Origin of the sequence: Bacteroides salyersiae, assembly GCF_031172035.1 — a bacterium.
GTDB lineage: Bacteria > Bacteroidota > Bacteroidia > Bacteroidales > Bacteroidaceae > Bacteroides > Bacteroides salyersiae.
This window is the reverse complement of sequence record NZ_CP133452.1, coordinates 4,267,685-4,325,355: the sequence shown is the minus strand read 5'-3', so window position 1 is coordinate 4,325,355 and position 57,671 is coordinate 4,267,685. Positions and strand designations below refer to the sequence as shown.

At 41.0% G+C, this 57,671-nt stretch carries 42 protein-coding genes, 6 tRNA genes, 1 pseudogene, 1 CRISPR repeat array and 1 riboswitch (1 of these 51 cut by a window edge); of the genes and pseudogenes, 33 read left to right on the top strand and 16 right to left on the bottom strand.

From position 1 onward, the window contains the following. Positions 1–329 precede the first annotated feature (329 nt). The 8 genes from cas6 to cas2 all read left to right on the top strand — a co-directional run bounded on the left by cas6 (position 330) and on the right by cas2 (position 7,999). Positions 330–1,007, top strand: coding sequence for a CRISPR-associated endoribonuclease Cas6 (cas6, locus tag RB604_RS16405; RefSeq protein WP_005931441.1), 678 nt, complete (start codon positions 330–332; stop codon positions 1,005–1,007). A gap of 21 nt (positions 1,008–1,028) precedes the next feature. Beyond that, a complete protein-coding gene (locus tag RB604_RS16400; protein WP_005931442.1) occupies positions 1,029–1,586 on the top strand; it encodes a hypothetical protein in 558 nt (185 codons plus the stop codon). Continuing rightward, a complete protein-coding gene (locus RB604_RS16395; RefSeq protein ID WP_007481209.1) occupies positions 1,579–3,741 on the top strand; it encodes a CRISPR-associated helicase/endonuclease Cas3 in 2,163 nt (720 codons plus the stop codon). The genes RB604_RS16400 and RB604_RS16395 overlap by 8 nt, the downstream gene beginning before the upstream one ends. Positions 3,742–3,744: 3 nt before the next feature. Next, complete coding sequence (locus RB604_RS16390; RefSeq protein WP_007481207.1) at positions 3,745–5,070, top strand: hypothetical protein; 1,326 nt, start codon at positions 3,745–3,747, stop codon at positions 5,068–5,070. Positions 5,071–5,080: 10 nt separating this feature from the next. Continuing rightward, positions 5,081–6,142 carry a hypothetical protein gene (locus RB604_RS16385; RefSeq protein WP_007481205.1) on the top strand — a complete coding sequence of 354 codons (1,062 nt, stop codon included), beginning with the start codon at positions 5,081–5,083 and terminating at the stop codon, positions 6,140–6,142. Between the two features lie 61 nt (positions 6,143–6,203). Then, the gene (cas4, locus tag RB604_RS16380) at positions 6,204–6,716 is read left to right on the top strand and encodes a CRISPR-associated protein Cas4 (protein WP_007481203.1); all 513 of its coding nucleotides are present in this window, start codon (positions 6,204–6,206) and stop codon (positions 6,714–6,716) included. Continuing rightward, the gene (gene cas1b, locus RB604_RS16375) at positions 6,713–7,732 is read left to right on the top strand and encodes a type I-B CRISPR-associated endonuclease Cas1b (RefSeq protein WP_007481201.1); all 1,020 of its coding nucleotides are present in this window, start codon (positions 6,713–6,715) and stop codon (positions 7,730–7,732) included. The genes cas4 and cas1b overlap by 4 nt, the downstream gene beginning before the upstream one ends. 3 nt (positions 7,733–7,735) lie before the next feature. Next, positions 7,736–7,999, top strand: a complete 264-nt coding sequence (cas2, locus tag RB604_RS16370) for a CRISPR-associated endonuclease Cas2 (RefSeq protein ID WP_007481200.1) — start codon at positions 7,736–7,738, stop codon at positions 7,997–7,999. Positions 8,000–8,212: 213 nt separating this feature from the next. Beyond that, positions 8,213–13,529: a CRISPR direct-repeat array (repeat unit 30 nt; unit sequence GTATTAATTGTACCGTTGTGGAATTGAAAC). A 97-nt stretch (positions 13,530–13,626) separates the two neighbouring features. Here cas2 and RB604_RS16365 read toward each other — a convergent pair. Beyond that, positions 13,627–15,267, bottom strand: coding sequence for a B12-binding domain-containing radical SAM protein (locus tag RB604_RS16365; RefSeq protein ID WP_005931467.1), 1,641 nt, complete (start codon positions 15,265–15,267; stop codon positions 13,627–13,629). A gap of 115 nt (positions 15,268–15,382) precedes the next feature. On the opposite strand from RB604_RS16365, the gene RB604_RS16360 reads away from it, so the two are divergent. Both RB604_RS16360 and RB604_RS16355 read left to right on the top strand, forming a co-directional pair. Continuing rightward, entirely contained in the window at positions 15,383–15,802 is a 420-nt protein-coding gene (locus tag RB604_RS16360; protein ID WP_007481197.1) for a hypothetical protein, read from the top strand. Between the two features lie 9 nt (positions 15,803–15,811). After that, complete coding sequence (locus tag RB604_RS16355) at positions 15,812–16,222, top strand: hypothetical protein (protein ID WP_007481196.1); 411 nt, start codon at positions 15,812–15,814, stop codon at positions 16,220–16,222. A gap of 123 nt (positions 16,223–16,345) precedes the next feature. Here RB604_RS16355 and RB604_RS16350 read toward each other — a convergent pair whose 3' ends face one another. Together RB604_RS16350 and rlmD are read right to left on the bottom strand one after the other, a co-directional pair. Next, positions 16,346–17,272 (bottom strand): RluA family pseudouridine synthase, encoded by a 927-nt coding sequence (locus tag RB604_RS16350; RefSeq protein ID WP_007481194.1) that lies wholly within the window; start codon positions 17,270–17,272, stop codon positions 16,346–16,348. A 10-nt stretch (positions 17,273–17,282) separates the two neighbouring features. Further along, complete coding sequence (gene rlmD / locus RB604_RS16345) at positions 17,283–18,701, bottom strand: 23S rRNA (uracil(1939)-C(5))-methyltransferase RlmD (RefSeq protein WP_025819149.1); 1,419 nt, start codon at positions 18,699–18,701, stop codon at positions 17,283–17,285. Positions 18,702–18,901: 200 nt separating this feature from the next. Here rlmD and ppdK point away from each other — a divergent pair, with 200 nt between their 5' ends. The 3 genes from ppdK (at position 18,902) to RB604_RS16330 (ending at position 23,162) form a co-directional block, all read left to right on the top strand. Then, positions 18,902–21,622, top strand: coding sequence for a pyruvate, phosphate dikinase (ppdK, locus tag RB604_RS16340; RefSeq protein ID WP_005931483.1), 2,721 nt, complete (start codon positions 18,902–18,904; stop codon positions 21,620–21,622). A gap of 192 nt (positions 21,623–21,814) precedes the next feature. Then, positions 21,815–22,333 (top strand): outer membrane beta-barrel protein, encoded by a 519-nt coding sequence (locus tag RB604_RS16335; RefSeq protein WP_005931486.1) that lies wholly within the window; start codon positions 21,815–21,817, stop codon positions 22,331–22,333. Between the two features lie 217 nt (positions 22,334–22,550). Further along, the gene (locus RB604_RS16330) at positions 22,551–23,162 is read left to right on the top strand and encodes a porin family protein (protein ID WP_005931489.1); all 612 of its coding nucleotides are present in this window, start codon (positions 22,551–22,553) and stop codon (positions 23,160–23,162) included. Positions 23,163–23,250: 88 nt separating this feature from the next. On the opposite strand, the gene RB604_RS16325 is transcribed toward RB604_RS16330, so the two are convergent. The 11 genes from RB604_RS16325 to RB604_RS16275 all read right to left on the bottom strand — a co-directional run bounded on the left by RB604_RS16325 (position 23,251) and on the right by RB604_RS16275 (position 34,894). Next, positions 23,251–23,859 carry a thiamine phosphate synthase gene (locus RB604_RS16325; RefSeq protein ID WP_005931492.1) on the bottom strand — a complete coding sequence of 203 codons (609 nt, stop codon included), beginning with the start codon at positions 23,857–23,859 and terminating at the stop codon, positions 23,251–23,253. A gap of 60 nt (positions 23,860–23,919) precedes the next feature. Then, entirely contained in the window at positions 23,920–24,612 is a 693-nt protein-coding gene (locus RB604_RS16320) for a HesA/MoeB/ThiF family protein (protein ID WP_007481191.1), read from the bottom strand. Between the two features lie 229 nt (positions 24,613–24,841). Further along, the gene (gene thiH / locus RB604_RS16315; protein ID WP_005931498.1) at positions 24,842–25,969 is read right to left on the bottom strand and encodes a 2-iminoacetate synthase ThiH; all 1,128 of its coding nucleotides are present in this window, start codon (positions 25,967–25,969) and stop codon (positions 24,842–24,844) included. An 86-nt stretch (positions 25,970–26,055) separates the two neighbouring features. Continuing rightward, the gene (locus tag RB604_RS16310; RefSeq protein WP_005931500.1) at positions 26,056–26,586 is read right to left on the bottom strand and encodes a HEAT-like fold family protein; all 531 of its coding nucleotides are present in this window, start codon (positions 26,584–26,586) and stop codon (positions 26,056–26,058) included. Between the two features lie 7 nt (positions 26,587–26,593). Next, positions 26,594–28,288 carry a phosphomethylpyrimidine synthase ThiC gene (gene thiC / locus RB604_RS16305; protein WP_005931501.1) on the bottom strand — a complete coding sequence of 565 codons (1,695 nt, stop codon included), beginning with the start codon at positions 28,286–28,288 and terminating at the stop codon, positions 26,594–26,596. Positions 28,289–28,353: 65 nt separating this feature from the next. Further along, positions 28,354–29,130 carry a thiazole synthase gene (locus tag RB604_RS16300; protein ID WP_055294364.1) on the bottom strand — a complete coding sequence of 259 codons (777 nt, stop codon included), beginning with the start codon at positions 29,128–29,130 and terminating at the stop codon, positions 28,354–28,356. Between the two features lie 42 nt (positions 29,131–29,172). Next, on the bottom strand, positions 29,173–29,793 hold the full coding sequence (locus tag RB604_RS16295; RefSeq protein ID WP_005931505.1) for a thiamine phosphate synthase: 621 nt from the start codon (positions 29,791–29,793) through the stop codon (positions 29,173–29,175). 3 nt (positions 29,794–29,796) lie between these two features. Beyond that, positions 29,797–29,997 carry a sulfur carrier protein ThiS gene (gene thiS, locus RB604_RS16290; protein WP_005931506.1) on the bottom strand — a complete coding sequence of 67 codons (201 nt, stop codon included), beginning with the start codon at positions 29,995–29,997 and terminating at the stop codon, positions 29,797–29,799. Positions 29,998–30,067: 70 nt separating this feature from the next. Next, positions 30,068–30,162, bottom strand: a riboswitch (TPP riboswitch). A 52-nt stretch (positions 30,163–30,214) separates the two neighbouring features. Next, a complete protein-coding gene (locus tag RB604_RS16285; protein ID WP_055294366.1) occupies positions 30,215–32,209 on the bottom strand; it encodes a sensor histidine kinase in 1,995 nt (664 codons plus the stop codon). A gap of 217 nt (positions 32,210–32,426) precedes the next feature. Further along, positions 32,427–33,044 carry a superoxide dismutase gene (locus tag RB604_RS16280; protein WP_005931510.1) on the bottom strand — a complete coding sequence of 206 codons (618 nt, stop codon included), beginning with the start codon at positions 33,042–33,044 and terminating at the stop codon, positions 32,427–32,429. A gap of 137 nt (positions 33,045–33,181) precedes the next feature. Next, positions 33,182–34,894, bottom strand: a complete 1,713-nt coding sequence (locus RB604_RS16275) for a hypothetical protein (protein ID WP_005931512.1) — start codon at positions 34,892–34,894, stop codon at positions 33,182–33,184. Positions 34,895–34,973: 79 nt separating this feature from the next. Between RB604_RS16275 and RB604_RS16270 the strand changes: the two genes are divergently transcribed. Together RB604_RS16270 and RB604_RS16265 are read left to right on the top strand one after the other, a co-directional pair. Then, entirely contained in the window at positions 34,974–37,301 is a 2,328-nt protein-coding gene (locus RB604_RS16270; RefSeq protein WP_005931514.1) for an ATP-dependent helicase, read from the top strand. Positions 37,302–37,359: 58 nt separating this feature from the next. Further along, positions 37,360–38,043: a glycine zipper family protein gene (locus RB604_RS16265; RefSeq protein ID WP_005931517.1), complete on the top strand. Its 684-nt coding sequence runs from the start codon at positions 37,360–37,362 to the stop codon at positions 38,041–38,043. A gap of 229 nt (positions 38,044–38,272) precedes the next feature. Here RB604_RS16265 and RB604_RS16260 read toward each other — a convergent pair whose 3' ends face one another. Beyond that, a complete protein-coding gene (locus RB604_RS16260) occupies positions 38,273–38,830 on the bottom strand; it encodes an NAD(P)H-dependent oxidoreductase (RefSeq protein WP_005931520.1) in 558 nt (185 codons plus the stop codon). A gap of 121 nt (positions 38,831–38,951) precedes the next feature. Here RB604_RS16260 and nspC point away from each other — a divergent pair, with 121 nt between their 5' ends. From nspC to RB604_RS16170, 18 genes and pseudogenes are all read left to right on the top strand, one after another. Next, a complete protein-coding gene (gene nspC, locus RB604_RS16255; protein WP_055294369.1) occupies positions 38,952–40,091 on the top strand; it encodes a carboxynorspermidine decarboxylase in 1,140 nt (379 codons plus the stop codon). Positions 40,092–40,208: 117 nt separating this feature from the next. Continuing rightward, positions 40,209–40,281 (top strand) — tRNA-Gly (locus RB604_RS16250). A gap of 29 nt (positions 40,282–40,310) precedes the next feature. Further along, positions 40,311–40,392, top strand: a tRNA-Leu gene (locus tag RB604_RS16245). 35 nt (positions 40,393–40,427) lie between these two features. Further along, positions 40,428–40,511, top strand: a tRNA-Leu gene (locus tag RB604_RS16240). 15 nt (positions 40,512–40,526) lie between these two features. Beyond that, a tRNA-Gly gene (locus RB604_RS16235) sits at positions 40,527–40,599 on the top strand. A gap of 31 nt (positions 40,600–40,630) precedes the next feature. Next, a tRNA-Leu gene (locus RB604_RS16230) sits at positions 40,631–40,712 on the top strand. Positions 40,713–40,752: 40 nt separating this feature from the next. Next, a tRNA-Gly gene (locus tag RB604_RS16225) sits at positions 40,753–40,825 on the top strand. Positions 40,826–41,284: 459 nt separating this feature from the next. Then, entirely contained in the window at positions 41,285–43,972 is a 2,688-nt protein-coding gene (locus tag RB604_RS16220; protein ID WP_229103579.1) for an outer membrane beta-barrel protein, read from the top strand. A 107-nt stretch (positions 43,973–44,079) separates the two neighbouring features. Continuing rightward, positions 44,080–45,147: an efflux RND transporter periplasmic adaptor subunit gene (locus RB604_RS16215; protein WP_005931530.1), complete on the top strand. Its 1,068-nt coding sequence runs from the start codon at positions 44,080–44,082 to the stop codon at positions 45,145–45,147. Between the two features lie 9 nt (positions 45,148–45,156). Then, positions 45,157–48,195 carry an efflux RND transporter permease subunit gene (locus RB604_RS16210; RefSeq protein ID WP_055294374.1) on the top strand — a complete coding sequence of 1,013 codons (3,039 nt, stop codon included), beginning with the start codon at positions 45,157–45,159 and terminating at the stop codon, positions 48,193–48,195. Next, on the top strand, positions 48,192–49,514 hold the full coding sequence (locus RB604_RS16205; RefSeq protein ID WP_005931539.1) for a TolC family protein: 1,323 nt from the start codon (positions 48,192–48,194) through the stop codon (positions 49,512–49,514). Before RB604_RS16210 ends, RB604_RS16205 begins: the two co-directional genes overlap by 4 nt. 148 nt (positions 49,515–49,662) lie before the next feature. Beyond that, positions 49,663–50,733 (top strand): sensor histidine kinase, encoded by a 1,071-nt coding sequence (locus RB604_RS16200; RefSeq protein WP_005931542.1) that lies wholly within the window; start codon positions 49,663–49,665, stop codon positions 50,731–50,733. Then, positions 50,726–51,520, top strand: coding sequence for a LytR/AlgR family response regulator transcription factor (locus RB604_RS16195; RefSeq protein WP_005931545.1), 795 nt, complete (start codon positions 50,726–50,728; stop codon positions 51,518–51,520). The genes RB604_RS16200 and RB604_RS16195 overlap by 8 nt, the downstream gene beginning before the upstream one ends. Before the next feature lie 130 nt (positions 51,521–51,650). Further along, the gene (locus tag RB604_RS16190) at positions 51,651–52,097 is read left to right on the top strand and encodes a hypothetical protein (protein ID WP_229103578.1); all 447 of its coding nucleotides are present in this window, start codon (positions 51,651–51,653) and stop codon (positions 52,095–52,097) included. 1,288 nt (positions 52,098–53,385) lie between these two features. Next, positions 53,386–54,153 (top strand): annotated as a pseudogene (locus RB604_RS16185) (alpha/beta hydrolase); the annotation flags it as partial. Positions 54,154–54,183: 30 nt separating this feature from the next. Further along, entirely contained in the window at positions 54,184–54,579 is a 396-nt protein-coding gene (locus RB604_RS16180; protein ID WP_005931558.1) for a hypothetical protein, read from the top strand. Further along, on the top strand, positions 54,576–55,874 hold the full coding sequence (locus RB604_RS16175; protein WP_005931560.1) for a DUF3440 domain-containing protein: 1,299 nt from the start codon (positions 54,576–54,578) through the stop codon (positions 55,872–55,874). Before RB604_RS16180 ends, RB604_RS16175 begins: the two co-directional genes overlap by 4 nt. Further along, positions 55,871–56,416, top strand: a complete 546-nt coding sequence (locus RB604_RS16170) for an IbrB-like domain-containing protein (RefSeq protein WP_005931563.1) — start codon at positions 55,871–55,873, stop codon at positions 56,414–56,416. Before RB604_RS16175 ends, RB604_RS16170 begins: the two co-directional genes overlap by 4 nt. Before the next feature lie 598 nt (positions 56,417–57,014). Here the strand turns inward: RB604_RS16170 and RB604_RS16165 are convergent. Beyond that, a protein-coding gene (locus tag RB604_RS16165) for a hypothetical protein (protein WP_005931567.1) crosses the window boundary here: on the bottom strand, positions 57,015–57,671 show its 3' portion. 303 nt of this gene lie beyond the right edge of the window; only the last 657 of its 960 coding nucleotides appear in the window; the start codon falls outside the window, past its right edge; it ends in the stop codon at positions 57,015–57,017.

The window sequence follows — 57,671 nt, the reverse complement described above, 5'->3', positions numbered from 1 at the left end:
TTTTTTCTTCGTATAAAGAATTAATATTAATGTACTGTTAAAAGCGTATTCTTGTGGATAAAGAATGCATTCTTTAGTTTTAAAAAATATATTCTTTGTCTGACGGAAAATGGTATATGGAAAAAGCCGTTAACAATGTTAAAATAGAAATAGAGATCAATCAGGACCAAGCAAAGATAATAATGAGAAAACGGTGATAGACATCAAGGGATAAAATAGAAATACGCTTTTTTATGTTTAGCAACATTGTTGCTATATTATTTCATGAAATGTATCTTTATTTTGAAATAAAATCTTTCCTTTGCGTGGAAAATAAATGAAACAGAATTATGCGTATATATTTAAGAACCACTCCGAATGATGTTATTGTTCCTTTCGATTATCAGCAGAAGATAGTCGGTACGATACATAAATGGCTTGGTAATAATGAGATACATGATAAAATCTCTTTGTATTCTTTTTCTTGGCTTTTAGGTGGAAATATGATTGTGGATAAAGGTTATAACTTTTCAAAAGGTGCCACTCTTTTTATCAGCTTTTATGAGAACAAATATCTCAAGGTGTTGATAGATACAATTTTGTCGGACCCTAAGATGTTCTGTGGGCTTTCGGTGAAAGAGGTTACGTTCGAACGGGAACCGGCGTTTACGGAAGAACCTGCTTTTTTCAGACTCGCTACCCCGATTTTTATTAAACGGTTGATAGAAGAAAATGGAAAGAAGGAGCAGAAATTCTATTTTTATGATGATCGGGAGAGCAATGACCTGATGACAGAAACACTGAAACATAAAATGCGGGAAGCCGGATTACCCGATGATGATACTTTAAAAGTGGAATTTGACTTAAGCTATATGAATAAGAAAAAGAAATTGGTGACGATACACGGTATAAAGAATAAAGCCAGTATGTGTCCGGTGATTATTCATGGCCGTCCGGAAAGTAAACTGTTTGCATGGACAGTAGGATTGGGTAATGGAACAGGCATATCTTTGGGAGCATTGTTATAAAATTTAATATTCTGTCGTACTATGAAATACTATATTCTGAGATATTCCGGTCCTTTTGGTTTTATCAAACCTTGGACTGCCGTTCGTGATGCAAGCGGCGGAGAGACTTATTCGCAGCAATTTTTAACCCCTTCCATTATAGAGGGTTTGAGACAAAAGTTAGAAGTGACCGCTATTTTGCGTCATAAATTGGTTTATGGCGGAATCGATATCCAGCAAGAAATGGTTCAGGCAAAAGCGTGGAGTAAAAAGGCAAAGAAATATATCAGAGAACGTTCTATTCTTAAACGTGGAGTGATGCTTAATCCTGTTCTCATACTGGCTTTTGGCAGTATGGAAGACGCGGAAAAGGCAGCGATGCAACATATTTGCCTGTGCCGTAATGAAGATGTGCTTTTGCCTGGCGAAATAGAGGAAATAACTGTCGATGAGTTTGAGCTGCTCGATGGTTATGAGCTTCGTTTCGGTAGGGGCGATCACTCTTTTCTTGTGGGATACAACCGTTTTTGTAATAATGAAGAGATGTATGGATCTATAGAGATCACCGGAAATCCAATCCAAAGAGAAAAGAATGAGTAAATATGATTCCATATTAGCAAAAAGTACGAAAAACGGCGGAACAACTCTGAAGGTGCATCTTGAATCGGTAGCTCAGTTAGCTATGCTGGCTGCCCGATGTATGGGGATGGATCCGGAAATAGCACGGTTGGGAGCTTTGCTGCACGATATTGGAAAAGCAAATCCTTTGTTCCAGCAGAGTTTAGAGCAAGAGCGGACATCCTTTTTTTGCAGTGGATTCCCTTTTCGCCATGAGATCGCATCTTTGTTCTTTCTGAATTTGGTTGATCGGGCTTTATGGGATCCCGTCATCGATATGATTATTGCGCATCATAAGTCTGTTTCCAATGATGATCGGAAAAAAGGAATTCTTGATTTGGAGGATGAATATGGTGATGAGATTCTGGAGTATCATTTGTCGGACTTCTCAGCGTGGAGTATGGATGCATTAGGCATCTTGGGCGAATTGAGTTTTCCCGGAGTTACTTCGGAAACCGTCATAACCGAACAGGATGCCCGTTGCGCTTACGATTATGCTCTGACGCATTGTGGGAAGAAGACTAAGGGCTGGTCTGTCTGGAAAGGGTTATTAATGGGAGCGGATCATCTGGCATCGGCTACGGAGGAACAGAAAGACCGGCTTCCCGATTTGTTTACTATTCCTGATCTGCATTTCTATAATAGGCAAAGCGAACTCTATCCTTTGTCTCTGATCGAGTCTGATGTGACTAAAAGGCATTCGTTTGTGAAAGCACCGACGGGAGCCGGTAAAACGGACTTTCTGATGAAGCGTTGTCGGGGGCGGATTTTCTATACCTTGCCTTTTCAGGCATCTATCAATGCGATGTACGAACGTATTGCCCATGATTTGGGCGATTGTGTGGAAGATGTACGGCTGCTGCATTCCATATCCCAATTGGTTATTGAGGATAACAGGATAGTGGAGAAGGCGATACAAAACAAGTTTGGTGCGGCTATTAAGGTATTGACTCCCCATCAGTTGGCTGCCATTGCTTTGGGTACGAAAGGTTATGAAGCAATGCTGTTTGATTTGCAGGGATGTGATATTATTCTGGACGAAATTCATACGTATTCGGATATGGTTCAGTCCATTGTTCTGAAAATGGTGGAAGTAATGAATCATATCGGTTGCCGGATACACGTTGGTACTGCCACCATGCCATCGGTGCTCGAACAGGCTATTCTTCAGATATTGGGCGGCCGGGAAAATGTGCAGTATGTGGAATTGCCGGTGGATGTATCAGACTCATTCAATCGCCATATTGTTCATAAAGCCGACTCCTTCATTGAGCTACTTCCGGTGATTCGGCAAGCGGTAGACGAGGAACAGAAAATACTGATTGTATGCAACCGGGTTGCTCATGCACAGGAGATTTTCAAGCAGATCGATGAACTCTATCCGGATACAGACAAAATGTTGATTCACAGCCGGTTTAAAAGGAAAGACCGGAATCGGCTGGAGAAAGAACTGAAAGAGGTTTATAATGCCAGTCCGCATGCTTGTGTGGCTGTATCTACACAGGTGGTTGAAGTCAGCCTGGATATCAGCTTTGATGTAATGATTACCGAGGCGGCGCCTATCGATGCGCTCATTCAGCGTTTCGGGAGAATCAACAGAAAGCGGAATGCGGATACGGTCGGGAAGTACAAGCCTGTTTATGTGATTGCTCCTCCCGAAGAGGATCGGGAATGTCTGCCGTATTCGCGGGAGGTGCTGCAACGCAGTTATGACGTTCTTCCTCAGAATGCATTGTTGCGGGAAGCTGAGCTGCAATCTCTGATAGACCGGGTGTATCCTCAGATTAAGAGAATTAATATCGGGCTCGATGCTGTATTTGTAGATGGGAAATGGCGGTTGAAGGAATTGCGGCATTTGCCGAAATCGGCCTTGATAGAAATGCTGGACATCGATTCCGTCTCTTGCATCACCCAGCAGGATGATGAAAGCGGAAAGTACGAACAGGCAATAGAGAAAGAAAGACTGTTAATGGAGATTCCTGTACGATATAACTCTCTGCGCTGGAAGAAGTTAAAGCAGTTGCCGATCGGCTCTCGCCCTTTTGTTGTTCCGGATGCGGCTTATTCTTCTGACAAGGGGTTAGACTTCTCTAAAATAGGAACCGAATATTATGATACAAATTATCAAATGTTATAGCTTATGTATGCAACAACCATAGGATACACCTTCTTGAAAGCTTATAATAATAAGTTTCAAACGAATTATACGGGACGTACTTTCTTTGAAGAAGTTTTTGTACCGTTATTTTTTGATCATCCCAAGTATATGATGACTGCCGGTAATTCTCCGTTAGAGAATCCTAAATTGAGTTGGGAGGATATGATAAAAGGCAAAAAGCCTTTTGAAACAGCCGAACGCAGAAAAGAGAGAATCGATAAGATGATCAATAAAATCGAATCGGAAAAGGCGGATGCCAGTATAGCGATTGGGTATGGGGTAGTGGATGCTGCTGCGGCCACTACGGGGCAGATCACTAATATTGACTTTCCAGATAATAAGGAAGATATTTACTGCTCCTGGATTGGTGCAGGGCTGGGAGTGGGGATTACCGGAGGATTGACCATCTTGTTTAATAACGAAGCACTCTTATTGGATATCTATGAGGGATGGAAATGCTATCGGCAATATTTGGAAGAATATCCTTTGATGAAAGGAAATCAGATAAACACGTGGAACGGGCGATGGCTGGTTCATCGGTATCAACCGGATTTTGACGAAACAGATCCTACGGCCGGATTTAATCCGTTGGAGCCGATCAATGGCGGATTGCTCGGTTTACAGACCATATCTTGGGTAGAGGTTCTCTTGAAAATAGCCCGGCGTTTTCCTGCGAACAATTTGGTGGGATATTTATATAGTATCGGGCAGACGAACACTACCATTGGTTTTATTCCTTTCAAGCTCCAGGATATTATTCGCCCCGACCAGTTGTATGAAAAAATATTTGGTAAGCTTGATTACCAAAAAGATGCTCCAAAGGTTTCCAAGCTATATGGAACAGCTATCGGATTACGGGCAGCTTGTCAGGCAGGTGCCATCGGAATACCGGCTATGGAGCCTAAAGGATTAAAGGCTTTCTTTCCTACTACCAAGGGAGTTAAAAATATTCCACATAAGGAGGGGGACGAAGAACAAAGAATAACATATTATACTTACTTAATTTGGATATTAGCTATGTTGAACAATGAGAAATTATGGGAACTGTCCCGCGAATTCGCGGAATTGTTGCTGAAGTACGAAGCGGGCGCAGGAAAAGCAAGAACAGATCGGAAGAACAACGTGAACCGGCTGTTGGAATCTGTTTCTGTAAAACAGTTTCTTCAAAATCTGATTCCTGTCATTCAAGACGAGAAGGAAGTGGAGGGGTATGAAAATATGGGAAAAATAGTGCATTCGATGCCTAAAGATAATTTCCCTTATTTCAATACATTGATTAGATTTCAATACGCATTATTAAACAAATAATATAATCACAATGAAACCGTACATTTATTTAAGAGGATTGCGTCATGTAGACCTGTCTGTGTTTTGTGTGGAGAGTGGACAAAAGGTATATTGGGACCCCGTGTTCGGCACTTCGGTTCCATATTCAAGTGGACAACAAGTAAAGAGAAGCATTCTGGATTCTATAAACTGTGAGTTGCAGGCTGATCCGTCTTCCGTTACTTTTGTTTTCGATGTAAATAGTAAGAATCTTTTAGGAGAAGGGGAGGTGCTTTCTCTTTGTGATCCTCAATATTACGATCAGCTATTGGGAGGCTGGATGAGGGCTTCAAAAGGGGGTACTGAGCGTACGCTGAAAAGAAGGAGTCCATTCTCTATTTCTGCTATGCGTCCATTGCATCCGTTGTTGGGAGGACGCATTACAGAGAATGCGACTTTTGACCGAAGTGACAGGCCGGAATTGCATAAAGTAATAGTGCGCGATGCTTCCGGTAAACCGATGAGCGAAGAACAGGTAGAAACCCTGTTGACAGGAACGGACAGAAGTCTGTACCGTAAATGGATTCCTGATAATACCCGTGCTACCGGTTTATTTGTATACGATATTGCTATTGACTTGCGTACCTTATTTGCGGTTTCGGTAAATCAGATGGAACCGGAATTGACCAAAGAGAAGATCGAGGAATTGAAAGAAAAAGGTTGGGTAGCTTCCCGTAATGTTTTTGGCGAGTGCCTGGTGATGCCCAAAGCTGACAGGGAAAGAGTGATACCGGCTATTGCCAAAGCGCTTATTAATTGGAAGATAACAAGTAATCAATCCAGAACATTCAGTTTGATGGAAACGCTTGCCATTGCAGTGAGTGATAATGCCAATGCGTTGGCAGGCGCCATTCGTGCCAAGTTAGTAGAAGAAACAGAAAGGCCTAAAGCCAAACCTCTGATAGATGAAACAGCCGGGGCGGATTTATACGTAACCTTGCCTTGTTCGGGATATATGACCACTGAAACAGAGTCCGCTGACGCCTTGCAGAAAGCGGAGGATAAATTGAAGGAGTGGATGCTTGCTTTTGATTATGAAAATCAAAAAGGATAATGATAGGATGTGTAAGGCAGGGCTGTATGGTTCTGCCTTATTCTCTTAATTTCAAATGGAAATGAATATTACAGGCACTCACTTTAATTATTATCAGATTTGTAAGCGCAAATTATGGCTGTTTGCTAATGGCATAAGTATGGAACATACCTCTGACTTGGTCCATGAGGGAAAGTTGATACATGAAGAATCTTATCCGCAGCGTTCTGCTAAATACGAAGAGGTAGAGATGGACGGGATAAAAGTGGATTATTATGATACTTTGCACAAGGTAATTCATGAAATAAAAAAGTCCGATAAGGTTGAAGTGGCTCATGAATGGCAATTAAAATATTATATGTATGTATTCGAACAGAATGGCATAGAGGGTATCTCCGGAATATTGGAATATCCGGTTTTGCGGAAAAGGGATACGGTGCTGCTGAGTGATATAGATCGTGAAACGATTGTTGAAATGATAAATGAAATAAAGCAGGTTATCGAATCTGATTTTTGTCCACCTTTGGAGAAGAAACGAATATGCAGAAATTGTAGTTATTGGGATTTTTGTTATAGTGGGGAGGAGGAAGAGTGAAAAAGACTTATTATTTATTTAATCCGGGACAATTGGAACGTAAAGACAATACTTTGAAGTTTACTCCTGTTGCGGAGGAAGACGGTAATGGAGAGCCTTGTACGGGACAGCCCCGCTATCTACCTGTTGAAGATGTAAATGAGTTTTATGTTTTTGGTTCATTACGGGCTAATAGTTCCTTGTTTAATTTCTTGGGACAGAAAGATATAGCAGTACATTTCTTTGATTACTATGAGAATTATACCGGATCGTTTATGCCGAAAGATTCTCTTTTGTCCGGGCGAATGCTATTAGCTCAAACTTCTGCATATCAGAACAAAAAGAAGCGACTTTTGATAGCACAAAAATTTATAGAAGCGGCTGCTTATAATATGGTTAAAAATTTGCAGTACTATAATCGCCGGGGGAAAGACATGGAGGAAGTCATGGAACTTATCAAAGGATATGCTTCTAAACTTTCTGAAACTGCTTCCATACAAGAATTGATGGGAACGGAAGGAATGATCCGGCAAACTTATTATGATGCATTCAACCTTATTTTGAATGATTTTGAAATGGGAAATCGCACCAAACAACCTCCTTTAAATGAAGTAAATGCGCTTATCTCTTTTGGAAATATGATGTGTTATACGTTGTGTTTGAGAGCTATCCATCAGACGCAATTAAATCCGACTATTAGTTTCTTACATACTCCTGGAGAACGGCGTTACTCTTTGGCATTAGACATTGCAGAAATTTTCAAGCCTGTTATTATTGACCGGGTAATTTTTAGAGTCTTGAACAGGAAAGAGATTCAAGAGAAGCATTTTGATCGAAAGCTGAATCGTTGTTTGTTGAATCAAACAGGAAAAAAGATTTTTGTGAAAGCCATTGAAGATAAGCTTATTGAAACGATCAAGCATCGGACATTGAATAGAAATGTAAGTTATCGGCATTTAATGAAACTGGAATGCTATAAATTAGCGAAACATTTATTGGATATAGAAGAATACAAACCCTTTAAAATGTATTGGTAAAATATGTATGTCATTTTGGTTTATGATTTTGGCGAAAGACGAGTTGCAAAGATGCTGAAGCTATGTCGTAAGTATTTGAATTGGATACAAAATTCCGTATTTGAGGGGGAAATATCAGAAGTACGATTAAAGGAAATGTTATCTGCTGCAAAGGCTTTCATGAAGGAAGATGAAGATAGTATTATTGTTTTTAAAGGTTCCTCACAATGTTCTTTGGAGAAGAAAATTATCGGGAAAGAACGGTGTAGTATCGACAATTTTTTATAATTTAGTTGTCGATAATTGTTTTTATTGTCTTTGCAATAAGGCTCTACGTTGTAGATCGTTCTTTGACGTGTTGATATACAGTGAAATAGCTGCTATGTCGATGTCCGGCATTTTTTATGTTATTATCCATCGACATAATTAATCATATAAAAAGCATATTTGTTATTTGCTAACTCACTCATTTTTAATTGTTTTTTTTGAGTGTTTGTTAGAGTATTAATTGTACCGTTGTGGAATTGAAACAAGAATGGGAAGTAACTAAATACCTACGCAGACGTATTAATTGTACCGTTGTGGAATTGAAACACCTGATAGATGGTCAAAGATCAAAACCGGACTTTGTATTAATTGTACCGTTGTGGAATTGAAACGCTTATGATATCCGAACAGACAGATGGGAAATCGCAGTATTAATTGTACCGTTGTGGAATTGAAACATAATCTACACAGAGCGAAAGGACGGAGTGCTTCGTATTAATTGTACCGTTGTGGAATTGAAACTGTTATATTTGTGACGTAATCAAAAACATTATTCGTATTAATTGTACCGTTGTGGAATTGAAACTTTGACGCAACTCTTGATGTGGATAACCAGATTAAGTATTAATTGTACCGTTGTGGAATTGAAACGACAAAACAGTATCGGGGCTCATTCTCCGTACCTTGTATTAATTGTACCGTTGTGGAATTGAAACGAAGTCGCTAAGTCGATAAGGTTACGCGCTTGACGTATTAATTGTACCGTTGTGGAATTGAAACTGCTCTTGCTTTTTGCTTTCGGCATTCATAACATTGTATTAATTGTACCGTTGTGGAATTGAAACAACGGACAGATGGGAAATAGCACAAGCGGCAATGGAGGTATTAATTGTACCGTTGTGGAATTGAAACTGAAGCGGCAGGGTTAAACCCAGCTCTACTGTACGGTATTAATTGTACCGTTGTGGAATTGAAACTAATTTTGTTATTACCGTTTCGTTCTTTGCATTCCAGTATTAATTGTACCGTTGTGGAATTGAAACTTTGACGCTGCTTTGATAAGGGCTTTTATTTTTACAGTATTAATTGTACCGTTGTGGAATTGAAACTATCACTTCAGATATAAAATGCTCGCGTCCGTCCTTGTATTAATTGTACCGTTGTGGAATTGAAACAGGAGTGCACGCAGGGGTAACACTGTTAGAAGGAGTATTAATTGTACCGTTGTGGAATTGAAACGAAGGTGCTTGTCCTGCTGTTCCCTGTCCGTTTCCTAGTATTAATTGTACCGTTGTGGAATTGAAACCAAAGAAAGAAATTCATAAATGACCAAAGCTCTATGGTATTAATTGTACCGTTGTGGAATTGAAACTAGAATTTGTAGTGTTGTGTTAGTGGCACTTTTAGTATTAATTGTACCGTTGTGGAATTGAAACATCTCGGTTTTTGATAGCTTCTTGTGCTTCTTCTTGTGTATTAATTGTACCGTTGTGGAATTGAAACATTGTCGGATGTGTTAGTACGTTTGGCTGTAGGTTGTATTAATTGTACCGTTGTGGAATTGAAACATGTGTTTTGTAATCATTTCTTATTTTTTTTGTTGTTGTATTAATTGTACCGTTGTGGAATTGAAACTGTGTATAGGTATGTTTTTTCAGCGGGAGCGTATCCGTATTAATTGTACCGTTGTGGAATTGAAACCGCTGAATAGGAGCCTGAGCGAGTGTGCGAGCGAGTATTAATTGTACCGTTGTGGAATTGAAACGTAACATTGTATTATATGCTTCATATGCGCTTTTTTGTATTAATTGTACCGTTGTGGAATTGAAACATTTATGTTACCTGCTAAGTTAGCTACGGTTAAACTGTATTAATTGTACCGTTGTGGAATTGAAACCTTGGAGGTTATGGCGCACCCGTATTAGACACGTTTGTATTAATTGTACCGTTGTGGAATTGAAACACTGTTGGATGTGTTAGTACAACTGCTGATAGCTCTGTATTAATTGTACCGTTGTGGAATTGAAACTGATTCCTCGCTAATTGTTAATGTTACAAATACTGTATTAATTGTACCGTTGTGGAATTGAAACTCTGAAATTGCAATCAATGCATTAGCAAAGGATTGTATTAATTGTACCGTTGTGGAATTGAAACATTGATCACAAGGGTCAGAAGAGACATCAATAATAGTATTAATTGTACCGTTGTGGAATTGAAACGTTTATAATATCTACACAGGACAGTCTGTTTTGTCGTATTAATTGTACCGTTGTGGAATTGAAACCCAGCAATACGACTTGCAATGTAATCAATAGGGAGTATTAATTGTACCGTTGTGGAATTGAAACTTGATTACGATCTGCTTGATTGTTCTTCACGTATTTGTATTAATTGTACCGTTGTGGAATTGAAACAACACTTTCCGGCTTCATTTTAGAACAATCATAAGTATTAATTGTACCGTTGTGGAATTGAAACAAAGGTGTACCTAAAGGTGGTAGATTTTGCATACCTTGTATTAATTGTACCGTTGTGGAATTGAAACACTCATAAAGTTTATATGTGTGTTTTCTGTCATCGTATTAATTGTACCGTTGTGGAATTGAAACGAAATTCTTACACAGATGACCGACAATATTCAATGTATTAATTGTACCGTTGTGGAATTGAAACTTTTTTTTCTCTGTGTAGATAATTGGTGCTGAATGTATTAATTGTACCGTTGTGGAATTGAAACCCTTCTAATTTGTCTGGTACATCTTTGAAATTTTGTATTAATTGTACCGTTGTGGAATTGAAACATATTTTATTTTCGCTGCAACTTCTTCAGTTTTCATAGTATTAATTGTACCGTTGTGGAATTGAAACGTAGAACGATCAACCACAACGTACTTGTCAATATTGTATTAATTGTACCGTTGTGGAATTGAAACTTGGTTATACTGAACTTGACCATCAATATAATAAGGTATTAATTGTACCGTTGTGGAATTGAAACTTGAACGTCCTGGCTCCCTTACGATAATACAGGGAAGAGTATTAATTGTACCGTTGTGGAATTGAAACTCAACAAACCGATATCGTTGACGGGACGGTTCAAGTATTAATTGTACCGTTGTGGAATTGAAACAAGGGAGATTGCATGTGGCGGAAGCACAGAACCTGTATTAATTGTACCGTTGTGGAATTGAAACCTAATTTTTCAGTCTTTTCCGGGAACACACAGTCGTATTAATTGTACCGTTGTGGAATTGAAACACTGAAAGAAGACCGACGCTTATAGACCCTTATAGTATTAATTGTACCGTTGTGGAATTGAAACAACCCTGCGTTGATTCGTGATTTTAGAGAGCTTCCGTGTATTAATTGTACCGTTGTGGAATTGAAACAATTTACGGAATTTGGCAATGTCGCTTGGGAACTGTATTAATTGTACCGTTGTGGAATTGAAACATTTCCGACGACAGTACAATCTTCCCTTGGGAGATGTATTAATTGTACCGTTGTGGAATTGAAACTAATTTAAAATATTTTAAAGAAGTCGATTTTTTTTAAGTATTAATTGTACCGTTGTGGAATTGAAACACCCGTGTTCCAGGAGGTTGTACCCCCTGTGATGGGTATTAATTGTACCGTTGTGGAATTGAAACTTGTGGAACATAATCACCGTCAGCAAGCATTCCCGTATTAATTGTACCGTTGTGGAATTGAAACGTTGGAATCGGTAGAAAAGGATTCTAAGGAGGAAGTATTAATTGTACCGTTGTGGAATTGAAACTAAATCTTATCCGTTGTCTCCGTAACTGCAAATACAGTATTAATTGTACCGTTGTGGAATTGAAACACGATATCAACGCGAACGTTGCGTGCGATTGCACGGGGTATTAATTGTACCGTTGTGGAATTGAAACACATGTACAGATGAGCGATTAAGATACGTAACATCGTATTAATTGTACCGTTGTGGAATTGAAACGTTTCGTAGGTGATATCCCCGAACTCCTTCTCCAAGTATTAATTGTACCGTTGTGGAATTGAAACATTGAAGCCGTGTCAAAAACTGTCTGTGGCGCAGTCCGTATTAATTGTACCGTTGTGGAATTGAAACTATTCACCAACCGCAAAATAACGAATATTGTGTTGTATTAATTGTACCGTTGTGGAATTGAAACGAAAGTGTAACATTCTTAATTGTCAGCTCAAAATTGTATTAATTGTACCGTTGTGGAATTGAAACATCGTTGAGCCGTATGGGTATAACATCGTTGATGGTAGTATTAATTGTACCGTTGTGGAATTGAAACCGAAAAGTTCTTCACTTTCAATTCCTCTATCAGTGTATTAATTGTACCGTTGTGGAATTGAAACATGCTAAGAAGCAAGGTAAACTTACGGATGAGCAAATGTATTAATTGTACCGTTGTGGAATTGAAACAAAAGCAATCAGTGCAAAAAGACAAAGAGATTATGTATTAATTGTACCGTTGTGGAATTGAAACGACGAACGATTAAGATATGTTACAGCAGCATGCGGAGTATTAATTGTACCGTTGTGGAATTGAAACAGAGATTCGGTAACGGGAGCGCCTTTCTTATCATAGTATTAATTGTACCGTTGTGGAATTGAAACACTGTTGTACAATCGTATAGGACAGAAAAATATAGTATTAATTGTACCGTTGTGGAATTGAAACACTGTTGTACAATCGTATAGGACAGAAAAATATAGTATTAATTGTACCGTTGTGGAATTGAAACCACTTTGGGAGATGCTCATTATTATAAGTCAAGGTAAGGTATTAATTGTACCGTTGTGGAATTGAAACTAAGTTGAGCGTTTGCTCGGGTATCTACCAACGCAGTATTAATTGTACCGTTGTGGAATTGAAACACATTGTTCAACAAATTTCAATTTAGAATGCAAGGGTATTAATTGTACCGTTGTGGAATTGAAACTTCGAACGTCATTGGTACATTGTTTGATGCGTTTAGTATTAATTGTACCGTTGTGGAATTGAAACACAAGATTAAACGAAGAAACACAATACAACGAATTAGTATTAATTGTACCGTTGTGGAATTGAAACCGGGAATTCAATAAATGCCACCCGGCTGGCAGCCGGTATTAATTGTACCGTTGTGGAATTGAAACACTTTTGAAGTCAAGGTATTGCGGTTTGTGTACGATGTATTAATTGTACCGTTGTGGAATTGAAACGATTGGCGCGGTCGCTTTCGATGATTTGGCCATGGTATTAATTGTACCGTTGTGGAATTGAAACTGTCAGAAGCATCAACCGTTCCATCACCTGTAATCTTGGTATTAATTGTACCGTTGTGGAATTGAAACCTGTTTCTTACGCTTACCTATAATAATGAACATCTCCGTATTAATTGTACCGTTGTGGAATTGAAACAATTGACCTAAGGTTATAAATATACCTAGTAATGTAGTATTAATTGTACCGTTATGGAATTGAAACTAATAATTGGCAGCAGTACCCATTGCACAGGCATCGTATTAATTGTATCGTTATGAAATTGAATCATGTGAACCGTAATTTTGTTGGAACAGAGTGTTGTATGTTAATAGCACTACCATGAAATGAGATTTTATAGATTACTAAATGAAAGGGTGATCTACGTCACATTGTGAGCGCTTTAAATACCGGTTCTGCCTTTTGTATTTCTGATTCAAATCCAAACCAGTATCCTGCTTGTCCTTCTTGATTGGCGGGCAGGAAACATAAGCGTAATGTCTCTTTGTACTTGCCATAAATGGTTATCCACGTTTCGGGAGGGATTTGTCGTTTCGTTTTTACTTTTTCTGCCGGAAGTTTCTTTAGTGACATGCCCGCTTCTATCCAAGCAATGCTGACCTGTGTCTGATAGGCCGGATAATTTTGCTTACAGAATTCATACAAAATCAATCCTCTTTTTTCCAAGCTCAGTGGTTGGTCTATCAAGCCGATTTGCATAAGGTGATCCAGAAAATGATGCAAGAAATGTTCGTTTTCCAACATCAGTGTCCGAGTGATGTTTTGCCAGGTAGGAGTATTATAAAAGCCATCCAGTAAGCGCGAGAGCACACGGGCTGTTTGTAATTCGTCTACACTGATTTCTCTTGTTTGTAGGACTTCGTAGGGAGGAAGAGGAGCATATTGAATGCCGAGTTCTTCGGCTCTTCGCCGCATTTCCGTTCCGGGAAGCAATTTCAATGATTCCAGTTGAATCTCTCCTGCACCGTATTCAGCCAGAGTATGTATGTCTTCGAAAATTTCAGAAAGATGATATAGAGGCAATCCGGCAATGAGATCGGCATGAGTCTCCATATTGTGCAAGGAACATAGATATTTCAATCCGTCTAAAGCATCGGATAAGCGTCCCATTCTACGGCTCTGTTCCAGTACTGGTTCGCGCAAACTTTGGATACCGGCTTCCAAGTGTAGCAAACCTTTAGGAAGTCCGGCCAGTTCTTTTTTCAATTCTTCGGAAAGTAAAGCGGGATGTATTTCCAGATGAAAACAGATATCCGGTGAAAACTCAAGAAACAGGTTTAGTAGTTCTTTGGCCCGCTTGTTATTGTAGTTGAACGTACGGTCGAGTACACGGACATTCTTTATTCCATGTCGGTGAATTTCCATCAAGCGTTCACGGATTGTTTCTATTGGAAGTGTTCGTACCGGCTTCTCTCCACCGCTTACACAGAAAGCACAAGTGTTGAAACATCCTCGTGTTGTCTCTAATTGTACGAATGGTTTGCTCCAGTTAAAGAAACTGCTCTTTTCCGGCGGGATGAGATGAACAAAGTTCATTACACGGGCAATACCGTTGTCGTGATACAGATTTTTCTTGTCGAGGTAGCATAGTCCAGTGACTGTATCCCATTGTTCCGGTTGATTTTGATATTGTAACCATTGAGGAAATACTTCTTCACCTTCTCCCCGGAATACACAATCGACAAAAGGATTTTTACGTAGAAAGTCTTCATTGTCTCCTAAAAATTCCGGACCTCCCAGAGCGATGCGGCAATAAGGTAGTAATGCTTTGGCCCTTGAGAGAATGTGTAACAGTTGCTCATGATTGAATAACCAGTTGGTTGCTGCTATAATATCCGGATGGTGATGATAGATACTGTTTGTCACCATTCCTACGTTTTCATTGATGGTAGCTGAAACGATTTCCCATTCAAAGGAGTCGTTGGTAGCCATCTGTGCATGTAGTGCCGGTAGCGCCAATGAGGAGTGAGCATAAGAACTGTTTAAGTCGAGCCAAAGAATTTTCATGTAAAAAGTTTAACGTTTATGTTTGCAAAGGTACAAAAAAGCGGGCTTTATTCACATATAGTAGATTAAAAACACTATATTTGCCAACGTATTATTAACAATAAAGCATAAGAATATGAAAAGATTAAACTATACAAGATTCGCATTGTTATTGATATTGGTGCTTGGCTTGGGAGCTTGTGGCGACGATATTTATTACACAGATGACTATTTGCGCAACAGTGATGAAAAACTGTGTGGCAAGACATGGACGGAAAATAGCAAGATGGATAATGATATGAAGTGCGTGCATCAATTGAAGTTTACTCAAGATAGGAGCGGACAGGAAATATTTCAATATTACCGTCCGGAGGAATCTCGTCCTTATAGTACTGTGACCTATAATTTTACTTGGGAATGGATAGACCAGGAAATGGAAGGGTTGAGACTCGACCGTGGTGCAAACGAAGTTTATTATTTTGAGAATGTTTGGGTGCGCCAGAATTATCTTTCCGGTAAATTGGATGGAGTTGAGGTGACATTTAGAAAAGAATAGGAAAAGAATATGAAAGTATTGAATCACATAAAACTGCTACTGGTATTGGCGATGGCTATTTTGAGTTTTTCATCTTGTGAACAAGATGACGAATCAATTTATTACTATATTATAGATCGTACTTGGGTGGGCGATCTGGGTTTCGCGGTAGGCCCTTATAATGTGGAAAGCGGCATTACTTTCAAAGGAAACGATTATGCTATCGATGAGCAGTATTATTATGCCGATGGTGGTGGAGGAAGAGCGGCTACTTTACCTGTTCGCTGGTGGATAGACATGGGAACTTTGTATCTGGATTATGGGCCGGATTATCCTATGTTGGAAATAAGAGGTGTATATGTCAGTGGCCGATTCCTGAACGGAGAGCTTTATGCCGATGGTGCATATGAATTTAGTGTATCCTTAGAAATGGATAATTAAAATCGTGTTTGGATGCGAGTATGCCAATAGGTATTTTGCCATATATATAATGATAATGCTCCATAACATGTTTTGCTACGAGGCATTATCATTATATATATGGGTATTTTCACTTACCGCTTCTTATTTTTTCAGAAACAGTTTCTTGAATGCCGGTGGATATGGAGTTTCGAATTCCATCAGTTCGTTGGTTACCGGATGATAGAAGCAGAGTTTGAATGCATGAAGGGCAAGGCGTCCGATAGGATTCGGAGTGTTTTCTCCACCGTATCTACCGTCACCAATGATAGGATGTCCTAAGTCTTGCATGTGTACACGAATCTGATTCTTACGTCCTGTTTCCAGATCCAATTCCATCAATGAATATCCGTTAGCACGTTTGATTGTGTGATAATGAGTGACTGATTTCGAACCGCCATCATCATATTTGCTGGAGCTTACGTAGAGTGTACGATCGGTCAACCAAGAGGTTACCGTTCCATGATCTTTTTCCATTTCACCAGCAACTACTGCTACGTAGCGACGGTCTGTCACGATATCATGCCAATATTCACGTAAGGTATGCTGTGTCTTTTCATCTTTGGCAAACATCATCAATCCCGAAGTGTCTCTGTCCAGACGATGTACGATATATATGCGGTGGTGCTTTCCCGAACGTTGCACATACTCGTTGAGAATGGTATATGCCGTACGTTCTTTCTGTCTTTCCGTATTGACGGACAATAGTCCTTCCATTTTCTCCACCACGATGATATAGGCATCCTCGTAGACGATCTTTAGCAAGCGGTTACTGAATTCTTTCCGGCCTTTGTCCTTGCTGATTTCTATTTTCATGCCCGGTTGCAACGGAAAATTGAATTGTGTGGTGATGACCTTATCAACGTATACGATACGTTTACTCAACAATGATTTCAACTTTGTACGGCTGGCATCCGGCATTTTGCTGGCAAGGAACTCCATCAGTTCCATAGGCTCTTTCACCGTATATCCCGTATATTGTGCTTTGGCTTTTTCGGCTGCACTTCTTTTTGGTTTTTTCTCTTTAGCCATATTTTCTCTTTTATCTGAGTTCGAGTAAAACGACATTCTCAACATGGTGTGTATGTGGGAACATATCGACTGGTTGTACTGCTTTTACTTTGTATTTCACGTCCAGCAACTGTAAGTCACGCGCTTGTGTGGCCGGATTACAACTGACATATACAATTCGTTTTGGTTCGGCAAAAAGGATAACATCTACTACATCTTGATGCATTCCGGCACGTGGAGGGTCAGTAATGATAACATCCGGACGACCATATTCATTGATGAACTCTTGGGTCAGCATGTCTTTCATGTCTCCGGCAAAGAATAGGGTATTGTCTATTCCATTGATTTCGGCATTCACTTTGGCGTCTTCTATGGCTTCGGGTACATACTCGATACCGATCACTTGGCGAGCTTGGCGGGACACGAAGTTGGCAATGGTTCCCGTACCCGTATAAAGGTCGTACACCAATTCGTTTCCTGTCAGTCCGGCAAAATCACGGGCTATCTTATACAGATTGTATGCTTGTTCGGAGTTGGTCTGGTAGAATGATTTCGGACCGACTTTGAAGCGCAATCCTTCCATTTCTTCGAAAATGTGGTCATTACCTTTAAAAACGTAGACATCCAGATCATTGATGGTGTCATTGCATTTATTATTAATAATATATAGCAGAGAAGTAATTTCCGGGAATGTGTCTGCCACGTATTGCAGCAGTTGCTTAAAGAGCGTCATTTCACTGTCTTCTACGATCTTGCAGATAATAATAACCATTAGCTCACCCGTAGAAGAGGTGCGGATAATCATATTGCGAAGCATGCCTTCTTGCGAGCGCAGATTGATGAAAGAGTAGTTGTGCTCGTAAGCATAATCACGTACCGCATTACGGATACGGTTGGATATATCATTCTGTAACCAGCATTTCTCAATAGCCAGCACCTTGTCGAATGCTCCGGGAATGTGGAATCCTACAGCATTCATCTGGTCGTATTTCACTTCTTGTTTTACTTCTTCGTATGTGAGCCAGCGTTTGTCCGAAAAGGTAAATTCCAATTTATTCCGATAGAATTCGGTTTTGGCGGAACCCAATATCGGAGAAATTTCCGGCAGTTCGATTTTTCCGATTCTTCTCAGGTTATCTTCCACTTGTTTCTGCTTGTATTTGATTTGTTCTGCATAGGGAAGCACTTGCCACTTACAACCACCGCATATGCCATAGTGCTGGCAGAAAGGAACGGCACGTGTTGAAGAATATTCGTGGAAATTCACAGCTTCTGCTTCGGCATATTTGTTCTTTTTGCGTTTGATTTGCAGATCTACCACATCACCCGGTACTACATAAGGAACAAAAATCACCAGGTCGTTTACTTTTGCTATGGCTTTTCCTTCGGCAGCCACATCCGTAATTGTTACCTTCTCTAATAAGGGAAGTTCTTTTTTCTTTCTTGCCACTTTTACACCAGTCTAATAAATTATTTCGCAAAAATAGGTATTTTTTCGGGATTTCTCTCTATCAGATGAAATAATAAAGATTGCAATGTCGAAATTGCATTTTAATAGAAACTTTTTTCATGAAAAGTTTTCTGGTTTGTGAAATATACTTAGATTTGCGAACAGAAAAAATCACAATTAGATAACTTTAAATACGTATTATGGACAAAAAAAGAGTTTATACCTTTGGAAATGGCCAGGCGGAAGGCAAGGCCGGTATGAGAAATCTATTGGGTGGTAAAGGTGCCAATCTTGCAGAAATGAATCTTATCGGGGTTCCTGTTCCTCCCGGATTTACAATCACAACAGACGTTTGTACCGAATATTATGAATTGGGACAAGATAAAGTCGTAGCTCTCCTAAAAGACGAAGTAGAAAAAGCCATTGCAAATGTAGAAGTACTGATGAAGTCGAAATTCGGCGATATCGAAAATCCTCTGCTCGTTTCGGTCCGTTCCGGAGCGCGTGCTTCTATGCCGGGTATGATGGATACTATTTTGAATTTGGGCTTAAATGATGAGGTGGTGGAAGGATTGACCCGCAAAACCGGTAATGCCCGTTTTGCATGGGACTCTTATCGTCGTTTCGTACAAATGTATGGCGATGTGGTATTGGGCATGAAACCTGTGAATAAGGAGGATGTCGATCCGTTCGAAGCTATCATTGAAGAGGTGAAACATGCTAAAGGTGTGAAATTGGACAATCAGCTTGAAGTAGAAGACCTCAAGGAACTGGTGAAGCGCTTTAAGGCTGCTGTAAAAGAACAGACTGGAAAAGATTTTCCGACATGTGCCTATGAACAACTTTGGGGAGCTATTTGTGCCGTATTTAATTCATGGATGAACGAACGTGCCATTCTTTATCGTAAAATGGAAGGTATTCCTGATGAATGGGGGACTGCCGTTTCTGTACAGGCAATGGTATTTGGTAATATGGGCGATACTTCTGCTACCGGTGTTTGCTTCTCACGCGATGCTGCTACGGGTGAAGACCTGTTCAATGGCGAATATCTGATTAATGCACAGGGCGAAGATGTGGTGGCCGGTATCCGTACTCCGCAACAGATTACTAAAATAGGGTCTCAGCGTTGGGCTGTATTGGCCGGTGTGACAGAAGAAGTACGCGCCGCTCAATTTCCTTCTATGGAAGAGGCTATGCCCGAAATCTACAAACAACTGGATGCATTACAAACTAAACTTGAAAATCATTACCGCGACATGCAGGATATGGAGTTTACTGTACAGGAAGGTAAATTGTGGTTCCTGCAAACCCGTAACGGCAAACGTACCGGTGCGGCTATGGTGAAAATTGCCATGGATTTGCTCCATCAGGGAATGATTGACGAAAAGACCGCTCTAATGCGTGTTGAACCCAATAAGCTGGATGAGCTTCTTCACCCGGTATTCGATAAAAATGCTTTGAAACAGGCGAAAGTGCTGACTCGCGGACTTCCTGCTTCTCCGGGTGCTGCAACCGGACAGATTGTATTCTTTGCTGATGATGCTGCCGAATGGGCTGCCGGAGGTAAGAAAGTAGTAATGGTACGTGTGGAGACTTCTCCCGAAGACCTTGCCGGTATGGCTGTTGCACAGGGTATCTTGACTGCTCGCGGTGGTATGACTTCTCACGCTGCCGTAGTAGCACGTGGTATGGGTAAATGTTGTGTTTCCGGTGCCGGTGCTTTGAATATCGATTATAAGGCACGCACGGTAGAAGTAGACGGTGTTCTGTTAAAAGAAGGCGATTATATCTCGTTGAACGGTAGTACGGGTGAAGTTTATCAAGGTAAAGTAGAAACGAAAGCTGCCGAGCTTTCCGGTGATTTTGCCGAATTGATGGCTTTGGCCGATAAATATACGAAACTTCAGGTACGTACTAATGCCGATACTCCGCATGATGCAAAAGTAGCCCGTGATTTTGGTGCTGTGGGAATCGGTCTTTGTCGTACGGAACATATGTTCTTCGAAGGTGAGAAGATTAAAGCAATGCGTGAGATGATTCTGGCTGAGAACGCGGATGGACGTCGTAAAGCGTTGGCTAAAATTCTTCCGTACCAGCAAGCGGATTTTAAAGGAATCTTTAAGGCAATGGCTGGTTGTCCGGTGACTGTTCGTCTGCTCGATCCTCCTTTGCACGAGTTCGTTCCGCACGATTTGAAAGGACAACAGGAAATGGCAGATACAATGGGGGTAAGCTTGCAATATATCCAACAGCGTGTAGAATCGCTTTGCGAACATAATCCGATGTTGGGTCACCGCGGTTGTCGTTTGGGTAATACTTATCCGGAAATCACTCAGATGCAGACTCGTGCCATTCTTGGTGCTGCTCTCGAATTAAAGAAAGAAGGTGTTGAGACACATCCGGAAATCATGGTACCGTTGACCGGTATCCTTTATGAATTCAAGCAGCAGGAAGACGTGATTCGTGCTGAGGCTGAAAAACTCTTTGCAGAGGTTGGTGATCGTATTGATTATAAGGTAGGTACGATGATTGAGATTCCACGTGCTGCTTTGACAGCCGATCGCATTGCTTCTTCAGCCGAGTTCTTCTCATTTGGTACGAATGATTTAACACAGATGACATTCGGTTATTCTCGTGATGACATTGCTTCTTTCCTTCCGGTTTATCTGGAAAAGAAGATTCTGAAAGTAGACCCATTCCAAGTGCTCGACCAAAACGGTGTAGGCCAGTTGGTTCGTATGGCTACGGAAAAGGGGCGTGCGGTTCGTCCGGATTTGAAATGTGGTATTTGCGGTGAACATGGTGGTGAACCTTCATCTGTGAAGTTCTGCCATAGAGTAGGATTGAACTATGTAAGTTGTTCTCCATTCCGTGTACCCATTGCGAGACTTGCAGCGGCGCAGGCAGCATTAGAAGATTGATAACGTTTATAATCATATCTTGGAGAGGGAAGCCATTAAAAACGGCTTCCCTTTTTTATTTATCTATTTCGAAGTTTTATAAAAAACTAACTAAAATATTGTTTAGTCAAAACTCTTGTTATATCTTTGCGCCCCGAAATAAATAGACACATGAACTTGCCTATTTTATGTTTAATTTAAAACAAAAGAAAAATGAAAAAACTGTTAGTGTCTTTATTTGTAATGGTGGCAGCCTTGTCTGTGAATGCTCAAGATCTTTACATGGGTGGTGTATTTAATTTATGGCGTAATGGTGATGCCAATAGAACTAATTTTACAATTGCCCCCGAAGTCGGTTATAACCTTAATGAACAGTGGGCGGTAGGAGTTACGTTCTCTTATTCACACGATTATTTTGAGAAAATGAAAAGAAATAGCGTTGCTATTGCACCTTATGCACGTTTTTCTTATTATGAGAATAAGATTGTCAGACTGTTTATTGACGGTGGTCTGGGATTTTCAACCAATCGTATAAAAGGTGCTGATAAAGCTACCAATGGTTATGAAATCGGTTTGAAGCCGGGGATTGCTTTAAAGTTGAATAAGAATTTTAGTCTTATTGCTAAATGTGGCTTCGTGGGCTTCAGGGATGATTATTCGGTGACTGAAGACGGTTTTGGTATCAGTTTGCAGAGTGAAGACTTGAGCTTTGGTTTTCATTATGAATTTTAACAGACCGGTTTTGAAAGATTAAAGCGAAGATCCTTTATTTTCAAATCAGAAATAGGGAAGGGAGTTCCAATAAATAGGGAATTCCCTTTTCTTGTATGTAATATCTATTTGTTGTATAATTATTAACAATATGTTTGTTTTTAATGTATTTAAATAATATATTTGTAACATTGTTAACACAGAAAATGACTTTATATTAATTAAAAACATTAAAATTATGAAGAAAGGTATTTTATTAGTGATGTTCGCTTTATTGTCTTTAGCGGGTTTTTCACAAGTTTCCTGGAATGCTAAAGTCGGTATGAATATCAGTAACTTTACGGGTGATTTGGATGTGAGTGCTAAGGTTGGTGTTAAATTGGGGGTAGGGATGGAATATGCCTTTAACGATACGTGGTTGTTACAGCCTTCTTTGTTTTTGTCCCAAAAGGGGGCTAAGTTCAGTGCAACTGTTTCCGGTAATGAAGCTGAAGTAAAGTTCAATGCAATGTATTTTGAATTGCCGATTATGGCGGCAGCGCGTTTCAATGTGGCCAATAATACGAATATTGTGGTAAGCGCCGGTCCATATTTAGCTTGTGGAGTAGGAGGAAAAACCAGAACCAAAATGAGTATAAGTGGATCGAAGACGGATATCAAGGAAAAAACTTTCGGAAGTGATGCCTTTGATCGTTTTGATGCCGGTTTGGGAGTGGGTGTTGCAGCCGAGTTCGGTCGGATTATTGTAGGTATTGATGGTCAGTTTGGTTTGGTGAAACTGGCAGATCTGAACCTTGACTCTAACCCTAAAAATATAAACTGTGCTATTACTTTAGGATATAAATTCTAAATGGCCTAACTGCCTTGCTAACGCAACAAACTCCCGCTTCATTCATTAAGAGTAAAGTGGGAGTTCTTATATCGAATTGCTATAAATATCAATCAGCCAGCTTTTTCAACTTTTTAAAGTGTTCTATTACTGCCAGATAATCACGGTCACAACAAGCATCGAATTTATTCCAAACGTCTCCGAGTACTACGGCACCACCGAAACCAAAATCTTTTATTTCTAATATATTTTCTTCATTAATGCCACCGAGCGCCATTACTTTACAGTCGATAATTTTATCTTTCTGTGCTTGGCGTAGTTCTTCGGCTGTGTAAGTGGAGTAATAATTCACCTTCGAGATACTGTCGTAGATGGGACTCATGAATACATAATCGTAGAAGTGCTTTTTATTTTTCACCTCTTCTACCGAATGACACGAACAACTTACGTGCCCTGCATAGTCATGGGGCTCTTTAGGGTTTCTACTGTTTAAGTGGATTCCCATCAGATTGAATTCCTCTTTTAAGTAGAAATGTTCGTGCGTAACGATACGGTGATGAAATTTCTCCGGTATCAGCGTCAGCAGACGTTCTGAGTACATAGCAGGTGTTTCCGGTTTTCTAAGGTGTAGAATGTCCAGACCCTCTTCGAAAAGAGCAGTAATTATTTTGTCTTCTTCAACGAAGAAGGTGGGGGTGGTAACTACAATGAGCTTCATTTCTTTTGTTAAACAATTTGTTTAGCAAAGTTAGCAATTAACTATATCCGATGCCAACGTTTATAGTGAAAATATGTTAGATTGCCATGTCCGCAGGTCAATTGTCCATAATTTACCTGCCAAAACTTCTCCAAAACCACAGATTATTTTCAATACTTCGGTGGCTTCTACACTGCCTGTGATAGCAGGAGTAACCCCTAATACTCCTTTGGGCGGGGGAGGCATGCGTAGCATTTCTTCTTCATCGGGATAAAGGTCTCTGTATGTTTTGGGAGTATTTCCGTAGTTGAAAACGGATACTTGGCCTTCAAAGCCACAGATGGCTCCGTAGACGTAGGGTTTTCCCTGTTCTATGCAGATGTCATTGATCAGATAACGCGTGGCAAAATTGTCACACCCATCCACAACTATATCATAATCACTGATAAGTTCGCTTGCATTGTCTTTATTTAGGCGTCCCGGGCAGGAGTTCACAGTAATTTCGCTGTTGAGTGCGGTAAGATGCATAGCAGCACATACGGCTTTGAAATCTCCAAGTTCCTCTTCGGTGTATATCACTTGCCGTTGCAGATTACTGATACTTACTTCGTCATTGTCTACCAGTCCGATAGTACCTACTCCGGCACCTGTTAGGTAGAGAGCGATGGGTGATCCCAACCCGCCGACACCCACTATCAATACTTTGGCCGCTTTCAGCTTGGCTTGTCCTTCGTTTCCTATTTCGGGAAGCATGATTTGACGGTTATAACGCATATTCAAATGTTTTTATAGTTGATAATGATGTTGCATAGCTTAGATGAAAAGCTGTTGTAGTTTAAATGAAAAGTTACCGTAGTAGTTATCTTTTCTCAATTGTGAGACGAGCGTCTCACAATTGAGCGACACGCGTATCATAGATGTGAGACGTTCGTATCACAATTGAGAAACAACTACTGTTCAAGCTTCTTTTGAGGTAAATGTAGAATGAATAGTGTTGATGTTACTATACTCTTTTCAGATTGTCGAAACTTTGATCCCAGTCTTTCCATACAGGCTCGCGACCGAGTTTTCTCAGATCTCTTTCCACTTCCACGGCTTTGCGGTCATCATTTATGTGAAACTGTTCCAGGGTTTGCGGATAGCTGTAATATCCGCCCGGCTCTGTTTTGCTCTCAGCACTCATGGTAGTTACACCTAATGTTGCCATATGATTACGTATCTCGGCACTTTCGCGGGTGGAGTAGGAGATATCTACATCGTGATCGAAGATGCGCATAGCAAAGGTCAACTGTGCTAATTCGCGGTCGTTCATGATGATGTTGGGTTGGAAACCGCCATTTTCCGAAGGACGCATCCGTGGGAAATTGACACTATATTTGGTTTTCCAATAATGTTTTTGAAGATAACGCAGGTGGTAAGCCATCATTGTAACATCCGTACGCCACTCTTCCAGGCCGATGAGCACTCCCATGCCGATTTTGTGTACGCCGGCTTGTCCCATGCGGTCGAAACCGTTGACGCGCCATTCGAATTTGGACTTCATGCCGCGTGGATGATAGGTTTTATAATTAGCCTTGTTGTATGTCTCCTGAAAACAGATGACACCGTTCAGTCCGTGATAGGTCAGTTCTTCATATTCTTCCGCTTTGAGAGGCATCACTTCTATCTGAAGGTTGCTGAAGTAAGGTTTAGCCAAATCTAAAGCGCGTGCTATGTAGGGCACTCCGGCGGCTGCCGGATTCTCTCCTGTTACCAGCAGCAGGTTCTCGAAAGGAGCGAGCCGTTTGATAGCTTTGTATTCGTTTATGATTTCTTCATCAGTCAATATGGTGCGTTTCATAGGATTGCTAATGTGAAAACCACAATAAACGCATGAATTGGTACATGAGTTGGTGAGGTACAAGGGAACAAACATGGAGATCGTCTTTCCGAAACGTTCCATTGTGTACTTTTGACTGAGTCGCGCCATTACTTCCAGATAAGGGGTGGCGGCAGGTGATATGAGTGCCATGAAATCGTTCACATCACAGTGTTCTTTGCCTAATGCACGACGTACGTCGGCATCTGTTTTGGAATAGATGGCTTTCGTCGTCTCCTCCCATGATATTTTTTCTAATTCTTCTGAAAACATATTGATTCTACTACTTAACTACTTAATTATTTGATCATTCAACTACTTATCTACTTGACTACTTAACTACTAAATTCTTCCCCTGACTACTTCCTCCCCATTTTTTTCAATGTGTTTCGGATAGCAGTAGTTACTCCTTTTGTGAAGAATTCCGTTTCGGCATTTTCCAGTATGATGCGTAGTTCACCCATTAGCTCCGGTTCTTTTTCGCAGAGTCGATAGGCCATCTTGATACATAAGGCTTGCACACCGATGCTTTCGGCAGGTGAAAACATACGGTCGAAACAGAAATTCAGCAGGGGGACCGATATTGGTTCTTGTATCGGAAGATTGAAAAGTATGGAAAGATATAGGCGTTTCGAACCGTCGTGTTTGCAAGTCAGCAATCGGTCGGTCAGTTCTCCGTATAGCGGAATGAACCATTCCGGATGTATCTCACTCAGTTTTTCACACACCCATAAGGCGCGCCATGATACCAGTGGCTTACTGTCGGAAGTCAGTTGGTATATGTCGGGGAAATATTCCGGATGGTAGTTGATTTCCTTTACCAATGGCTTTATATCTAATTCGGAAATATGCACCAACAGCATATTACGGAATTCGTCTATTCTCTCCATATTTGCTTTATTCTTCTTTTTTAGTATTTCTGAGTTCACGGCTCAGACGCATGGCACAGAAGTTGGGGCCGCACATGGTGCAATACTCTCCGTCTGTGTGACGTCCGGCATGAAAATAAGAAAAAGCACGTTCCGGGTCGAGTGAAAGGTCGAATTGATCTTTCCAACGGAATTCATAACGGGCTTTGCTCAATGCATTGTCGCGAACTTGTGCCCCGGGATGTCCTTTGGCAAGGTCGGCGGCATGGGCGGCTATCTTGTAAGTGATGACCCCTACACGTACGTCTTCCTTATCCGGAAGCGCCAGATGTTCTTTCGGAGTGACATAGCAGAGCATGGCTGTACCTAACCATCCTATTTGGGCTGCACCGATGGCCGATGTGATATGGTCGTATCCCGGAGCGATGTCCGTGACCAACGGACCGAGCGTGTAGAACGGTGCATTATGGCATTTTTCGATCTGACGTTCCATATTCTCTTTTATTTTGTGCATGGGCACGTGTCCCGGACCTTCGATGAATGCTTGCACATTCTTTTCCCAAGCACGTACAACGAGTTCTCCCATGGTGTCGAGTTCGGCAAACTGTGCTTCATCATTGGCATCGTGGATAGAGCCGGGACGCAGTCCGTCGCCCAGTGAAACGGCTACATCATATTGTGCTAAGATGTCGCAGATGTCATCAAAGTGTTCGTAGAGAAAACTCTCGCGATCGTGTACCAGACACCATTTGCTCATGATGCTTCCGCCACGGCTTACGATACCGCAAAGACGTTTGTCGGCCAAATGCACATTATGGCGACGGATACCCGCATGAATGGTAAAATAATCCACTCCCTGCTCACATTGCTCGATCAAGGTATCGCGGTAAAGTTCCCAAGTGAGGTCTTCTACCTTACCGTTCACTTTCTCCAATGCTTGATAGATGGGCACGGTGCCTACCGGTACAGGGCAGTTACGGATAATCCATTCGCGCGTTTCGTGAATATTTTCTCCGGTGGAAAGATCCATAAGTGTATCTCCACCCCATTTACAACTCCATACGGCTTTTTCTACTTCCTCGTCGATACCGGAAGTAGTGGCCGAGTTACCGATGTTCGTATTAATCTTCACAAGGAAATTACGGCCGATGATCATTGGTTCCGCTTCAGGATGATTGATGTTGGCGGGTAGCACGGCACGGCCTTCGGCTATTTCCCGGCGGACAAATTCGGGTGTGATATAGGTTTCGATGCCCAATTCTTCGCAGTTCATGTTTTCACGGATGGCTACATATTCCATTTCCGGAGTGATAATTCCCCGTTTGGCATATGCCATTTGGGTGATGTGCTCTCCTTCCTTAGCCCGGTATGGCAGGGCGATATGTTCGAAACGGAGATGATCCAGACTTTTATCATCACGACGCATACGGCCGTATTCGGAAGTGATTTCGGGCAGTTGCTCCACATCACCACGTTTCAGAATCCATTCTTCACGCATACGGGGTAACCCCTTTTTCAAATCCACGGATATTTCGGGGTCGCTGAAAGGCCCACTGGTATCGTATACATATATTTTCGGGTTAGGGGTTATAATCTTTTCGTCGCCATTGAAAGTCGTACTGGGCACTTGTTCCACTTTACGCATGGCTACCCGTATGTCGGGAAACAGTTTTCCCGATATATATACTTTCTCTGAACGGGGAAATTTTATCTTTTGTTCCATGTTATAAGCAATTGTTAATTAGTGATAAGTGATAGTATGTTATGATATCTTTTTAGCATGGAAGCCTATGAGTTAAGAAAAGCAGTTAATGGCGAACTGGCTTCAGCCATCAGGTTGTCGATTTGCATTCCCAATCCGGCTTCATAAGCCATGCGGCCCGCTTCAACTGCCTGTTTGAAGGCTTTAGCCATCTCTACCGGGTTACCGGCTACGGCAATGGCTGTGTTTACCAAACAAGCTGCTGCGCCCAGTTCCATTGCTTCGGCGGCATGGCTTGGTGCACCGATTCCGGCATCTACCACTACCGGAATATTAGCTTGTTCAATGATGATTTTCAGAAATTCTTTGGTTTGCAGACCTTTGTTTGTTCCGATGGGTGCACCGAGGGGCATTACAGTTGCCGCACCGGCTTCTTCCAATTGTTTGCATAATACAGGATCGGCCTGGCAGTAGGGAAGTACGACAAATCCCAGTTTTACCAATTCTTCGGTAGCCTTCAATGTTTCTACCGAATCCGGAAGCAGATAGCGCGGGTCGGGATGAATCTCTAACTTCAACCAGTTCGTTCCGAAAGCTTCGCGTGCCATTTGTGCGGCAAATACGGCCTCTTCCGCATTTCGTACACCCGATGTATTGGGTAACAACTGGATGTGCGGATGAATGATGTGTTTTAACATGTCATCCTCTTTATTATCCATATCTATGCGTTTCATGGCCACCGTTACCATTTCAGTACCCGATGCAAGTAAAGATTGTTCCATCAGCTCGTTTGAGTTGAATTTTCCTGTACCAAGGAATAGCCGGGAGTTGAATTCACGTCCCGCAATAATAAGCTGTTTCATGATTTATAATTTATGAATGATGATTTATAATAGGGAAGGAGATTAAAGGGGGATTGACAAGATCCGGGTGGTCTCTTCTACAGGGTTTTCGGCCTGCAGTATGGTACCGGATAAAGCAATACCGTTGACTCCTGTTCTCATGATATCCGGAATATCCTGATAAGTGATACCGCCGATGGCTACTACCGGAAGTTGTATTCCGGCCTGTTGCATCTGTGAAATGATGGAAGTGTATCCTTCTATTCCCAAGACAGGACTCAGGTTCTTTTTGGTAGTAGTGAAACGGAATGGACCTATACCTACATAGTCTGCTCCTGCACGATAGTGCATTTCTACATCCTCAAATGTATTGGCTGTTCCGCCAATGATGAACGCTTCGCCCAGCAGTTGGCGGGCTTCGGCTACCGGCATGTCTGTTTTACCCAAATGTACTCCGTCCACTTCCAGCTTTTGGGCCAATTCCACGTGGTCGTCCAGTATCAGAATGGCGTCATGTTCCTTACACATTGGTTTCAATTGTAGGGCAACGGCTTCCACTTCTTCCAGTGGCGCTTCCTTCATACGCAATTGTATCCATTTGCACCCGCCTTCAAGTGCCATGCGGGCAGAATCCAGATAAGAATATTTCTCGGTATGGTGAGTAATAAATTGCAGGCTGATCATAGTCTATCCTCCGCAAGCAGCTTTAATTATAACCAGATTGTCATTCTCGTGGAGTGTGAAACTGTCCCAGTCCGTACGCGGAATCATTTTGTTATTCGCTGCAATGGCAATGCCCTGAGTGGGAAGTTCCAATTGTACGGTGAGTTGCGTAATGGTAGAAGTATCGGCTATTTCCACTTCTTTGTTGTTAACTTGTACTTTCATCGCTACAAAATTAGGTTTATTGATGATAACGAAAGTAAATACAAAGAGAGTGCTATTAATATGGAGAGCGGTAATGAAGTAACACAATCCCTACGTCAGTACTAACTGCATCAGGTTCCAGGGTATGATCTCAGCCCGTCTTGCCGGGCACCCCTTTGTCTTTACGGTGGCAAAGTAAATGAAAAAGAAGCAGAAAAAAAATAAAACGAATACTTTTTTATTGTATTTCTGTGTTTTCCTCTTCCCGTTTTTTTATTGGATGCGAGAATACGAAGCGGGTTCCGTTTTTATAATTGCGATCTATCCAAATGTCTCCACCCATCTGCTGGATGGTCAGTTTACAGATAGAAAGCCCCAGTCCGGTACCTTGTACAAATTCGTTTAACTTCACAAAACGGTTGAATACGAGCTCTTGTTTATCGTCCGGTATGCCACATCCGGTATCTGTGACCGAAAAGAGGACGTAGCCGTCTGTCTCGTCTATTTCGAAACTCAGTATGATGCTTCCGCCTTCGGGAGTAAATTTCAGTGCATTGTTCAACAAGTTGATAATGACTTGCTGAAGACGGAGCGGGGCGGTATAAAGCGTATATGATTCGAGGGGAGAATCGAAACGGACTTCTGTATTTACTGCCTTGTTCTGGTTGGTTAACATTACCATATTTTGGCAATGACCGATGAGATCATACCATTCATAATCGAACTGTAGCCTGCCGGATTCCAAGCGGGAGACATCCAGCACATCATTAATGAGTTGGAGTAACAGATCCGAATTGGTCTGAATAATCGAGATGTATGTTTTTTGCTCTTCGGATGCTTCTATCGTACTTGCCAGCAGACTGGAGAAACCTACGATCGCATTGAGGGGAGTACGGATTTCATGACTCATGTTCGAAACAAAGGCGCTTTTCATCCGATTGGCTTCTTCTGCGCGTTCTTTGGCATGACGCAGTTCGATTTCATTGTCTTCCAATTTTTTCTTGTCTGTTTCCAGTTGTTTTGCCGATTCTTCCAAGTTATTTTTTAGAATTCTGGTTTTGAAGTAATAGTACAAAGAAACGAACAATCCGAGTAATAGGGTACAAAAGATGCCGGTAACAACCCTTACTCCGTTTTTATAAGTTTCAAAGAAAGTAGGTTCTTTATTAATGATAACAGACCCTTCCGGTAGCTCTTTGTTTTCAAATCCCAACTCTTTTAATACTTTTGCATCGAACACATACCGGCATGGTAATGTGTTCAATTCCGGTTCGGGGTTTTCTTTTAAATCTAATATCCGATAAGCCTTTTCACCCATTTTCAGACCGATGTCTTCGTAATCGGGGACGTATCCTCCTATGGCCCAGTATCCTATTCCGGTAGCTGTCAGGCTGAATACCGGCAGTGTCGGATTGGTATGTGAGAAAGCATACACCGAATTGTTGATGTAGGTCATCTTTTGCATATCTACCCGCCATATACCGAGTAGGGCGACGGAGTTGTCCGGCAGGTTGTGTACCTTTTGTGCCGCCATGTCTAAGGTGAGTCTTCGTCCGTCGATGAAAGTGGTACCTATTTCCGGATATTTCTCCAATTCCTGTTTGACGTAAATCAATTGAGCCAGTCCGTTGTAGGTGTTATCGGAGATAAAGGCAAGATGTGCCATTTCCGGATAGAAATTCCTTATCAGGTGTATGTCACGGTCTACATGATATTTATAAGCGTAACATGCTTTCACGTTAAAACCTTTCATGCGTTCCAGCAAGTCGATACTGGCGGGGAGATAGGTACTGGCATTCGTTTCTTTGGAAGGCAGGTCGAAACTATGGCGGGGAGCCATGGCGCATAACACCGGTATTTTTTTATATTCTTCTTCCTCCAATGAAAAATAGCCGCTCCATGCTTCTCCGCCAAGCAGTATGATCAAGCTTACCTTGGGATGCTTGTCTATGATGTTTTTTACTATTTTCGGCCATCTCCAGGCATGTTCCAAACTGATGGCATTCATGTTCTCCACTACAGCCGGACAGGTACCTCCCAATTTTTGATAAGTCGTGATACAAGAGTTTATGTTATCATAAGTGTGCTTGCTGTCCGAATTGTAGGAAGTAATGAACAATATTTCCTCTTTGGAATTGATAATTTCCTGTGCATGGCTGTAGGGCGAATGTAGAGGAAGAATAATTCCAATGATAGCAAAAGTACATAGTAATTTTTTTCTATTCTTGTTCAAAGGAAGATGGTCTAATTTAGTTAGTCGATACAAATATATAATTTATATTTGTAAAAATGAGTTAGCGGATGAGTATTTCAGTGTGTCCGCATATCAATTATTTAATAATGAATACTCTTATTGTCTGGCAGAACAGCATTGAAACATAGATTAGATAAAAAAAACGCCATCTTAAACAAGACGGCGTTCTCTAATGAATTAAATAAAAAAGGGTTTATTACATTCGTTTGTCAACTACTTCCCAATCTATGATATCCCATAAAGCGTTTACATGATCTGCACGGCGATTCTGGAAATCAAGGTAATAAGCATGTTCCCACACATCAAAGCCCAATAGCGGTTTCAAGCCTGCACGTACCGGATTACTTCCATTAGCTTCTTTGGTGATATGTAACTTGCCGTTTTTGTCAACAGACAGCCAAGCCCATCCCGAACCGAATAAGCCTACTGCGGCGGCATTAAATTCCTTCTTGAAATTTTCAAAACTTCCGAAGTCACGTTTGATCGCTTCTGCCAACTTACCCGATGGCTCTTTCTTTGAAGGCTTCGGTGCAAATTGTAAGAAATATAATGTATGGTTCAGTACTTGTCCGGCATTGTTGAAGATAGCTCCATCCGGAGCTTTCGCTACAATTTCTTCTACTGTTTTGCCTTCAAATTCCGTTCCGGGTACCAGGCTATTGAGGTTGTTTACGTAGGTTTGTAGATGTTTACCATAATGATAATCTATAGTTTGCTGACTGATTACAGGTTCCAGCGCATTGTTTGCGTATGGAAGTTTAGGCATTTCGTAAGTCATGGTCATAAATATTAAAGACATTAATAATGTATTCATAATGTTTGGTTATTATGTATATATCCTATTAACATATGAAAAGCCGTAAATGTTTAGAGCCTGCTTAATTTTTGCTCACATTGTTTTGAGAAAAAATTAGGCAGGCTCTTCTAATCGTGATTAAAAACGGGCGTTCTTTATTTGACTACTTTCTGTTCTGTTATTTCCGGATTGTTTTTTGCTGTTTTACGTATCCATTGTCCGGTTTGGTCATATTCATAATACATGTCACTATCTATTTGATTGCCATATTCGTCGTACATAAAATACTGCGAGCAGATTCTTTTTTCATTATTGACCAATATTTGTGTGGAGACAATTTTTGTCAGATAGCCGTATTTGTCGTATTCATATACATCTGTTCGCGAACTGATTTGTGTAGGCAACGGATTCTTGGGGAGTGGCAATACGTATTGTGATTTTACTTTTTCTCCTTTGCTATCATACTGATGTACCGTCGATGAGAGCATTACGTCTTTATGATATTCTTTCTCTTCTATCAGTTTTCCTTGCCGGTTGTAACTTCTCAATATCAGTTTACCATCTGTGTATTTCAATGAATCGCTTTGCACCGTCCCTCCGGCATTGAATGTCCGCTCTCTTTTGTATATCTCTTTTTTGGTTTTCGTATTTATCTGTATTTCTTGTGCACATCTGTCTTGTGCATCGTAAAAAAATGATGTGTGAAATTGCATATTGCCACTGGTAATATCGATACCGGCAGGTTTCCCGTTTGGCAAGTAGGAATATACTTCCGTAGTAATTTTATTATTCAGCTTTGCTTCCGATTTCATCAACATCCCTTTTTTATAATATTTCGTAGAGGAAGGAGTAATCCATACTACCGAGTCTTCGAATTGACTGCGCAGTTCATGTGCTTTGTCACGAAATTCTCTATACTTATGGGTCAGGAGAAATCCTTGGATTAGTTCCAGTTTACTACTACTGTTTATCTCCGGTTTCATCAATTCGTAATCCACACTGTCTTTGGTATATTCCAATTCTACAGTGTGTTTTCGCTTGCCTTCCTCCAGATAGACGGCATTCTCATACTCGTCAATACATTGTTTTTTAGATGCGAGTGCTCCCGCCTGTTGTATCATGGAAAAAAGATAATCATCATACAGCGCACGTACTTCCGGAGTATATTTACGATTGGACATTCCGTTGTAGTAACGGTTCAAGGTTATATTATCGAAGAAGTTTTTAAAATTGGCATGGGTCGGTGCACGTTTCACGCTGTTGTATAGTAATTGGTTATACTCACTCATGAATTGCACTTTATACTTACCTTCCGGAAATTCATTGAAGTAGTTTTCACATTTGGCTGTGCTGCTTTTCTCCTCCAGATCCTTCATTAATGCATCTTCTCTTGTTTTATAGAAAATATCCATTTGCGCCTGTGGAATCGGATATTTACCATTTTTGGCCCCTTCTATCAGTTGTTTACTCAATGAAAGCTTATCATTTGAAGCGTCCAGAATTTCTGTTATTACACTGTTTGTCCGGTCTCGCAGAGGGCCAAAATCAATTTCTGTCTCGTTGCAAATAGCCGGCAGACTTCCTTTGACGGCTTTAGCATAAGCAGGATAGTAATCAATGGCGCTTTTACTGTCCGGTTGAGTCCATAGGCGAGTCATGATATCCATTAGTTCTACCTCGGCGGCAAATGTCTGGGCTGTTTTCTCGTCCAGTTTCTCGCGGCCTTTTTGAAATTTTTCGATTTCATTATCACTCAAGAACTTCAGGAGTTTTCCAACGCGGTCCTGTTTTTGTGCCATGAGTTGTGATGTTCCTATTGTCATGCTTATGATGAAGATGGCAACTAAAGAGAGACTCTTTTTTATCATACTTGTTTTCTTTGAGGTTAAGTCACAAAAGTATATAAAATTCTATATATTGTCAAATGAATGTTATAAATTTGCCGCTATGGAAAGAAACTACCTCGAAGAACTGAACGAAAGTCAGCGTAATGCGGTGCTTTACAATGACGGGCCATCACTTGTGATAGCAGGTGCAGGTTCCGGTAAGACACGTGTACTGACCTATAAAATAGCCCATTTGTTAGAGAATGGATATAATCCATGGAATATTTTGGCACTTACCTTTACTAATAAAGCTGCACGTGAAATGAAAGAACGTATCGCCCGTCAGGTAGGCGAGCAGCGTGCCCGTTATCTTTGGATGGGAACGTTCCATTCTGTTTTTTCGCGGATTCTTCGTGCCGAAGCCCAGCATGTCGGATTTACTTCACAGTTTACTATTTATGATTCGGCTGATAGCAAGAGCCTTTTACGTTCTATCATCAAAGAGATGGGGTTGGATGAAAAGACCTATAAGCCCGGTATGGTGCAGGCGCGTATCTCTAATGCCAAGAACCATCTGGTTTCTCCTTCCGGTTATGCAGCGAATAAGGAAGCCTTTACAGAAGATCAGGCAGCCAAGGTTCCTGCACTTCGCGATATCTATCGTCGTTATTGGGAACGTTGCCGCCAGGCAGGAGCTATGGATTTCGATGATTTGCTTGTGTATACCTATATATTATTCCGTGATTTTCCGGAGGTACTGGCACGTTATCGTGAGCAATTTCGCTATGTGTTGGTAGATGAGTATCAAGATACGAATTATGCCCAGCACAGTATCGTGCTCCAGCTTACCAAAGAGAGTCAGCGTGTATGTGTGGTAGGCGACGATGCTCAGAGCATTTACTCTTTCCGGGGAGCGGATATTGATAATATTTTGTATTTTACGAAGATTTATCCGAATACGAAAGTGTTCAAGCTGGAACAGAATTACCGTTCCACTCAAACCATTGTTTGTGCTGCCAATAGCTTGATTGCGAAGAATGAGCGGCAGATACGTAAGGAGGTGTTTTCCGAAAAGGAAAAGGGAGAGGCTATTGGTGTGTTTCAGGCTTACAGTGATGTGGAAGAGGGGGATATTGTGACGAATCAAATAGCGGCTTTGCGTCGTGAGCACGACTATTCTTATTCCGATTTTGCTATTTTGTATCGTACGAATGCCCAAAGCCGTATTTTTGAAGAAGCTTTGCGTAAACGGGGAATGCCTTATAAAATTTATGGCGGACTTTCATTTTATCAGCGTAAAGAGATCAAGGATGTGATTGCTTATTTTCGTTTGGTGGTAAATCCTAATGATGAGGAAGCTTTCAAGCGTATCATTAATTATCCTGCCCGTGGTATTGGTGACACTACGGTAGGAAAAATCATAGCGGCTGCTACGGAGAATAATGTCAGCTTATGGGCTGTTCTTTGCGAACCTTTGACTTATGGTCTTACTATTAATAAAGGTACACACAATAAATTACAAGATTTTCGTGGACTTATAGAAGAGTTCATCTCTACACAAAGCGAGAAGAATGCTTATGAAATAGGTACGGAAATTATTCGTCAATCCGGCATTATCAATGATGTCTGTCAGGATAATCTGCCCGAAAATTTAAGTCGCAAGGAGAACATAGAGGAATTGGTTAACGGTATCAATGACTTTTGTGCTGTCCGGCAGGAAGAAGGGAATCCCAATGTGTCTTTAACCGATTTTCTTTCGGAGGTTTCTTTACTTACCGATCAAGATTCCGATAAGGAGGGAGACGGTGAAAAAATAACTCTTATGACCGTTCATTCTGCTAAAGGACTTGAATTTGGCAATGTGTTTGTGGTGGGAATGGAGGAAAATCTTTTTCCAAGTGGGATGGCCGGAGATTCTCCCCGTGCGATGGAGGAGGAGAGACGACTGTTTTATGTAGCCATTACCCGTGCCGAAGAGCATTGTTTTCTTTCATTCGCCAAAACCCGTTTCCGTTATGGAAAGATGGAATTCGGTACCCCGAGTCGTTTCCTTAGGGATATCGATACTCGTTTTCTAAAATTGCCGCATGAAGCCGGATTGGGAAGGCAGATAGATGAAAGTGCCGAACGTTTCCGTCGCGAACGTCCCAAAGTACAACTTATTAATCCAACGTTGTCTCCGCGTAATTTGAAGAAGATAGACCCGACAGTTTCTTCTGCGGCTGGTACTGTGTCATCTGTCCGTTCATCCGGAACGCCGGCTGCTGTTGGTGGAGCTTTGCCTGTATCTGTGCAGCCGGGACAACAAATCGAGCACGAACGTTTCGGGTTGGGAGAGGTGCTGCAAGTAGAAGGAAACGGTGATAATGCCAAAGCTACTATTCGCTTTAAAAATGCAGGTGAGAAGCAACTATTATTGCGCTTTGCACGTTTTAAAGTTATAGGGTGATATTTCATAATTACCGCTTGCCGTACTTTTTTTGCGGGAAGCACAAAATAAGTGAGCCATGAAGAAGTTAATTGTTTGGATGATTTTGTCCACTTTTTTATTGAGTGGTTGTGTTAGCGGACGTATGTCCGGAAATCCCGGAGCCGTTGTGGCGGGAGCTTCTATTGGAGGTTCGGTGGGAAGTGCTATCGGTGGTCTTATCGGTGAGAATAATCATGGATGGAGAGGTGGTTATCGCGGTTCGGCTATCGGTACTATTGTAGGAACCGTTGCCGGTGCTGCTATCGGGAATGCCGTATCGACACCTCGTAACAGGGAAGAGGGTTATGTGGAAATAACGGAGAAACGATATAATTCCAAACCTCAGTCTCAGCGTCCGGCACAGATACCGGATTTGAGAATACGGAATATCCGTTTTATCGATACGAACCGTAATCATGTGATTGATGCCGGTGAAAATAGTAAGGTGATTTTCGAAGTGGTGAACGAAGGACGTACTCCCGTCTATGATATCGTACCTACGGTTGAAGAGATAACCGGGATGAAGAATATTTATATTTCTCCGTCGGTGATGATAGAAAAGATAGCTCCCGGTGAGGGGATACGTTATACTGCTACCGTATATGGTGGCGAGAAATTGAAAAATGGTGAAGTAGTGCTGCGTGTTACGGTAGCTGCCGGAGATTATTCCGAATGTGATTGGCAGGAATTTTCATTGCCGACTCAGAAAAGGGGGAGATAAATAGTGCTTGTTTTTGCTTTATTGTACTGTTTTGGAATTGAAATAGCGATTATGAGAAATATTGGAACTTCGTTCAGCACATTTTAATTGTACCGGATGGGAATCCGGACATTCTTATAAATGCAGATGGATGTACATGATCATAAGTGTTCAATTTGACCTTTGTATTCATCTGCATTTATAAGAATTTTAGTGTAATGGCTATTTTATTAGCTTTTATCAGGAGTACTTACCAATTGTTTCCGGAATTTTCCGTTCCAATGAGTCTTTCTACTTTTTGTCTATATAGATTTGCTCCTTCCGCTATGTTTTTTGCAGCATCGGTTGTTCCCATACCGTAGGCTATAATCGGTGTCTGCCACACCATACCTGCGTGTATAGCACCTACTTGATAAGGTCGTAGTAATTCGTCTACGGTAAAGCGATTTCTTCCTCCACTCCGGTATGCTTCAAACTCTGAACCGGTAGTGGTTACTACCATTAATGGTTTTCCTGCTACTGCAGGTGTTTTTGCCAGATAGGTAAATACCTCATCTTGCCATTTCTTCAGTAGCGACGGTGCGGACATCCAATAAAATGGGAATTGATAGATAACAGCAGCAGCGTGTGAAATGATTTTACTCCATTCGTCCACATTGAAAGTGCTTTCATTGTGCAGTTCGTACAGATTATATACAGCCACTTCGTCCATGTCCTTTACAGCATCCGTTAATGCCTTGTTTGCTTGTGACTCTTTCATGTTGGGATGCGCCAGGAGAATCACTACTTTCTTTAAATCTTTATCCATAACGTTTTCTTAATTTTTTGTGAAGAATCAAATCATTTCGTAAAGGTAGGAAATATTGGAAAACATTACGTACTTTTGCATCATTATTCTATCTACTAACTACTAAATTTTATATTCCGATATGATAGACTTTACCCGATTTCCTTCTCCTTGTTATATCATGGAAGAAGAGTTGTTGAGAAAGAATCTGAATCTGATAAAAAGTGTGGCCGATAGAGCAGGAGTAGAAATCATCCTTGCTTTCAAATCTTTTGCTATGTGGCGTTCTTTTTCTATATTCCGTGAGTATATCGCACATTCTACGGCGAGTTCTGTATACGAGGCCCGGTTGGCTTTAGAAGAGTTTGGAAGTAAAGCACACACTTATTCACCGGCATATACTGAGTCGGATTTTCCCGAGATCATGCGTTGTAGCAGTCATATTACTTTTAATTCTCTGTCACAGTTTCGGTGTTTTTATCCCTTGGTTGTAGCTGAGGGAAAGAATATCTCTTGCGGCATTCGTATTAATCCCGAATATTCTGAGGTTGAAACGGAATTATATAACCCTTGTGCTCCCGGTACCCGTTTCGGCATTACTGCCGATTTGTTGCCTGATATTCTTCCGGAAGGGGTTGAAGGTTTTCATTGTCATTGCCATTGTGAATCTTCTTCTTTCGAACTGGAACGTACTTTGCAGCATCTTGAAGCGAAGTTTTCCCGTTGGTTTCCGCAGATAAAGTGGCTGAATTTAGGGGGAGGGCATCTCATGACCCGTAAAGATTATGATACGGAACATCTTATTCGTTTGCTTCAAGGGCTGAAATCCCGTTATCCTCATATGCGTATCATTCTTGAGCCCGGTTCGGCCTTTACTTGGCAGACGGGGGTATTGACTTCCGAGGTTGTGGACATTGTAGAGAGTCGTGGTATTAAAACTGCCATACTGAACGTCAGCTTTACTTGCCACATGCCCGACTGTCTTGAAATGCCTTATCAACCTGCAGTGCGCGGAGCGGAAATGGGAAATGAGGGGCCTTATGTTTACCGTCTCGGCGGTAATTCCTGTTTAAGCGGCGATTATATGGGATTGTGGAGTTTTGATCATGAATTGCACATCGGTGAACGGATTGTATTTGAAGATATGATACATTACACGATGGTCAAGACAAACATGTTCAATGGCATTCATCATCCTGCCATTGCATTGTGGACAAAAGAAGAAACAGCCGAAATATACAAAGAGTTTTCTTATGAAGATTACCGTGACAGAATGAGTTGATAATCAAATAAATTATTTTTCGGAGTGGGTAAAGAATATATTTTCTTGCGAAAAAAGTATGCAGAATGTTTGCACGTTTAGAGAAAATCCCTACCTTTGCAACCGCAAACGAAAAATGCGGAAATAGCTCAGTTGGTAGAGCATAACCTTGCCAAGGTTAGGGTCGCGAGTTCGAGTCTCGTTTTCCGCTCTCTTTGAAATATTGGAAATCCTTTCTTTGCCCAGGTGGCGGAATTGGTAGACGCGCACGTTTCAGGTGCGTGTGTCGAGAGGCATGCAGGTTCGAGTCCTGTTCTGGGCACAAAGAAGTGGAGAAGTTCAGAAATAAATAGATTTGGAGAGGTGGCGGAATTGGTAGACGCGCTACTTTGAGGGGGTAGTGACAGTTATGTCGTGGGAGTTCGAGTCTCCTTCTCTTCACATATATTGAAAAATGCGGAAATAGCTCAGTTGGTAGAGCATAACCTTGCCAAGGTTAGGGTCGCGAGTTCGAGTCTCGTTTTCCGCTCACGTTCTTTGAACTACAAGATATAAGAAAGGCCCAGGTGGCGGAATTGGTAGACGCGCACGTTTCAGGTGCGTGTGTCGAGAGGCATGCAGGTTCGAGTCCTGTTCTGGGCACAGTCTTTTGGAGATGATGAATTGATGAGAGACTTTAATTGCGGAAATAGCTCAGTTGGTAGAGCATAACCTTGCCAAGGTTAGGGTCGCGAGTTCGAGTCTCGTTTTCCGCTCAAAAGCAAGCGAGGACATTTCGGTTTAATCGAAGTGTCCTCGCTTTTTTGTTCACCCGGACATGGGGGGAATATCGGATCAACGTAATAACGAGTCATAAATTAGAGTGCTAATTTGTTATTGTTTTGTATAAGTTGTATTTATAGTGTCTTTTCTGAGATTTTGCTGATAGAAATATAGATAATATTGATAATTGATTTTGTTACCTTTCCTTACATTTGTCTTTATGAAAAAAGAGGTGATAGAAAAGTTATGATTAAGTGGTGGGTAGCTATGATAGAAATGCCAATCTTTAATAAACCCTAAAAACTAACCTTTAGTTTTAACTTTATAATGACTCTTTACTCTAATCTTTAAATAGCGTAAATCATCTGATAAAAATATCTAATACGAATTCATTGAATATAAATAGGTATATAGGTTGCTTTCAGGCTCTTTTAATTTATTGCATATTGCAAATGGTATATGCAACGATGGAGGTTAAGGCACAGTCCGGTAAGTTGGTATTTGCCGGACGTGTTCTTGACGAAGAAACTCAGGAACCGATACCTTATGCCGCTGTTCAGATCTATGCAATGCCCGATAGTACGTTTATCACCGGAGGAGCAACCGGAGAAGACGGGTGTTTTTCTCTTACTGCTTCTGTTCGTAGGTCGGGAAAGATATCCGTTCATGTGTCCTGTATCGGTTATGCAGCCGTTAATCGTGTATTTGATAATAAGGATTGGAAATTGGGTGATATTTGTCTGGCTCCCGATGGTTTCATGTTAGAGGAAACTGTTGTAACGGGCAAAGCGCCAATGGCAGTTACCGAGAATGATACTACTGTGTATAACTCTTCCGCATTTCGTACTCCTGAAGGTTCCATGCTCGAAGAACTTGTGAAGCAACTGCCGGGTGGAGAGATCACTTCGGATGGAAAATTAATGATTCAGGGTAAAGAGGTGAAAAAGATATTGGTAGATGGTAAAGAGTTCTTTTCAGATGATCCGCAGGCTGCTTTGAAGAATCTCCCTGTGGAGATGGTGGAGAAATTGAAAGCCTATGAGCGTAAGTCCGATCTGGCACGCCTTACGGGGATTGATGACGGCGAAGAGGAGATGATTCTTGATCTCTCTGTAAAAAAGGATATGAAGAAGGGTTGGATGAACAATTTTCTTGGCGGCATGGGAAGCAAGAGTCGCTATGAAATAGCTAATACCATGAATCGTATCCGGGAAACTTCACAACTCACCGTCATTGCAAATTGGAATAATACTAACAATCAAGGCTTTTCGGAATTACAACAGGAATCCTCCAATGCCACGGGCAATACACGCAGCAGGGCCGGCTTGACGACTTCTCGTTCGTTGGGAGTTAACTTTAGTAAAGATTTTGGGAGTGTGAAGTTTCGTTCGAATGTGCAATATGCCGGTACGGACCGAAAGGAAGAAAGTAGTACGATGACCGATAATTTTATGAAAAAGGAAAAGTCGATCACGAATAGTACGAATAGTACGCGAAATAAAAACGACGGAATTACGGGGAATGCATATTTGGAATGGAAAATAGATACAGTGACTAATCTGATCTTTCGTCCAACTTTCCGTTATTCTGCGGCGGAGCGTCAGGGGGCCGGTTATCAAAAGAGTTGGGCGGATGAGGAGGAACTGAATGAAAAAGAATCCTCCAACTGGTCGGAAAGTTCACAATACAATCTGGCACTGATGTTGCAAATAAGCCGTAAATTAAACCGTAGAGGACGTAATGTCGCCTTGAAACTTGATTACGGGGTCAATGCTTCCTCATCTGACCGGCTTAACTATGCCACTACACGTTATTTTAAAAACGGGACGGAAAAGGTGCTGAACCAGAAGATAGAAAATCAAACAGACGGTGATAACTATCGTATTCAGCTTGTATACGTGGAGCCGTTGCCATGGGCACATTTTCTTCAATTTCGTTATAGTTATCAACATCGGACGTCCAATTCCGATCGTAAAGCTTACAATTGGAATAAAGAATTAGAAGATTTTACAGAAGACCCTGATACACTTAACAGTAACTGTTTTGAAAACCAATATTCCAATCATCTGGTGAATCTGTCTGTACGTACTTCACAGAAAAAATATAATTATAATGTCGGAGTCGATCTCGAACCACAAAAATCGGTCAGTGACAATTTTCTGTTGGATGAACTTAAGTATAGCCTTCCCCGGAGTGTTCTCAACTTTTCACCGACAGTGAGTTTCCGATATAAGTTTTCCAAACGTACCCGTTTGCAGATTACTTATCGCGGTAAGAGTCGTCAACCTTCCGTTCGTGATCTCCAACCTGTTGCCGATCAGACTAATCCGTTGAATATCCGTATGGGTAATCCGTCGTTGAAACCATCGTATACCAACACTTTTAATCTCAATTATAACACTTACAATGTAAAACACCAACGAAACATGGTGTTGCAACTGACTGCCGAGAATACATTAAACAGTGTGACCAATCAGGTGACTTATGACAGTGAGACCGGAGGACGGACGACTCTACCCGTCAACATGAATGGTAACTGGCAAACACAGGGCTCTTTTTCATTAAGTACCCCGTTTAAGAATAAACACTGGCTGATACGTACGTATTCGATGCTCCGCTATAGTAATAAGAATGGTTATACTACGCTTAATAAAGAAGAACCTCAGAAAAGCTCTGTCCGTCATTTAACAGCTCGTGAAAGACTTACTCTGACCTATCGTACGGAACAGTTCGAGGTGGGGGTGCGAGGTTCCGTACTTTATAATAACTCTTATAATAATGTAAGAAGTATCCGTACAAAGACATTTGATTATCAGACCGGAATGAATGTTCAGTGGTATTTTCCTCTCGGTTTTGAGTTGTATAGCGATGCGGTTTGGAATTTGCGTGCCGGATATGGCACAGATGAGGGGAATGATTATCTGATGTGGAATATGCAAATTTCCAAGTCTTTCTTTAAGCGAAAACAGTTGCTGCTGAGATTTAAAATCTATGATATTTTGCAGCAGGAGAATGCATTGATGCGTACCATTACAGCAACTGCTATACGGGATACGGAATTGAATGTATTGGGAAGCTATTTCATGTTTCATGCTATTGTCAGAATAAATAAGATGGGAGGGAAGGCGAAACGCCGATAAGTCAGTTCCTTCTTTTTCCGTTTCAGTCTCCGATTTTCCACTTCAGTATTTTTTTTCCTTCTATTTTGAAAATGACCTTGTATGTTTGCCGTAAAAATATGTAGGTAATGAATATGGAGGTAAAGAAATTTGTTTGTCTTTTTCTTGTTGCCACTTTGGGTATTTCATGCAGTATGGGTGAAAAAGACAAGAAGGAAGAAAGGATGTCGGTCAGGGTTTTCTGTGCCGAGAAAGCTGTCAGCGAAGGAGAAAGGGAATTCACTTTCTTGTCGCAACCTTTTAAGTCTACGGAGTTATCTTTTCGGGTAGGCGGCCCGATATTGGATTTTGATGTCCGATCGGGGCAGTTTTTTCGTAAAGGTGAGTTGATTGCAGCGATTGACGATCGCGATTTCAAAGTTCGTAAGGAGAAAGCGGAAGCTGTATACCATCAGGCAGAGACTGAGTTTAAGCGTGTTGCAACATTATATGCAAAAGAGAATATTTCTGCCAGCACATATGAGAAAGCAAAGGCGGATTGTGCTATTGCCCGGGCTGCTTATGAGACGGCTGCCAATGAGTTGGCAGACACCCGCTTATTGGCACCTTTTGACGGATATGTGCAAGAGGTGAATATAGAGCGTTATCAAGATGTACGTGCATCCCAATCTGTTGTCAGTTTTATTGACCTATCGCGTTTGAAGATAGAAACGTATATTCCCGAAAATATGGCTGTGGCATTGCAACGGCAACCGGACGGCCTTTTCGGATATAAACTGAAATTTCGTTTTGATGCTTTGGGAGATAAAGTGTATGCTACCGATGATGTACAGGTGTCCAAGACTACTACTACGAATAATCTATCCTTTATTCTGACTGCCATTCTTGACAATCGGGACGATAAGCTACCGGGAGGTATGAGTGGCACGATGTCAATCACTTTTCCGGAAGATTCGATACAGGAAGAAAGTCCGGTTTTTATCCCTCAACTGGCTGTGTGTCATCGTCCTGCGACGGGCACCTTTGTATGGAGATTGACAGAAAGCAATCGTGTAGAGGCTATCCCTGTGACGATTGGCAATCTGAAGAGAGACAATAAAATAGAAATCCTGTCAGGGCTTACTACGGGAGATAAAGTTGTGCTGAGCGGACATAGTTTTCTTTCCGAAGGACAGGAAGTAAATATTATCAAATAGGTAGGCAATATGAAGAAGATGGTAGCATTCTTTTTAAAGAACCGGGCTTTTGCTATGTTGATTTTATTTTTGGTGTTGGCGGGCGGTCTTTATTCGTACTTTAAAATGGGAAAACTCGAAGACGCTCCTTTTACTATCAAGCAGGCACTCGTAACTACTGCATATCCCGGTGCGTCACCGCACGAAGTGCAGACCCAAGTGACCGATGTATTGGAGGAAGCGATTCAATCAATCGGTGAGGTGTATTATTTGAAGACGGACAATCGGGCAGGACTTTCAAAAATTACAGTCTATGTGAAAAAGGAGATTCGTGCAGACGAGATGCAGCAGTTATGGGATAAACTACGGCGTAAAGTAGGTGATGCACAGTCTAAATTGCCTGCAGGGGCAGCCACTTCGGTGGTAAATGATGATTTTGGCGATGTACTTGGCGTGTTCTATGGTTTGTGTAGTGATAAACATTCGTATCGCGAACTGGAAGATCAAGCTAAAAATATAAAGAACGAATTGCTTAAAATCAAGGATGTGGCCAAAGTAGAGATATTCGGTATCCAGAATCCGGTGATCGAAGTGTTGTTGCAGCCCTCGCTTATGGTTCAAACCGGAATTACCACAGCCGATATAGCCCGTGCATTCGAGAAACAGAATAAAGTAGTGGATGCCGGTGCTGTTGAGAATGGAAATAACCGTCTTCGTATCGAAGCACGTGGTAGTTTTACCAATCTGGAAGAAATCGAAAATCTGACTATTGTTTCAAAAACCGGTGAGTATTTCCGGCTCAAAGAGATAGCGATGATAAGCGAGAGTTATGCACGTCCTGCCCGTAATCTGATGAAGGTCAACAATACCCCGGCTTTAGGTATTGCCATTTCTACCGTTTCAGACGGTAATGTGGTGAATATGGCTGCTCTTGTGAAAGAGACAGTGGAGCGTACGAACGTGGAGATGCCCGATGGCTTCGAATTGCTGACAATCTATGATCAAGGTTATGAATCGGCTGTCGCCAATGACGGATTTATACTTAATCTGATCATTTCCGTTCTCACTGTCGTGGCGGTATTGCTCTTCTTTATAGGATTTAAAAACGGTATTCTGATAGGGAGCGGACTGGTATTTTCTATTTTTGCCACTCTCATCTATATGCATGCCAACGGAATTGCCTTACAACGCATGTCCCTGGCGGCAATCATTATTGCTATGGGAATGCTTGTAGATAATGCCATAGTGATATTCGACTCGGCTCTGATGAATATGGAGCGTGGAATGCGTAAACGCAACGCCATTATGAAAGCGGTATCCGGTACGGCAATACCTCTGCTTGCTGCTACAGTCATTGCTATCCTTACATTTATGCCGGTTTATCTTTCTCCCGATATCACAGGCGAACTGCTTTCGTCTCTTTTTATTGTGATAGCCGTTTCTTTGTTGTTCAGTTGGATATTTGCCATTACACAGAATGCATTGTTCATTGAATTGTTTGTAAGGCGTCCACGTCCGGAAGAATTAAAAAGTGAACTCTATCAAGGGAAGATGTACAACTGGTTTCGAAAAATGTTGGAACATGCCATCCGTCGGAAATATATTTTACTGGGGGTAATGGTTGGTTTGTTGCTTCTTTCGGGGTGGGGATTCCGTTTTATCCCGAAACGTTTTACGCCGCAACTCAATAAGCAATATTTTACCATTGACATGTGGATGCCCGAAGGTACAAAGATAGAGCGTATGGAAGCGGCTACGAAAGAGGTGTCCGATTTTCTGGAAAGTTTTGAGAACACCCGCCAGGTATCTACTTTTATCGGACAGACACCGCCGCGTTTTTATCTGGCCAATGCTGCTTTCGGCCCTCAGCCTAACTATGCACAATGCCTCGTAGAAGCCTATTCACCCGAAAAAGCCCGTGAATTACAGGCTATACTTCGTGATACGGTAGGGAAGCAGTTTCCGGATATCTTTATGCGGGTAAACCGTTTTGAATTGAACACCGTACCACAGGCTTTGATAGAAGCCCGTTTCTGTGGACCAGATGAGGCGGTATTGGACTCCTTGACGGAATTGGCACTTAGCGTGATGCGTCGTAATCCGAAAGTTGCTAATGCCCGTAATGAATGGGGGAACATGGCGATGATGGTGCAGGCGGACTACGAACCGGTGAAGGCCGGGCGGTTGAGCATCGGTAAAGATGATATGATAGAGGCAACCAAAGCGGTTGGTGATGGTATTTCGGTAGGTATTTACCGTGACAATGAGAAGAAGGTACCGGTACTTTTGAAATCGGATGTATCCGGCGAGATGAATCTCGATCGTTTGGGCGATCTTGCCGTGTGGAACGGAGCACATTCGGCACCATTGGCACAGGTGACAAAGGATATATGTATCGGGTGGGAATTTCCATTGGTTCGTACCTATAACCGGCAATTGTCTATGGCTGCCATGTGTGATGTAAAACCAGGGCATACAATGGCGGAAGTACATTCCGAAATAAAAGAAGAAGTAGAGGCTATACAGCTTCCCGAAGGATATACTTTTTTCTGGGATGCACAGTATAAGACGCAGAAGGAAGGAATGGCGGCATTGACAAAATACTTTCCGTTGGCGCTATTGCTATTGGTACTTATTCTTGTAGCTCTGTTCCGTAATTATCGCCAACCGTTGATAACGTTTCTTGTATTACCTCTGTCGGTGACCGGGGTTGTGTTCGGTCAGTTGGTTACAGGTACTGAGTTCGGGTTCTTCAGTATTGCCGGTTGGCTGGGGTTGTTGGGGATGATTATAAAAAATGTTATTGTGTTGCTGGATGAAGTAAACGTACAACTTCGCGCAGGAATAAAACCTTATACGGCTATTATTGAATCTACCGTTTCACGTGTACGTCCGGTGCTGATGGCTGCGGTAACTACCATATTAGGTATGGTTCCTCTTTTGTTCGATGTTGTATTTGCCGGGATGGCTGCGGCAATCGTGTTTGGTTTGACGTTTGCCACGCTGCTTACTTTGTTTGTAACCCCGGCACTATATGCTGTGTTTTATAAAATAAAGAAAGAGTCATGAGAAGAGAGAATAATAGGGTATTTTTGTTAGCCATGTGGATGATGTTTTTCGCTGTTTCTGCCTTCGGGCAGGATAGCGGCTTGCTGAATCGTTACCGTAGCCGTGCATTGGAGTATAACCAAGATGTGAAGGCTGCCGAAAAAAATATTGCATTGAGTAAAGAATACGAAAAATCAGCCAAAGCAGATTATAAACCGAAACTTTCTGCCGGTGCCAATTTTGATTATACAGGCAATCCCATAGAGTTGTCTTTGGATTTACCTTCATCGGATAATCCGGTACGGTTTGAGGGTAGGCATTTGAAGTATGGAGCTTCGGTTTCACTGACCCAGCCCTTGTATACGGGTGGACGTATTCGTGAAGGAGTGAAAAAGGCACAGGCGGAAGGTCGTTTTGCCCTTAACCAAGCCGAAATGATAAAGGCGGATATCAGTTATGAAGCCGATCTGCGTTATTGGAATACAGTAGCGCGCGGAGAGATAGTAGATATTGCCTGTCGGTTTGCCCGGTCGGTAGAAAAATTGGTTAAAGTGGTGCGCGAGCGGGTAGAGGTGCAGTTGGTAGATCGCAATGATTTGTTGATGGCGGAGGTAAAATTGAACGATGCCCGTTATCAATTGATGCAGGCGGAGAATGGTTACGAGGTGGCTCGTATGTCGCTCAATTCTTTTGTCGGTGAGGATTTCGAATCGGTGCTTCCGGTCGATACGCTGGTGGTTCCTATCTATTCGGTAGGTACTTTGCCGGGCTATATGGAACAGGCAACGGGCAATCGTCCGGAATTGCGTATGGCACAGGATAAAATCTCAATACAGGAGTCGGTACGCAAGCTGAATCAGGCACAATTTCTGCCACAGTTTTATGTCGGGTTGGATGGCAGTTATAGTTCTCCGGGGTATAATTTCAAGGCGGATCTCGATCCGAATTATGCTGTGTATGCAAAGGTCAGTATCCCATTGTTCGAATGGGGAAAACGCCGTAATGAAAAACGGGCGGGAGATTACAAAGTAGCTATTGCGAGAGATAATTATAATAAAGTGAAAGATGCCGTGAGTCTTGAGGTGCAATCAGCCTATTATAACTATGTGCAAGCCGTAGAACGTGTCACTCTCACCGAAAACTCTCTGGCAAAGGCATGTGAAAATGAGGAAATGGCATTGGAACGCTATCGCGAAGGTAAAATTTCAATTGATGGGGTATTGGATGCACAGATGTTTCATCAAACGGCGCAGATGAACTTTGTACAATCACGTTTGACAGCTCAGATAAGCTATTCGAATTTTGTCCGGGTGTTAGGGGTGGACTCTGTTAAGGAATAAAATATGATACTGATAAAAGCTTGGATAATCTGTTGAATGGGATCTCCCGGTTTGTAACAAAGGCCGGGAGAATGCCGTTTTATCAAGTTGCGGCGGATAATCTTTTGTAGGTACTGGCTTTTATTGGATAGATTAATTATCTTTGTTGATGAAAAACGTGCGACAGGTAAAAATGGTCAAAACTTCTCACTCTCGATACATCCGATTGCTGAATGTCCTCCTCTTTTCCGGATTGGGATGTTTTTCATATTTGTTGTTGGCACTTTATTCCGATCTGCCTAAACGCGATGATTTGGATTTCTCTTCATTGAGCTTTATGATCGGAGTAATGTTGGTTTTCAATGCGATGGGTTTTTGTCTTATTCTGATAGACTCTTGGTTGAAACGTGGTTTTCTTTTCTTTGTGGAGAGACGCAGGAGGGTGTTCTTGTATTATGCCGGTTTGGGGATATCGCTGTTGCTGATGAATTATCTGTTATTTGTAGGATTGAAGTGGATGGCGGATGTAGATCGGTTGTTTTATATTCGCTGGTCGGGAATACGGCTTCTTTTACTCGTTTGGTTGGTGGAGATGGTGATTGTAGGATTGACGGCTGCGAATAATTTCTATCGGCATACTATCGTGCTTTACAAGCGGAATATATATCTGAAAGAGAGTTCTGTCGAAGCGCAATATCAGGCTTTGCAAAGCCAGTTGAATCCGCATTTTCTGTTTAATAGTCTTAATACGCTGATATCGGAGATAGGGTACAATCCGGAGAATGCCATCTTGTTTACACAAAATCTATCGGATGTATACCGATATATTCTTCAATGCCAGCAACAGCGTTTGGTTACGCTGGGCAGTGAACTGGAGTTTCTCGATTCGTATGTATTTCTGCACCGCGTCCGGTTAGGTGATTGCATTACGGTAGATTGCCGGTTGGATGAGTCGTTGTTGGAATATAGACTTCCTCCGTTAACGCTTCAATTGCTTGCAGAGAATGTGATAAAACACAATATCATATCCCTAAGGCAACCCATGGTTCTGTCCCTTTCTTCGGAGGATGAAAATTGGTTGGTAGTGAGTAATAGTGTTCGTCCGAAGAAGTCGGTACAACCTTCGGGGATGGGATTGAAGAATCTTGCTTCCCGTTATCGTTTGGTGTGCGGGCAAGAAATTATTATAGAAAAGACTACTGAATTATTTACCGTTAAAATCCCTCTGCTGTATGAATAATAATCCTGTTGTCATCCGCGCAGCTATCATTGAAGATGAGATACCTGCCGCTCGTCTGCTCAATCATATGTTGGCAGAACTTCGTCCGGAATGGGAGATACTTTTGTTACCCGGAAATATAGAAGAAGCTGCGGAGTGGTTTAGTGAAAATACGCATCCTGACCTTCTCTTTCTGGATATCCAATTGACGGATGGCAATTCGTTTCTTTTGATAGAGAAGGCTTGTCCGAAAAGCATGATTGTGTTTACAACGGCTTTTGATACTTATGCTGTTCGTGCTTTTACAGTCAACAGCATCGATTATTTATTGAAACCGATTCATCGGGAACGGTTGGCGGAAACATTGGATAAATTTGATCGACTGCATACCCGATATTCCGTGGATGGATTACCTCATCAGGAGGAAATGCTGGAGGTGTTGCGTTCGCTTTCCAATCCGATAAAACGTTATCGTACTCGTTTTCTGGTTTCCGTAGGGGAACGATTGGTAACATTGCCGGTAGGAGATGTGGCCTATTTTTATTCGGAGAACCGGGTAACATTTGCCGTAACCAAACAGGGAAGAGAACATATTGTTGATTTTTCTTTGGATAAATTGAGCGAGCAGCTAAATCCGGATTACTTCTTTCGTACCAACCGGCAGACACTGGTCGGGATAGATGCCATCCGAAAAATCGAACCATATTTTCAGAATAAAGTAGTAGTGGATGTAATACCACCATTCAAAGATAAAATATTGGTTAGTAAGGAGAAAATAGCTTCATTTAAAGTATGGCTTAACTATTGATGCTTGTTTTGCCATTTCTGATATAATATTTAAAGCCTTTGCGACAACACTGCAAAGGCTCTTTTATTTTTTCGGTTAGCTTTGCTGCTGTGGCAACATCAATGAAAAATAAACCGTTTAGACAATTTGAATGATGAAATCTATTACACGAAAAACACCTATACTTTGGTTCGTTTTATGTTGTTTGGGGATAAATGTGCAGGCTACTTCTGGCCTGCTTCCCTGGGTACAGAAACCAGATTCTTTATTGTTGCCTTCCGGAACGACGTACCGCTATACTATGGATACTCCCGAAGGAGAAGGATTGGTTCCCACTCTGTTTTCCGTTAATGAGCTATTGGAATGTTTTGCAGAGACAAACGGAGTTCCTTGTCGTTTGGTGGATTCCCGTGGGATGCAAAAGTATGGCGGGTTACCACAAGACGGTGATCGTATGGAATTGCTTTCTCCGGAAGGGAAGAGCATTCGCCGATGGGCGATAGGGGTGAAGCGTGCGGCTTTACCGGCACGATTACATTTAGACCGGACACGAGCGACAGTGAATGTACCGGGAATACTGACGCTTGATTTATCATAGGCGATACCAATTGTAATCTGTTCCAGATAGGATCGGAAACTGCTGATGATATTCAGGATTTATATATAGATAACATCTATGTACTCGGAACATTGGAATAAATAGAATAATTTACATTATATTTGGATATTCAAATAGGATAACTACAGTAGGCCTAACAAACAGAAATGTAAACCTATTCAGTTATTGAAAATTGTTGAGTGAACTAATACAGTAATAACAACCGAAGCTGCCAACTAAATCCAGTACACATCACTCTTTTATTAGATAAATATATTATTACTGCAAAATCTTATTCTGTGATTGAAAACATCCGGATGTTTTAACTGATAACATCCGGATGTTTTGCATAACAACACCCGGATGTTTTGTATCTAAGAAATTAATCTTTAATAGTGTACACTACTCTATGATGTGTAGATGTATAATGATAGCAGAATGTAAACTTACAGATATTACTTTTTATCTTTTATTGATAAGTTACTGCATACGGTCACTTTATAGCTTTATGATTAATTTACCAATAGGATGAGGTTATTGGAGGCAATCCCATTTTGTAAAAAGGCAAAGGATGGTTATTACAAAAAATGATAATGTGGTAATATATGTAATATTAATAAAAATAACATAGATGATTATGGTTATGGTGCCTTATAAAGAGAAGGATACAAATGCTGTTTCAATATGGAAAGATCCCGGAATATTTTCAAAATAGGGTATATGTGACATCTGATTTTGAAAAAGTCGGGTTGTTTTGAACAGATGTTTTTCTGTTAATGTCATTAAATTGATTAATATGTATCTGTATAATATCATTTGCAGACTATTTTCAGAAGGTTATACATCTGATATAATATATAAAATTCTTTATCCTAACTTATTCTCTAATAAGAACATCTTTTGAATGATGGATTTTATTTTTTCAACTAATATGTTAAATAACAAGAAATATTCATTTAAGTATGTAGAATATCTTTTTTTAAAAAGAATGAGATTTTATTATAATAAACTGATTCTTATTATATTAATAATATAACAAATTTTATATTAAGGATTTATTTTTATGATACAAAAGCATATACTTTCTTTTTCCTTTTTTTTATTGTAGTTTTTAACTACTTTTGCCTGTCTTGATTAATTTTAGTAACATTCTAAACTATTATTTGTATAAACCATGAAAAAGAATTTACGTCTTTGCTTTTCTCTTTTATCGTTTTTATTGATGGGAGGAGGTATGCATGCTCAAAATGCGCATAAACCTTTTGATGTTGATTTATGGCAAGGAGGAATGCCTAATACTAACGGTAGGGACAGTGCGCCTTTTGACGAATCGAAAGGCAATTTTAAACCGTCGATTCGTGTATTTCTTCCTGCTCCGGAATTATCTACCGGTCGTGTGATTGTAGTTTGTCCGGGTGGGGGATACAGTGGTCTTGCATATCATCATGAAGGTTACGATTGGGCACCTTATTTTAATAAGCAAGGTATCGCTTTAGTAGTTTTGAAATACCGTATGCCGAAAGGCGGATATAAAGAAGTACCTTTTTCTGATGCTGAGGAAGCTTTAAGGGTAGTAAGGGATAGTGCTGACATCTGGAATATAAATCCGAATGATGTTGGTATAATGGGATTTTCTGCCGGTGGACATCTTGCTTCCACTATAGCAACGCATTCTGCGTTTGACGTACGTCCTAATTTCCAGATTTTATTTTATCCGGTTATTACGATGGATAAAAAGTATACCCATATGGGCTCGCATAATAACCTTTTAGGAAGCGATGCTTCTGCTGAGCTGGAAGAACGATATTCTAATGAAAAACAGGTAACAAAGGATACGCCACGGGCATTTATTGTATATAGTGATGATGATAAGTCAGTGCCTCCGGCAAACGGAGTGAATTATTATTTGGCTTTGAATGCGAACGGTGTGCCAACTACATTGCATGTATATCCTTCCGGTGGTCATGGATGGGGAATACGAGAGAGTTTTCTATACAAAAATTTAATGTTGGATGAGCTTTCTGCTTGGCTGAATACTTTCAAGTCTGAGTATAAGACTGTAAAATAATTAAATAAATGCACAATTATGATACAAATAATGAAGTTGAACGGAACGGATAAGCAATTGTATAAGCTTGTAGCCCCGTTGGTTATGGATCCGGAAGTACTGAAAATGAATAATAATTATCCTTTTAAAACAACGGATAAGTTTGTCTGGTTTGTTGCTGTAAGCGGGAAAAAAGTGGTTGGTTTTATTCCGATAGAACAAAGAGGAAATGTTGCTATAATCAATAATTATTATATAGATAAAGACCAGGAAGAGGCTTTTTCTTTTTTACTTATCGATGTGGTTTCTGCTTTTGCCGGTGAAAAGTCCCTTGCGGCTGTTGTTCAGACCGAGCACCAAGAGACGTTTGAGAAACAGGGATTCACTGTTGAGAAAGTTTGGAAACGCTATGTAAAGATGTGGAGGGATGAATGAAAAAGGAAATTGTTACTAAAAATGTGTATGACTTGGCGCAAGAGCGTTTGCGTATGATTTTTAATGAATTCGATAATGTGTATATTTCTTTTTCGGGAGGAAAGGATAGCGGTGTACTTTTGAATTTATGTATTGACTATATAAGGCGTAATAATTTGAATATACGCTTAGGTGTGTTTCATATGGATTATGAGATACAGTATAAGATGACTATCGACTATGTAGACCGCATGCTTGAAGCCAATAAGGATATTCTTGATGTGTATCGTGTGTGCGTTCCTTTCCGTGTGGCAACTTGTACCTCCATGTACCAATCTTTTTGGCGTCCATGGGAGAAGGGAAAGAAAAATCTTTGGGTACGTCCTATGCCCAAAGATGCTATGACTGAAGAACATTTTCCTTTTTATAATGCTCAAATGTGGGATTATGAATTTCAGATGCGTTTTGCCAAATGGATACACGATAAGAAAGACGCAGTACGTACTTGTTGTCTTATCGGCATACGAACTCAGGAAAGTTTTAACCGTTGGAGGTGTATTTATCTGAATCGTAAATATCAGATGTACCATACCTATCGATGGACTTCAAAGGTGGCAAACGATGTTTATAATGCTTATCCCATTTTTGATTGGAAAACGACGGATGTATGGACAGCTAATGGCAAATTCCGTTGGGATTACAATATATTGTATGATCTGTATTACAGGGCGGGCGTAAATTTGGAACGTCAGCGTGTAGCGAGCCCTTTTATTGGGGAGGCCATCGAAAGTTTATCTCTTTACCGGGCTATCGATCCTAATACTTGGGGGAAGATGGTAGGACGTGTAAATGGAGTTAACTTTACAGGTATGTATGGTGGAACGCATGCTATGGGCTGGCAATCTATTAAATTGCCTGAAGGATACACTTGGAGAGAGTTCATGTATTTCCTGTTATCTACATTACCGGAACGTGCGCGGAAAGGATATCTTAGAAAATTGTCTGTCAGTGTTAACTTCTGGCGGACGAAAGGCGGTTGTTTAAATGATAATACAATACAGAAACTGATTGCTGCAAAGGTACCTATAATTGTGATGGATAATAGCAATTATAAAACATCGAAGAAGCCTGTGCGTATGGAGTATCAGGATGATATCAATATTGCTGAATTTAAAGAAATACCGACTTATAAGCGTATGTGCATTTGTATTCTTAAAAATGATCATGCGTGCAAGTATATGGGATTTTCGCCGACGAAGGAAGAGATAAGTAAGAGGAGTCAAATAATGGAACAATATAAAAATATTCTGCAATGAGTAATAAAAAGAGTCCGGTGTACGATGTGAAGGCTGTACCTGTAGAGAAGGTGGTGGCCAATGATTATAATCCAAATATAGTTGCTCCTCCTGAAATGAAATTGTTGGAGTTGTCAATTTGGGAAGATGGATTTACGATGCCTTGCGTGTGCTATTATGATAAGGAGAAAGATTTGTATATCTTGGTGGACGGTTTTCACCGGTATTCGGTATTGAAAACTTCCAAGCGTATTTATCAGCGTGAAAATGGCTTATTGCCAATTGTAGTTATTGATAAAGATTTGTCCAACCGAATGAGCTCCACTATTCGTCACAACCGTGCGCGTGGAACCCACAACATTGAATTGATGTGCCATATTGTTGCTGAATTAGATAAGGCCGGTATGTCCGATCAATGGATAATGAAGAATATAGGGATGGATAGGGATGAATTGTTGCGTCTGAAACAGATTTCGGGATTAGCGGATTTATTTGCGAATCGCGAATTTAGTATTCCGGAAAAGGAATCGCCAGTTGATGCCAAGGCAACTACGGTTGTGTAGGATTTCGTATAAATAATAGTTTGAGCGGAGCCCTGTATTGTCAAAAATGCGGGGCTTTGTTTTGAATAATGAAATTTGATATTGTTTTTTTTATCTGTGTGCTGCTTTTTATCATTGAATTCTGTTTTTTGTTCGTAATTAGCGCATCACTTTCTCGTTTTTCCTCGATGAAAGAACAAGAACAGGTTTTAAAGTTCAACGGAATATTCGATATTTGTAATACATAAATATTAGTAACATAAAGAAACACGAATGTCCTAAACAAGTGTACTGTTTTGAGTGTTATGGGCATATTGATTATAGACAACCAGTTAATAGTTATATAGAGGCCCGACAGAGGTTTTGTATTCTGATCGGCAAAGGTATGAGACAGTCGTTTGATGCTGTTTTGTTTTAGATGCAGATTCCGCAGGCTATATGGATTTTGATAGAAAAATTAATATAGTCTGTGGATTTTGTTGTTTATACCACACATATGTAATATAATAATATCGGATAAAATTTACACACGAATTGGAGAGGGTATGAAAAAAAAGAGGAAGAGAGTTGCATCACTGCACCTCTCTTCCTACATCACTGAATAGAGAATTACGGAGAATTATAATTGTTCAATAATATTTTTTTGTTCTTCCATGAACGTGATACGCTGTACTTCTCCGCTTTCGGAGATAAGGGTTGAATGTCGTTTTAGCGATTGTATCCAGTTTTTTTGCAAAGTACATATTTGTGAATTTTGCGAGTCCATTGAGTTGATTGAATATACTCTAAATAGACTGATTTGGAAATCTCCTTTTTCAATGTAAGTATATGTTGCTTCAAAATTGATATTCGACAGATAGATGGCTACCTTATTGCCGTTGCTAAACTCACCTTTTACCGACATTTGCTCAAATTCGTGAAGCAGTGAGAGAAGCTCGTTCTTTAATTCTTTTACATCGTCTGCAGAAATCAAATTTAGCCCGGCAAAGTATCTTATTTCTTTTATAAAAGAAGAAAATATGTTGCTATCCCATATGAAACAAGTCTTTTTACACTGTTTTACTGTTTCATTCAACTTCTTGTGTACGGTTACCACTTTTTCCGGAACTTGCATTTCGGCCAAGGAATGGGGCGTTTTTATTTTCCCGTTTTGATATACCCATCGGCATAAGCGGAACTTGGACAGATGTTCATATGAAGAATAAAGAGTGAAAGGAATAACATTAGCGGCCGTATATATGTTGGTACTGTCATCGTTTTTTACATAATTGAAAAT

Coding starts and splice junctions, on each gene's coding strand:
- cas6 (WP_005931441.1), top strand. CDS start 330: ATGCGTATATATTTAAGAACCACTCCGAATGATGTTATTGTTCCTTTC.
- RB604_RS16400 (WP_005931442.1), top strand. CDS start 1,029: ATGAAATACTATATTCTGAGATATTCCGGTCCTTTTGGTTTTATCAAA.
- RB604_RS16395 (WP_007481209.1), top strand. CDS start 1,579: ATGAGTAAATATGATTCCATATTAGCAAAAAGTACGAAAAACGGCGGA.
- RB604_RS16390 (WP_007481207.1), top strand. CDS start 3,745: ATGTATGCAACAACCATAGGATACACCTTCTTGAAAGCTTATAATAAT.
- RB604_RS16385 (WP_007481205.1), top strand. CDS start 5,081: ATGAAACCGTACATTTATTTAAGAGGATTGCGTCATGTAGACCTGTCT.
- cas4 (WP_007481203.1), top strand. CDS start 6,204: ATGAATATTACAGGCACTCACTTTAATTATTATCAGATTTGTAAGCGC.
- cas2 (WP_007481200.1), top strand. CDS start 7,736: ATGTATGTCATTTTGGTTTATGATTTTGGCGAAAGACGAGTTGCAAAG.
- RB604_RS16365 (WP_005931467.1), bottom strand. CDS start 15,267: ATGAAAATTCTTTGGCTCGACTTAAACAGTTCTTATGCTCACTCCTCA.
- RB604_RS16360 (WP_007481197.1), top strand. CDS start 15,383: ATGAAAAGATTAAACTATACAAGATTCGCATTGTTATTGATATTGGTG.
- RB604_RS16355 (WP_007481196.1), top strand. CDS start 15,812: ATGAAAGTATTGAATCACATAAAACTGCTACTGGTATTGGCGATGGCT.
- RB604_RS16350 (WP_007481194.1), bottom strand. CDS start 17,272: ATGGCTAAAGAGAAAAAACCAAAAAGAAGTGCAGCCGAAAAAGCCAAA.
- ppdK (WP_005931483.1), top strand. CDS start 18,902: ATGGACAAAAAAAGAGTTTATACCTTTGGAAATGGCCAGGCGGAAGGC.
- RB604_RS16335 (WP_005931486.1), top strand. CDS start 21,815: ATGAAAAAACTGTTAGTGTCTTTATTTGTAATGGTGGCAGCCTTGTCT.
- RB604_RS16330 (WP_005931489.1), top strand. CDS start 22,551: ATGAAGAAAGGTATTTTATTAGTGATGTTCGCTTTATTGTCTTTAGCG.
- RB604_RS16325 (WP_005931492.1), bottom strand. CDS start 23,859: ATGAAGCTCATTGTAGTTACCACCCCCACCTTCTTCGTTGAAGAAGAC.
- RB604_RS16320 (WP_007481191.1), bottom strand. CDS start 24,612: ATGCGTTATAACCGTCAAATCATGCTTCCCGAAATAGGAAACGAAGGA.
- thiH (WP_005931498.1), bottom strand. CDS start 25,969: ATGTTTTCAGAAGAATTAGAAAAAATATCATGGGAGGAGACGACGAAA.
- RB604_RS16310 (WP_005931500.1), bottom strand. CDS start 26,586: ATGGAGAGAATAGACGAATTCCGTAATATGCTGTTGGTGCATATTTCC.
- thiC (WP_005931501.1), bottom strand. CDS start 28,288: ATGGAACAAAAGATAAAATTTCCCCGTTCAGAGAAAGTATATATATCG.
- RB604_RS16300 (WP_055294364.1), bottom strand. CDS start 29,130: ATGAAACAGCTTATTATTGCGGGACGTGAATTCAACTCCCGGCTATTC.
- RB604_RS16295 (WP_005931505.1), bottom strand. CDS start 29,793: ATGATCAGCCTGCAATTTATTACTCACCATACCGAGAAATATTCTTAT.
- thiS (WP_005931506.1), bottom strand. CDS start 29,997: ATGAAAGTACAAGTTAACAACAAAGAAGTGGAAATAGCCGATACTTCT.
- RB604_RS16280 (WP_005931510.1), bottom strand. CDS start 33,044: ATGAATACATTATTAATGTCTTTAATATTTATGACCATGACTTACGAA.
- RB604_RS16275 (WP_005931512.1), bottom strand. CDS start 34,894: ATGATAAAAAAGAGTCTCTCTTTAGTTGCCATCTTCATCATAAGCATG.
- RB604_RS16270 (WP_005931514.1), top strand. CDS start 34,974: ATGGAAAGAAACTACCTCGAAGAACTGAACGAAAGTCAGCGTAATGCG.
- RB604_RS16265 (WP_005931517.1), top strand. CDS start 37,360: ATGAAGAAGTTAATTGTTTGGATGATTTTGTCCACTTTTTTATTGAGT.
- RB604_RS16260 (WP_005931520.1), bottom strand. CDS start 38,830: ATGGATAAAGATTTAAAGAAAGTAGTGATTCTCCTGGCGCATCCCAAC.
- nspC (WP_055294369.1), top strand. CDS start 38,952: ATGATAGACTTTACCCGATTTCCTTCTCCTTGTTATATCATGGAAGAA.
- RB604_RS16220 (WP_229103579.1), top strand. CDS start 41,285: ATGGTATATGCAACGATGGAGGTTAAGGCACAGTCCGGTAAGTTGGTA.
- RB604_RS16215 (WP_005931530.1), top strand. CDS start 44,080: ATGAATATGGAGGTAAAGAAATTTGTTTGTCTTTTTCTTGTTGCCACT.
- RB604_RS16210 (WP_055294374.1), top strand. CDS start 45,157: ATGAAGAAGATGGTAGCATTCTTTTTAAAGAACCGGGCTTTTGCTATG.
- RB604_RS16205 (WP_005931539.1), top strand. CDS start 48,192: ATGAGAAGAGAGAATAATAGGGTATTTTTGTTAGCCATGTGGATGATG.
- RB604_RS16200 (WP_005931542.1), top strand. CDS start 49,663: ATGAAAAACGTGCGACAGGTAAAAATGGTCAAAACTTCTCACTCTCGA.
- RB604_RS16195 (WP_005931545.1), top strand. CDS start 50,726: ATGAATAATAATCCTGTTGTCATCCGCGCAGCTATCATTGAAGATGAG.
- RB604_RS16190 (WP_229103578.1), top strand. CDS start 51,651: ATGATGAAATCTATTACACGAAAAACACCTATACTTTGGTTCGTTTTA.
- RB604_RS16180 (WP_005931558.1), top strand. CDS start 54,184: ATGATACAAATAATGAAGTTGAACGGAACGGATAAGCAATTGTATAAG.
- RB604_RS16175 (WP_005931560.1), top strand. CDS start 54,576: ATGAAAAAGGAAATTGTTACTAAAAATGTGTATGACTTGGCGCAAGAG.
- RB604_RS16170 (WP_005931563.1), top strand. CDS start 55,871: ATGAGTAATAAAAAGAGTCCGGTGTACGATGTGAAGGCTGTACCTGTA.